The organism is Candidatus Methylomirabilis sp., assembly GCF_028716865.1.
Lineage (GTDB): Bacteria > Methylomirabilota > Methylomirabilia > Methylomirabilales > Methylomirabilaceae > Methylomirabilis.
Genome location: NZ_JAQUOY010000021.1, coordinates 1 through 47,394, shown reverse-complemented (window position 1 = coordinate 47,394; position 47,394 = coordinate 1). Strand labels below are relative to the sequence as shown.

52 protein-coding genes and 1 pseudogene are annotated in these 47,394 nt (G+C 58.5%); 15 read left to right on the top strand and 38 right to left on the bottom strand.

The features are described 5' to 3' along the window. The 26 genes and pseudogenes from PHV01_RS09420 to trxA form a co-directional block, all read right to left on the bottom strand. Positions 1-499: branched-chain amino acid ABC transporter substrate-binding protein (locus PHV01_RS09420; RefSeq protein WP_337290901.1), on the bottom strand; the 499-nt coding region annotated here is incomplete at its 3' end. A gap of 1 nt (position 500) precedes the next feature. Then, positions 501-1,205 carry an ABC transporter ATP-binding protein gene (locus tag PHV01_RS09415; protein WP_337290900.1) on the bottom strand — a complete coding sequence of 235 codons (705 nt, stop codon included), beginning with the start codon at positions 1,203-1,205 and terminating at the stop codon, positions 501-503. Then, positions 1,198-3,264, bottom strand: coding sequence for an ATP-binding cassette domain-containing protein (locus PHV01_RS09410; protein ID WP_337290899.1), 2,067 nt, complete (start codon positions 3,262-3,264; stop codon positions 1,198-1,200). The genes PHV01_RS09415 and PHV01_RS09410 overlap by 8 nt, the downstream gene beginning before the upstream one ends. A 7-nt stretch (positions 3,265-3,271) precedes the next feature. Further along, the gene (locus PHV01_RS09405; RefSeq protein ID WP_337290898.1) at positions 3,272-4,174 is read right to left on the bottom strand and encodes a branched-chain amino acid ABC transporter permease; all 903 of its coding nucleotides are present in this window, start codon (positions 4,172-4,174) and stop codon (positions 3,272-3,274) included. A 69-nt stretch (positions 4,175-4,243) separates the two neighbouring features. Next, positions 4,244-5,359, bottom strand: a complete 1,116-nt coding sequence (locus PHV01_RS09400) for a branched-chain amino acid ABC transporter substrate-binding protein (protein WP_337290897.1) — start codon at positions 5,357-5,359, stop codon at positions 4,244-4,246. Between the two features lie 128 nt (positions 5,360-5,487). Then, entirely contained in the window at positions 5,488-6,129 is a 642-nt protein-coding gene (thiE, locus tag PHV01_RS09395; protein ID WP_337290896.1) for a thiamine phosphate synthase, read from the bottom strand. A gap of 68 nt (positions 6,130-6,197) precedes the next feature. Beyond that, complete coding sequence (gene efp / locus PHV01_RS09390) at positions 6,198-6,755, bottom strand: elongation factor P (RefSeq protein WP_337290904.1); 558 nt, start codon at positions 6,753-6,755, stop codon at positions 6,198-6,200. Positions 6,756-6,800: 45 nt separating this feature from the next. Continuing rightward, on the bottom strand, positions 6,801-7,271 hold the full coding sequence (aroQ, locus tag PHV01_RS09385) for a type II 3-dehydroquinate dehydratase (RefSeq protein ID WP_337290895.1): 471 nt from the start codon (positions 7,269-7,271) through the stop codon (positions 6,801-6,803). A 1-nt stretch (position 7,272) separates the two neighbouring features. Beyond that, complete coding sequence (gene aroB, locus PHV01_RS09380) at positions 7,273-8,343, bottom strand: 3-dehydroquinate synthase (protein ID WP_337290894.1); 1,071 nt, start codon at positions 8,341-8,343, stop codon at positions 7,273-7,275. 20 nt (positions 8,344-8,363) lie between these two features. Next, positions 8,364-8,894, bottom strand: coding sequence for a shikimate kinase (locus tag PHV01_RS09375; protein WP_337290893.1), 531 nt, complete (start codon positions 8,892-8,894; stop codon positions 8,364-8,366). Between the two features lies 1 nt (position 8,895). Next, positions 8,896-10,059, bottom strand: coding sequence for a chorismate synthase (gene aroC, locus PHV01_RS09370; RefSeq protein ID WP_337290892.1), 1,164 nt, complete (start codon positions 10,057-10,059; stop codon positions 8,896-8,898). A 4-nt stretch (positions 10,060-10,063) separates the two neighbouring features. Further along, positions 10,064-10,876, bottom strand: a complete 813-nt coding sequence (locus PHV01_RS09365) for a hypothetical protein (RefSeq protein ID WP_337290891.1) — start codon at positions 10,874-10,876, stop codon at positions 10,064-10,066. 132 nt (positions 10,877-11,008) lie between these two features. Further along, on the bottom strand, positions 11,009-11,878 hold the full coding sequence (locus PHV01_RS09360; protein ID WP_337290890.1) for a hypothetical protein: 870 nt from the start codon (positions 11,876-11,878) through the stop codon (positions 11,009-11,011). Next, on the bottom strand, positions 11,875-13,914 hold the full coding sequence (locus PHV01_RS09355) for a secretin N-terminal domain-containing protein (RefSeq protein WP_337290889.1): 2,040 nt from the start codon (positions 13,912-13,914) through the stop codon (positions 11,875-11,877). The genes PHV01_RS09360 and PHV01_RS09355 overlap by 4 nt, the downstream gene beginning before the upstream one ends. Continuing rightward, positions 13,911-14,219: a hypothetical protein gene (locus tag PHV01_RS09350; protein ID WP_337290888.1), complete on the bottom strand. Its 309-nt coding sequence runs from the start codon at positions 14,217-14,219 to the stop codon at positions 13,911-13,913. The genes PHV01_RS09355 and PHV01_RS09350 overlap by 4 nt, the downstream gene beginning before the upstream one ends. Before the next feature lie 172 nt (positions 14,220-14,391). After that, positions 14,392-15,015 (bottom strand): type 4a pilus biogenesis protein PilO, encoded by a 624-nt coding sequence (pilO, locus tag PHV01_RS09345; RefSeq protein WP_337290887.1) that lies wholly within the window; start codon positions 15,013-15,015, stop codon positions 14,392-14,394. A gap of 83 nt (positions 15,016-15,098) precedes the next feature. Continuing rightward, a complete protein-coding gene (locus PHV01_RS09340) occupies positions 15,099-15,641 on the bottom strand; it encodes a PilN domain-containing protein (protein ID WP_337290886.1) in 543 nt (180 codons plus the stop codon). Beyond that, positions 15,638-16,696: a type IV pilus assembly protein PilM gene (pilM, locus tag PHV01_RS09335; RefSeq protein ID WP_337290885.1), complete on the bottom strand. Its 1,059-nt coding sequence runs from the start codon at positions 16,694-16,696 to the stop codon at positions 15,638-15,640. The genes PHV01_RS09340 and pilM overlap by 4 nt, the downstream gene beginning before the upstream one ends. Before the next feature lie 161 nt (positions 16,697-16,857). After that, the gene (gene trpA / locus PHV01_RS09330) at positions 16,858-17,655 is read right to left on the bottom strand and encodes a tryptophan synthase subunit alpha (RefSeq protein ID WP_337290884.1); all 798 of its coding nucleotides are present in this window, start codon (positions 17,653-17,655) and stop codon (positions 16,858-16,860) included. After that, positions 17,652-18,893, bottom strand: coding sequence for a tryptophan synthase subunit beta (trpB, locus tag PHV01_RS09325; protein ID WP_337290883.1), 1,242 nt, complete (start codon positions 18,891-18,893; stop codon positions 17,652-17,654). Before trpB ends, trpA begins: the two co-directional genes overlap by 4 nt. Then, positions 18,862-19,485: a phosphoribosylanthranilate isomerase gene (locus PHV01_RS09320; protein ID WP_337290882.1), complete on the bottom strand. Its 624-nt coding sequence runs from the start codon at positions 19,483-19,485 to the stop codon at positions 18,862-18,864. Before PHV01_RS09320 ends, trpB begins: the two co-directional genes overlap by 32 nt. Continuing rightward, complete coding sequence (trpC, locus tag PHV01_RS09315) at positions 19,482-20,285, bottom strand: indole-3-glycerol phosphate synthase TrpC (RefSeq protein WP_337290881.1); 804 nt, start codon at positions 20,283-20,285, stop codon at positions 19,482-19,484. The genes PHV01_RS09320 and trpC overlap by 4 nt, the downstream gene beginning before the upstream one ends. 12 nt (positions 20,286-20,297) lie before the next feature. Beyond that, positions 20,298-21,332 (bottom strand): anthranilate phosphoribosyltransferase, encoded by a 1,035-nt coding sequence (trpD, locus tag PHV01_RS09310; protein ID WP_337290903.1) that lies wholly within the window; start codon positions 21,330-21,332, stop codon positions 20,298-20,300. A gap of 28 nt (positions 21,333-21,360) precedes the next feature. Continuing rightward, positions 21,361-21,927, bottom strand: coding sequence for an aminodeoxychorismate/anthranilate synthase component II (locus tag PHV01_RS09305; RefSeq protein ID WP_337290880.1), 567 nt, complete (start codon positions 21,925-21,927; stop codon positions 21,361-21,363). Positions 21,928-21,933: 6 nt separating this feature from the next. Then, on the bottom strand, positions 21,934-23,439 hold the full coding sequence (gene trpE, locus PHV01_RS09300) for an anthranilate synthase component I (RefSeq protein ID WP_337290879.1): 1,506 nt from the start codon (positions 23,437-23,439) through the stop codon (positions 21,934-21,936). A 149-nt stretch (positions 23,440-23,588) separates the two neighbouring features. Next, positions 23,589-23,924 (bottom strand): annotated as a pseudogene (gene trxA, locus PHV01_RS09295) (thioredoxin); the annotation flags it as partial. Positions 23,925-24,307: 383 nt separating this feature from the next. Between trxA and PHV01_RS09290 the strand changes: the two are divergent. The 4 genes from PHV01_RS09290 to PHV01_RS09275 all read left to right on the top strand — a co-directional run bounded on the left by PHV01_RS09290 (position 24,308) and on the right by PHV01_RS09275 (position 29,360). Beyond that, entirely contained in the window at positions 24,308-27,247 is a 2,940-nt protein-coding gene (locus PHV01_RS09290; RefSeq protein WP_337290878.1) for a DEAD/DEAH box helicase, read from the top strand. An 80-nt stretch (positions 27,248-27,327) separates the two neighbouring features. Continuing rightward, entirely contained in the window at positions 27,328-27,951 is a 624-nt protein-coding gene (locus PHV01_RS09285) for a methyltransferase domain-containing protein (RefSeq protein ID WP_337290877.1), read from the top strand. Between the two features lie 118 nt (positions 27,952-28,069). Next, positions 28,070-28,468, top strand: coding sequence for a bifunctional nuclease family protein (locus PHV01_RS09280; RefSeq protein WP_337290876.1), 399 nt, complete (start codon positions 28,070-28,072; stop codon positions 28,466-28,468). Then, positions 28,437-29,360 carry a M20/M25/M40 family metallo-hydrolase gene (locus PHV01_RS09275; RefSeq protein ID WP_337290875.1) on the top strand — a complete coding sequence of 308 codons (924 nt, stop codon included), beginning with the start codon at positions 28,437-28,439 and terminating at the stop codon, positions 29,358-29,360. The genes PHV01_RS09280 and PHV01_RS09275 overlap by 32 nt, the downstream gene beginning before the upstream one ends. Before the next feature lie 11 nt (positions 29,361-29,371). Here PHV01_RS09275 and PHV01_RS09270 read toward each other — a convergent pair whose 3' ends face one another. Further along, complete coding sequence (locus tag PHV01_RS09270; RefSeq protein WP_015744006.1) at positions 29,372-29,605, bottom strand: Lrp/AsnC ligand binding domain-containing protein; 234 nt, start codon at positions 29,603-29,605, stop codon at positions 29,372-29,374. A 374-nt stretch (positions 29,606-29,979) separates the two neighbouring features. Here PHV01_RS09270 and PHV01_RS09265 point away from each other — a divergent pair, with 374 nt between their 5' ends. The 3 genes from PHV01_RS09265 to PHV01_RS09255 all read left to right on the top strand — a co-directional run bounded on the left by PHV01_RS09265 (position 29,980) and on the right by PHV01_RS09255 (position 31,577). Further along, positions 29,980-30,297 (top strand): hypothetical protein, encoded by a 318-nt coding sequence (locus PHV01_RS09265; RefSeq protein WP_337290874.1) that lies wholly within the window; start codon positions 29,980-29,982, stop codon positions 30,295-30,297. Between the two features lie 75 nt (positions 30,298-30,372). Then, entirely contained in the window at positions 30,373-30,906 is a 534-nt protein-coding gene (locus PHV01_RS09260) for a hypothetical protein (protein WP_337290873.1), read from the top strand. 77 nt (positions 30,907-30,983) lie between these two features. Then, positions 30,984-31,577, top strand: coding sequence for a hypothetical protein (locus tag PHV01_RS09255; protein WP_337290872.1), 594 nt, complete (start codon positions 30,984-30,986; stop codon positions 31,575-31,577). Between the two features lie 88 nt (positions 31,578-31,665). Here the strand turns inward: PHV01_RS09255 and PHV01_RS09250 are convergent, their stop codons facing one another. Then, positions 31,666-32,037 carry an exosortase system-associated protein, TIGR04073 family gene (locus tag PHV01_RS09250; RefSeq protein ID WP_337290871.1) on the bottom strand — a complete coding sequence of 124 codons (372 nt, stop codon included), beginning with the start codon at positions 32,035-32,037 and terminating at the stop codon, positions 31,666-31,668. 243 nt (positions 32,038-32,280) lie between these two features. Further along, entirely contained in the window at positions 32,281-32,802 is a 522-nt protein-coding gene (locus tag PHV01_RS09245) for a glycine zipper domain-containing protein (RefSeq protein ID WP_337290870.1), read from the bottom strand. A gap of 159 nt (positions 32,803-32,961) precedes the next feature. Between PHV01_RS09245 and PHV01_RS09240 the strand changes: the two genes are divergently transcribed. The 8 genes from PHV01_RS09240 to PHV01_RS09205 all read left to right on the top strand — a co-directional run bounded on the left by PHV01_RS09240 (position 32,962) and on the right by PHV01_RS09205 (position 40,691). Next, entirely contained in the window at positions 32,962-33,588 is a 627-nt protein-coding gene (locus PHV01_RS09240) for a glycine zipper domain-containing protein (RefSeq protein WP_337290869.1), read from the top strand. 67 nt (positions 33,589-33,655) lie between these two features. After that, positions 33,656-34,831 (top strand): M20 family metallopeptidase, encoded by a 1,176-nt coding sequence (locus PHV01_RS09235; protein ID WP_337290868.1) that lies wholly within the window; start codon positions 33,656-33,658, stop codon positions 34,829-34,831. A 107-nt stretch (positions 34,832-34,938) separates the two neighbouring features. Then, the gene (locus PHV01_RS09230; protein ID WP_337290867.1) at positions 34,939-35,643 is read left to right on the top strand and encodes a class I SAM-dependent methyltransferase; all 705 of its coding nucleotides are present in this window, start codon (positions 34,939-34,941) and stop codon (positions 35,641-35,643) included. A 15-nt stretch (positions 35,644-35,658) separates the two neighbouring features. Further along, a complete protein-coding gene (locus PHV01_RS09225) occupies positions 35,659-36,348 on the top strand; it encodes a glycosyltransferase family 2 protein (RefSeq protein WP_337290866.1) in 690 nt (229 codons plus the stop codon). A 59-nt stretch (positions 36,349-36,407) separates the two neighbouring features. Continuing rightward, on the top strand, positions 36,408-37,607 hold the full coding sequence (locus PHV01_RS09220; RefSeq protein WP_337290865.1) for an anhydro-N-acetylmuramic acid kinase: 1,200 nt from the start codon (positions 36,408-36,410) through the stop codon (positions 37,605-37,607). Beyond that, positions 37,604-38,341 carry an SIS domain-containing protein gene (locus tag PHV01_RS09215; protein WP_337290864.1) on the top strand — a complete coding sequence of 246 codons (738 nt, stop codon included), beginning with the start codon at positions 37,604-37,606 and terminating at the stop codon, positions 38,339-38,341. Before PHV01_RS09220 ends, PHV01_RS09215 begins: the two co-directional genes overlap by 4 nt. Before the next feature lie 40 nt (positions 38,342-38,381). Continuing rightward, positions 38,382-39,962: a D-aminoacylase gene (locus PHV01_RS09210; RefSeq protein WP_337290863.1), complete on the top strand. Its 1,581-nt coding sequence runs from the start codon at positions 38,382-38,384 to the stop codon at positions 39,960-39,962. Positions 39,963-39,965: 3 nt separating this feature from the next. Continuing rightward, entirely contained in the window at positions 39,966-40,691 is a 726-nt protein-coding gene (locus PHV01_RS09205) for a gamma-glutamyl-gamma-aminobutyrate hydrolase family protein (protein WP_337290862.1), read from the top strand. A 32-nt stretch (positions 40,692-40,723) separates the two neighbouring features. Here the strand turns inward: PHV01_RS09205 and PHV01_RS09200 are convergent, their stop codons facing one another. The 9 genes from PHV01_RS09200 to PHV01_RS09160 form a co-directional block, all read right to left on the bottom strand. Beyond that, complete coding sequence (locus PHV01_RS09200) at positions 40,724-41,368, bottom strand: hypothetical protein (RefSeq protein WP_337290861.1); 645 nt, start codon at positions 41,366-41,368, stop codon at positions 40,724-40,726. Continuing rightward, the gene (gene nagZ / locus PHV01_RS09195; RefSeq protein ID WP_337290860.1) at positions 41,365-42,447 is read right to left on the bottom strand and encodes a beta-N-acetylhexosaminidase; all 1,083 of its coding nucleotides are present in this window, start codon (positions 42,445-42,447) and stop codon (positions 41,365-41,367) included. The genes PHV01_RS09200 and nagZ overlap by 4 nt, the downstream gene beginning before the upstream one ends. Continuing rightward, complete coding sequence (locus tag PHV01_RS09190) at positions 42,444-43,235, bottom strand: hypothetical protein (RefSeq protein WP_337290859.1); 792 nt, start codon at positions 43,233-43,235, stop codon at positions 42,444-42,446. The genes nagZ and PHV01_RS09190 overlap by 4 nt, the downstream gene beginning before the upstream one ends. Before the next feature lie 41 nt (positions 43,236-43,276). Continuing rightward, the gene (locus PHV01_RS09185) at positions 43,277-43,984 is read right to left on the bottom strand and encodes a class I SAM-dependent methyltransferase (protein WP_337290858.1); all 708 of its coding nucleotides are present in this window, start codon (positions 43,982-43,984) and stop codon (positions 43,277-43,279) included. Further along, a complete protein-coding gene (locus tag PHV01_RS09180) occupies positions 43,968-44,324 on the bottom strand; it encodes a c-type cytochrome (protein WP_337290857.1) in 357 nt (118 codons plus the stop codon). Before PHV01_RS09180 ends, PHV01_RS09185 begins: the two co-directional genes overlap by 17 nt. A 324-nt stretch (positions 44,325-44,648) precedes the next feature. After that, positions 44,649-45,035, bottom strand: coding sequence for a hypothetical protein (locus PHV01_RS09175; RefSeq protein ID WP_337290856.1), 387 nt, complete (start codon positions 45,033-45,035; stop codon positions 44,649-44,651). A gap of 179 nt (positions 45,036-45,214) precedes the next feature. Beyond that, on the bottom strand, positions 45,215-45,952 hold the full coding sequence (radC, locus tag PHV01_RS09170) for a DNA repair protein RadC (protein WP_337290855.1): 738 nt from the start codon (positions 45,950-45,952) through the stop codon (positions 45,215-45,217). Between the two features lie 71 nt (positions 45,953-46,023). Then, a complete protein-coding gene (locus PHV01_RS09165; protein ID WP_337290854.1) occupies positions 46,024-47,259 on the bottom strand; it encodes a divalent metal cation transporter in 1,236 nt (411 codons plus the stop codon). A 24-nt stretch (positions 47,260-47,283) separates the two neighbouring features. Next, positions 47,284-47,391: a hypothetical protein gene (locus PHV01_RS09160; protein WP_337290902.1), complete on the bottom strand. Its 108-nt coding sequence runs from the start codon at positions 47,389-47,391 to the stop codon at positions 47,284-47,286. Positions 47,392-47,394: the final 3 nt, after the last annotated feature.

Genomic DNA, 47,394 nt, shown 5'->3' with positions numbered 1-47,394 from the left:
CCCGTCCCTGCTGATCGTCCCGCCCACATGTGCGAAAGAGGTTCATGAACCTTTGCTCTGTGAGTCGCGGGTCGGTGCTGGATGGCGTGATCTGAGGAACTGCAGCCGCGTGATAGATCGCTGAGGCCGGAAGCGAGCCGGCTGATGTCAGGTGGCCAATCACCCCCCAGGCCCCTGCCGCCACTAATCGTGTTGCCGCAGCAACTGCCTCAGCCGGATCGTTACGATCGTCCTCCACCAAAAGTCGAATCCGACGCCCAAGGATCCCCCCTTTTTGGTTCCACTCCTCGACAGCAAGCGCCACCGCCTCTCGTACATCGCGGCCCAGGTGCGCGAGGTCGCCAGACATCGGACCGACAACCCCGATGATGATCTCAGGGGCAGTCGTCTGTGACTCCCCCTCTGTCCTCGCGGGTAAAACCCACGCCAAGATCAGCACGAGCAAGGTCAGGCAGACTGCGAATGCCCCACGTTCAACCTTGAACCTTGAACCTCGCACCTTACTCTCCAAGGTAAGCGCTTCGGACATCACCATTGGCCATGAGGTGTTCGGCCTCATCCGCGAGCACGATCTGACCGACCTCCATCACATACCCCTTGGCGGCGATCTGAAGGGCCATGTGCGCATTTTGTTCGACAAGAAGGATCGTCGTCGATTGCGTATTAATCTCCCGAATCACCTCGAAGATCGTCTCCACTAACTTAGGGGCCAACCCAAGCGAAGGTTCATCCATCAGCAGGAGCCGTGGGTGCGCCATCAGGGCGCGGCCGATGGCCAGCATCTGCTGTTCGCCACCTGAGAGGGTCCCGCCCAGTTGGAACTGGCGGTCTTTGAGAAGCGGAAAGAGTTGGAAGACCCGATCGAGGTCGTGACGGATCTGTGCTGCATCAGCGCGAGTATACGCACCCATCTCCAGATTTTCCATGACGGTCAGCGTTGGAAAGATTCTTCGCCCCTCAGGGACCTGAGAGATGCCGTGCTTGACGATAGCATGAGTTGGAAAGTGAGTCAGATCCTCGCCTTCAAAAATGATCCGTCCACTGGTTGGCCTCAGGATTCCGGAAATAGCCATTAACGTCGACGATTTCCCGGCCCCGTTGGCGCCGATAAGCGTGACGATCTGACCTTCCTTCACCTCAAGACTGATCCCCTTGAGAGCATGGATCGCGCCGTAATGCGCATGCACCTCTTGCAGCTTAAGCATGCCCCGATTCTTTCCCCAGATAGGCGCCGATCACTTTGGAGTCCGCTCTGATCGCCTCGGGTGTGCCATCAGCGATTTTGACCCCGTGATCGAAAACCACTACCCGCTCGGATATGCCCATGACCAGCTTCATGTGGTGCTCGATCAGCAGCACGGTGATGCCGCGGGCACGAATTAAATAGATCAAGTTCATGAGCGCGTTGGTTTCCTGGGGATTCATCCCTGCTGCCGGCTCATCCAGGAGCAATAGGGTCGGGTCGCTTGCCATCGCCCTCGCGATCTCAAGCCGACGCTGATCGCCGTAGGGAAGTTGACTCGCCCACAGATCGGCCTTCTCTTCGAGGCCGACAAACCGAAGCAGGTCGGCCGCCTTCGCGACCAATTCCTCCTCTTCCTGAATCACGCCTTTTGGCCTGAAGACGGCGCCGACCACCGAAGCGCGCATCCGGCAGTGCCCCCCTACCATGACGTTTTCGAGCACCGTCATATCCCGAAACAGTCGGATGTTCTGAAAGGTGCGGGCCACTCCTTTCGAGGCGACCTGGTTGGGTCTCAGGCCAACCAGGTTCTCCCCGCGATAGCGGACCTCTCCAGAGGTTGGCGCAAAGAGGCCTGTCACACAATTGAAGAAGGTTGTTTTGCCGGCCCCGTTGGGGCCGATCAGACCGACGATTTCCCCCGCCTTCACGCTCAGATCGATCATATCAAGCGCTCGGAGACCGCCAAAATCTACTGAGAGCTTGCGTGTTTCAAGCAGGGTTATGCTCGCACCCTTCGGAGGTTGTACGGTAGGATCGACCTGCCCAGGGCCCGTCGAATGGACCTGTGGTCCGCTCACGACCGTAGCGCAAGCACGCTCCTTATGCCACAGAGGGACCGCACGGCGGCGCACGGCGAGTAGTCCCTTCGGTCGTATCACCATCATTCCGACCATGGCAGCACCAAAGATCAACATGCGATACAGCGCAAACTGCCGCATCATTTCAGGCAGGATCAGCAGCATCGCCGCTCCGAGGATGACTCCCGGTATGCTTCCTATCCCGCCGAGAACGACCATGCAGAGGACGATGACCGATTCGAAAAATGTGAAACTCTCAGGAGAGATGAACGTCATTTTACTCGCAAAGAACACACCCGCGAGTCCGGCCCATGTTGCGCCCAGACCAAAGGCCAGAAGCTTCGTTTTGACCAGATCGATCCCTATCGCCTCAGCCGCCACCTCGTCGTCGCGCATCGCGGTCCAGGCGCGACCGAGACGCGACTGATTGAGTCGGTCAACGACGAAGATGGTCAGCAGGACGACAGCCAGGATCAGGTAATAATAGTGGATCGGTTGGGAAAAGGTAAATCCGAAGAGACGTGGACGCGGGATGCCGATGATCCCGTTGGGCCCCCCCGTGACGCTATCCCAATTGTTCAACACGATCCGGGTCATCTCACCGAACCCCAGCGTCACAATAGCCAGGTAGTCTCCACGCAGACGCAGGGCCGGAGTGGCAAGGAGGACGCCGAAGATGGCTGCCAAGGCTGCTCCGAACGGTAAGACCTGCCAAAAGGAGAGGTCGGCCCGGGTTGCAAGAAGGCCGTACGCATAGGCCCCTACCGCATAAAACGCGATGTAGCCAAGATTCAGAAGCCCCGCCAACCCCACAACGATGTTGAGCCCAAGCGCCAACGTCACATAGATCCCTACCTGGGTCAGCACATCGATGTAATACCGATTCAGACCAAAGGGGATCACGACCGCAGCGGCGAGCGCCACGGCATACAGTACACGACGATCGATCCGCTGGGCAAGATCACGAGCTGTAGCCCCACCGGCCTCCAGTAAGCGATCCATCCAGACTGGTGATGTTCTCCGCCACTCGGAAATGACCCACCGTATGAGGCCCAGCAGCGCGACAACACCGGACACGATGAGGGGACGTTGCAGCCCGAAAAATGGCGCCTCCAACTCCATCATGAGAGGCAGCGACAAGAGTCCCAGCCACAGGCTGGCCAGGACGATTCTCACGAGAGGGCGTTGGTGCAATGGAACGGAGCGCGATAGGGGTTGCATGCTGATTCTAGGCTCGTTTTGAGGTATCTGCGCCCAAAAGACCGGTGGGTCGAAAGATCAGGACGAGGATTAGAATGGCAAACGCGAATACGTCTTTGTACTCACTCGAGATATAGCCTGCCCCCAGGCTCTCGATGAGGCCTAACAGTATCCCCCCCAGCATCGCGCCGGGAATGCTGCCGATCCCGCCCAGGACCGCGGCGGTAAAGGCCTTAATGCCGGCGATGTAGCCGATATAGAAATTAATCAGGCCGTAGTACATCCCGATCATCACCCCCGCCACTGCAGCAAGCGCGGAGCCGATGAGGAACGTGACACTGATCACCTGATTGATATCGATGCCGACCAGACTGGCCATCTGTTTATCCTGGGCGGTCGCACGCATCGCCTTGCCGATCTTTGTTCGGCGCACCAGCAGGTGAAGCGCGAACATCATCAGCACCGAGGTGGCCATGATGAAGAGCTGAATCGCGCTGATCCTGCCACCCGGCAGATCTATCCCACCCTGGATGAACAGTTCAGGGAATCCTTTATCTCTGGGCCCCTGCGCCAACATGACAAAGTTCTGGAGAAAGATCGAAACCCCCAGAGCGCTGATGAGGGGAGACAGGCGCGGGGCGGTGCGCAGAGGTCTGTAGGCCAGCCGTTCAATAGTGACGCCGTAGGCGCCGCAGAAGAGGATCGCCGCGAGCATCATGCAGAGAAGGGCCACGCCGGAATCCGGGGAGGTCAGGTGGAGCGTAGTCAGAAGGGTGAAGGTGACGATCCCCATGTAGGCGCCTAACATGTAGATCTCGCCGTGGGCGAAGTTTATCAGTTCAATGATCCCGTAGACCATGGTGTAGCCTAAGGCGATCAGCGCATAGACACTTCCGAGCGTCAGCCCGTTCACCAACTGTTGAAGCAGCATATCCCCTCAACACAAAAGGAGGGAAGAGATGGTTCCCTTCCCTCCCTCACCTTATAAGTAATCTCCCGCCTACTGGATTTCCACGAACTTCCCGCCCCTCACCTCCCACACTACGTAAGGCGACACCAGCACGTCGCCCTTCTTGTCGAACTGGATCGGTCCGAGGGCGGTTTTCCACTTCGTCTTCCTGATATGCTCCGCGATCGCGACGCTATCAGTAGATCGGGTCGCGGCAATCGCTTCAAAAAGGAGAGTGGCAGCCACATAGCTATACACGGTGTAGGCCCCTACCTCAGCGCCGAACTTTTCTTTGTGTCGCTTGATGACTCCCTGGGCTTCCTTGATTTTCGTTTGGTCAGGAGTAAACGTGATAAAGGCGCCCTCCGCAGCCTTGCCGGCAATGCCGGTAAACTCCTTGGCCCAGACGCCGTCGCCGCTGATAAAAATTGTCTTCATCCCCAGCTCGCGCATCTGCTTCGTGAGCATGATGGCCTCGGGATAGATGCCGCCGTAGAAGAGGACTTCGGGGTCGCTCTGTCTGATTGCCGTCAGAACCGGTCGGTAGTCTTTTTCTCCCTGTGTGATGCCGCCGTGGTAGACAGGCTTGATCTTGCCCTGCTCAAGCGCCTTGACGGTTTCATCGGCCAGCCCCTGTCCATAGGTCGTCTTGTCGTGCAGTACGGCGACTTTCCTTTTCTTCAGCTTCCTCAGGATGAAGTTGGCTGCCACGCTCCCCTGCTGATCGTCTCTGCCGCACACGCGGAAGACGTTCCACAGGCCGCGCTCAGTGAACAAGGGGTTGGTTGAGGCGGGGGTGAGTTGGACGACCTTACCGTCACGATAGATGGTGGAGGCCGGAATCGAGCAACTACTGTTGAAATGGCCGATCACCCCGACGACCCCTTCATTCACGAACTTATTGGCGACTGCAACGGCCTGCTTGGGATCGTGTTGGTCGTCACCCCAGACGATCTCGATCTGTTGTCCGAAAAGACCTCCCTTGGCATTCCACTCCTCCGCGGCAATGATAGCGCCGTTCTTCAGTTCCTGTCCTAAGGTGGCCTGATCGCCTGTCAGCGGACCGGCTACCCCGACCTTTATGGTACTGCCCGCATGGGCGTTCGCGGCGACGAGGATGATAAATGCGAGAGCCTTCCACAGCGACAACCACGGCCGTCCCATCATCCCCTCCTTGGTCGAAGTAGTGGCAACACAATTTCGCTCAACGGATACGCATTTCATTCAACACTATTTTAACAAGTACTTAGAAGCGTAACCATAATGTTGACTCTAGAAATAACGGGAAAGGGCTGTCAATGACCTTCCGCTTGCTGAATCGCTATCGTAAAGGCGACGGTAGCAGCCGTGATGTCATTAGCGCTGACGATTGCCGAGATCACCGCGACCCCGGTGGCCCCGGCTCGAATGACCTCTCCGACGTTACTCAAGCTAATGCCACCGATGCCCACGATCGGGAGAGGGAGCCTGGCCCGCAGTTGTCGAATCGTGTCGCAGCCAACCGGCTCGCACCCGGTCGCTTTCGTGGCTGTCGCGAAGACCGGCCCGATGCCGAGATAATCGGCCCCCTGTTCTGCGGCCCTGAGGGCCTGTTCAATGGAGTGAGTCGAAACCCCCAGGATCTTGCCTGTCCCCAGGAGCGCGCGGGCCTTCCATGGAGGCAGGTCATCCTGTCCAAGGTGGATACCGTCGGCATCGGCCGCGAGCGCCAGATCGAGCCTGTCATTCACAATGAAGGCAACCCCGTGCTCTCGACACAGTTGGGTAATTTGGCGAGCCTCGTACAGAAGCTGACGCGGTCCGGCTGCCTTGTCCCGAAGCTGGATCATCGATGCGCCACCTTTTACGGCTTGCATCGCTATTTCAACGTGGCTTAGCCCACGTCGCAACTCACGATCGGTGATGACGCACAAGCGGCATGCTTGCCAGGGAATCAAGGAACTGTCTCGGTAAGAAATGAGCCGTGAAGCTGTCAGCCATTAGCTGATTGTGAATGGGGCGGTTTTTAGGCTCGCTCCACATAGGATCCGGTACGCGTATCGACGCGAAGGAGGTCGTCGACGTTAATGAACAACGGTACCTGAATTATGGCACCTGTCTCGAGCGTCGCCGGCTTGGAGCCACCGGAGGCGGTGTCGCCACGGAAGCCGGGGTCGGTCTCGACTACCCTGAGTTCGACAAAGGTTGGAAGCATCACCTCGACGGGTTCACCGCGATACAACAGGACTGAAATGACCATCCCGTCCTTGAGGAAGCCACTGCTCTCCCCGAGCTGTTTCTCGTCCATTGTGAACTGATCGAAACTCTCCGTGTCCATGAAGTGATAGGCATCACCGTCATGGTAGAGGAATTGTACCTTCCGATCGTCCACCTCCGCCTTCGGAAGCTTTTCCTCGGTTCTGAACGTCCGATCGATAATGGCGCCGGTCTTCATATTCTTCAGCTTCGTACGCATGAAGGCGCCGCCCTTGCCGGGCTTGACCCACTGAAAGTCGGTCACGACGTATGGGGTTCCGTCCAGTTCGACCTTCACCCCAGGGCGAAGATCTCCTCCTGAAATCATCATCTTTTCTTGTCTCCATAAGTAAGCGAGATCTGAGTATTCATCTCATGATCCCTTTTTGTCAAGCAAGTGAAGGGCGGCCTCGAGCCCGAGCAGATAGCTAAAGGCACCGAAGCCTGCGATCTGTCCAATGACAACGTCGGCAATCAAGGAGCGATGGCGAAACTCTTCGCGGCGATAGATGTTCGACAGATGCACCTCCACCGTCGGAATGGCCGCGGCAATGATCGCATCACGCAGTCCCACGCTGGAATGGGTTAATCCGGCTGCGTTGACAATTATGGCATCAGCCCATCCGATGGCCTTATGGATGACGTCGATGAGCTCGCCTTCATGATTTGATTGAACGAAGCGGATCTCGGCCGATCGTGAGGCGGCATAGGCCCTGAGATCATCCTCGATCTCTTTCAACGTCGAATGGCCATACTGGTCCGGTTCACGCCGGCCCAACAGGTTCAAATTCGGGCCGTTCAACACCAGGATCCGTCTTCCCAAATCGCGTTTCGTATCACCCATCTCACAGGCTCCACGCCGCACTGATTGCCGCCCTCAGCTCACCGGGATCCGAAATGGCCGCCAACATGGCATGGCCGATCCCTTTTGTTAAGACGAAATAGATCATCTGATTCCTCACCTTCTTGTCATAACGTATCGTTTGTAAAAAACTTGACTGATTCACTGATGCCCTTGTCGGTAGCCCAATTCTCACCAGGAGCGTACGCAGCCGATCCAGCTCTTCGCGTTCGCAAAGGCCTCGGTTCACCGAAAGCATTGTTGCCACCATCATGCCGATTGCTATCGCCTCACCGTGAAGAAGCCGTTGGTATCCGGCGGCAGTCTCAAGGGCGTGACCCACAGTGTGCCCGAAGTTGAGAATTGCGCGCATCCCCTCCTCTCGTTCATCCTGTTCGACGACGTGCGCCTTGATCGCGCATGAGCGAGTCACGAGATGGGTCAGGGGCTCTTCCTCTGCGCGGAGGATTGAATCGAGATGCATTTCAACATACGCGAAGAGCTCTCGATCGGCGATCATGCCGTATTTGACCACCTCGGCCAGTCCCGCTCGCATCTGTCGCGGCGGCAGCGACCGGAGCGTCAGGACATCAGCCACGACCAACGACGGCTGATAAAAGGCGCCGACCAGATTCTTCCCCGCGGGAAGATTGACGGCAACCTTTCCGCCGACGCTACTGTCCACCTGGGCCAGGAGAGTGGTCGGAACCTGAATCAACGGAAGGCCTCGCAGGAAGGTCGCGGCCGCATATCCTGCCAGATCGCCGATCACCCCACCGCCCAAGGCGACCACGGCAGAGCGGCGATCCATCCGGTTCTGTAAAAAGGCCTGATACAGGCCGGCCGCGCGGCGCAATGACTTCGCCCGCTCCCCCGCCGGAATTTCTGTAGTCCCCACCTGGAATCCGGCCCGTCGGAGCGAGACCGCAGCCTTGGCTCCGTAAAGGCGACCGACGGCAGGGTTTGTGACGATCATCACTCGCCTGCTCAGGAGCAGTTCATCGCACAGGGCGCCCAGTTGCTTCAGGAGCCCATTGCCGACGGCAATCTGGTAGCTTCTACTGCCGAGCGTCACGGGAACCCTGGCTCCACTCTTCATCGCCCTGTATCGACGCTTCCGGCCGCCTCCAGGCCAACATGCTGAACGATCCGATCGACGATCTCCTCCACATCAGTCCCGCTCGTTTCAATGGAGAGATCCGCCTGGGAATAGGCGGGGCCACGCTGCAACAGAAGCTCACGGATTCTGGCAAGCCGATCCGGACTCCGTAAAAGAGGACGGCCGGCATCGGCCCCCAGCCGCTCCAAGATAACGGTCGGCTCGGCGACAAGACAGACGAGGACTGAGCCCGCTCTGAGGTTCCGGGCATTCTCAGGGTCAAGTATTGCGCCACCGCCGGTGGCAATCACGCAGTTCGTGTGATTCGCCACGCTCGCAATCAACTCTCGTTCCCTCCGTCTGAAGCCGGACTCCCCCTCCGAGGCAAAGATCTCTGAAATCGTCATCTCCGCCGCCGCTTCAATGGCGTTGTCCAGATCGATGAAGGGCAGGGCAAGCCGTTCGGCCAGACGGCGCCCCACTACACTCTTTCCTGTCCCCATGAATCCGGTCAGTACAATCTTCATGTCAGCGTTCGTGAATCGACGTAAGATAGCCCTGGTAATTGCGTGCCATCTCCTCCAGGCTGTCGCCGCCGAACTTTTCCGTGAACGCCTGAGCGAGCTCGAAGGCAACGACCGCCTCCCCAATCACGCCGGCGGCGGGAACAGCACAGATATCCGATCGCTCGATGCTCGCCTGAAACGGCTCTTTCGTGCGGAGGTCCACCGAGGCCATCGGGGCGTACTGTGTGGCGATCGGCTTCATCGCGCCCCGCACGAGAATCGGCTCGCCGTTCGACATCCCCCCCTCCAGCCCACCGGCACGGTTGGTTCTCCGCATAAAGCGACTATCCTCGTAGAAGATCTCATCATGGGCCTCGAACCCGAATCGTCGGGCACCCTCGAACCCAAGACCAATCTCCACGCCTTTGATTGCCTGGATGCTCATAATCGCCTGGGCAAGCCGCCCGTCGAGCTTACGGTCCCAATGGACATAACTGCCAAGTCCAACCGGCGGATTGAGCGCCACCACCTCGAACACGCCTCCGAGGCTCGTACCGCGGCTCTTCGCCTCGTCGATCTGTCGCATCATCGCCTCGCCAGCCTGCTGATCGGCGCACCGTACGGGGGAGAGTTCGGCACGCTCTCGGATCTCCGAAAACGAGAGGCCATCGGTCTTGGCGCCAACAGAACCGATCTCAACGACATGACTGAACACCTCAATGCCGAACTGTCGCAGCAAACGCCTGCAGACGGCCCCGACAGCCACACGGGCAGTCGTCTCCCTGGCGCTGGCCCGCTCCAGCACATTGCGGATATCGTGCTGCCCGTACTTGAGTGCTCCGGCTAAATCCGCGTGTCCCGGTCTTGGACGAGTGACAGGCCCTTTTGGATCAGTCTCCCTCCCCGTCGGCGTTGGATCCATCGTGAGCTTCCAGTTTTCCCAATCGCGGTTCGCGATCAGGATTGCAATCGGTCCACCCATGGTCAGACCGTGACGGACGCCGCCCACAATGTTGGCCTCGTCCTTTTCGATGCGCATCCTGCCCCCGCGTCCGTACCCCTGCTGCCTTCTTACGAGCTCACGCGTGATCTCCTCGGCGGCAAGCGGAAGATTCGCCGGGATACCCTCCAGGATCGTCGTCAGCATCGGGCCGTGAGACTCGCCCGCGGTCAGATAGCGCAACATGCCATCACTTTGCCACCGGTTCCTTCGGCAGCGTGACAGACTCGATCCTGGAGCGCTGCAGCAGATACGCGACGCAATTTTGCGCGAAGCGATCCCGGTCCTGCCATGTATCCTTGTCCAGGGATAGGGCCATATCCATGGCAATCGCCAGGATTGTGCCTTGCCCCACGCTCTTCTCTGCAATCAGCGGCATCGGCCGTCGTCCGCCCCCTCCAATTTCCCCCCCGCCGGGGTCCCCCCCACCAGTAAAAGCGGCCTTAGATCCCTTACGATACTGGGCGATTTCCACCGCACTGCTGTTTAACTCAAGCTCATTAAAATATCCCATGGGCGGAAGCGCAACCCCTTGAAGTATCGGGTGCCTGGGCTGAAGAAGAAGAGTCGGGCCATATGGATTGTAACCGAAGTCATCCCGCGACGGCTTGAGCGGCAAAAGCTCAGCCAGCTCAGTGCCGACATACCCTCCACTGCCGTACGACTGTTTTCCGCCCGTAACCAGCAGTGTACCTCCATGTGCGAGATATTCCGAAAGCCCATCCCGCACAGCCGCTGGAAGGCTCGCGTAGCTTACGTTCGACAGAATAATGACCGAGAAATCGGTCAAGGGAAGATCTTCAAGCTCTCTCCTGACGGCCGCACCGGTCCTCGCCTCTACTTCCGACCAAGTAACGTAAGAGTCATCACCCAACGAGAGGATCATCGACCCACCGTCGGCCATGAGGTCGGGTGCGCCGCTGAGAGACAAGCTCAGTAAGATCCCGGTCACCACAGTGAGAACCCAGGCGATCGGGGGCGCAGACTTCTTTAGTCCATTCACAGATATTCCTTTTCGCTCTGCATTTTACCCCAACTGCTGAGTGGAAAAAAGAGGAAAACCTAGACGCTAAGCGCTTTGCATGGAGGATAAGGGGTGATCCGCTTGCAGGAAAGGATCTTTGGTGGCCAGTGCTTACTTCGGGAACTGCGCAGCGGACGGTTTCTCAGCGGTTAGTCCTTTTGTTGCTTTCTTCACTTTTCGATAACAGACTCGAACACCAGCCTCGTCGTTCTTAAGCTGGGCCAACTCTTTGAGGAATCTGCCAGGCGTTGCGGAGTCCATTGAAATAGTCTCACCAGAAGCTAGAACGTTCCGATCTTCTATTTCAAACTTTCCCAAAAACCGCCCTTTCACTCGGACTTCGACTTCAATCCATGGAAGCCACGGTTCCTTCGAAAGATTAGTGATGGCACCTAGGAGATGGCCCTCGACCAACTCAACTTCGCTAATCGCAAAGTCAATCGATTCCCCGGGACAAAGCCCCTCTCCCGACCGACTCTTCGCCAGGCGTTCAGGGGCAATCTCGATGACCCCTCGCCTATTGACCTTGGTCAGATCATCTCGCTTCAGTCCGTGAATTTCAACGCCCTTCTCTTCAACAATCTTGGCGTTTACAAAGCTCTCTCCCCGATTAGTAATCAGATAGTCTTCCAGATCCGTGGTGTTACTCAACCGCTTGATCGACTGGGGACTTTTTGTCCCGAAGATGGCATAGACATCATCGGCGTTCACCTCTCCGAAATGCCCATTGATCGTACTCCAAAAGATTGGACCATTTGGCCTCCCCTCCGTACAGTCTTCTACGGGAGTCGTTTGCTCGCTCGCCCCTGGACTCTTTTCAGCCCCTTGGCGGGTTGGAAAGGTGCAATCATCAGCGACGATGAAATGCCCGCCCTTGAGGTAGATGAGGTATTCGGCATCTGAGGCGGAGGATAATCCAAGCAGGAGCCAAAGGGTCAGTAATCGGAACTGACGTCTGTGCGTCAAAAAGCCGGCTCTCAAAGCCGAGACTCCTGAAGTACAGATGGTGTGAGGAAAATCAGAAGTTCCACACGTTCATCGGGTCCGACCGACTGCCGCTTAAAGAGCCAGCTTAACCCCGGGATTCGACCAAAAAATGGTACCCGATCTACGATGATTGACTCCGTTGATTGAAGAAGGCCACCGATGACTACGGTTGAGCCGTTCTGAACCAGAATGTTGGTCGTGGTCTTGCGAGTATTGATGGGGAAGACAAATCCGAAGGCGCCTGTAATTTTCTCCCCAGGAAAGGAACGCTCTGCCTCAACCTTCATCGAAACGCGACCGTCTGGTGTGATATGTGGCTTCACTTTGAGCTTGATGAATGCATCCTGAAACTGGACAACCGTTCTCCCTGAGCTGTCGATCGTCGTAAAGGGGACCTGCGTTCCTTGTTTGATCTCAGCCTCTTCGTTGTCCTGGGTCGCCACTCTTGGCGACGACAGGGTCTTGATCTTCCCCTCTAACTCCGCCGCGGAAAGCTGTACCCCTACAAGAAACCGATTCGCAAGACTGCCGATGGTCGCTCCAATGACGAATGGGCTGGCCCCGGAAGTAATTGCTGGAAGATTCAAGGCGAGCGGTACCGGCCCGACGAAGGGGATGCCACCTCCGGTTGTTGTAGGAAATGGCGTACTGGAAGTCGGCGTAAGTCCGGGAAATTGAATCGGCCCAGCACTACCTCCACCACCGAAGGTCGTTACCCCGGTTTTGCTCCCAGCAGTCGTCGGAATCCCCGCTCCTCCCCATTGAATACCAAGGCTCTGGGAGAAGGAGCGAGAAGCCTCGACGATCCTCGCCTCGATCAGGACCTGAGGGGTTGGAATATCAATCTGCTTCAAAAAGGTCTCTATCCTCTCGACGGTCTCCGGGAGGTCCTTCACGATAATTCGGCTCGACCGTTCATCGATGACAATGCTTCCCTGGGATGTCTTCAGCGCGGTGAGATGGGTTTTCAGATCGGTCGCCTTCGCATAGTTAAACGGCAGCAGCTTGGTGACGAACGGATCTTTTGGCGGTACATCGAGCTCACTCGCTACTGCGGCTATCTTGAGGCAGGCAGATTGAACATCATTCACAATGACAGTATTTGTCTGCTCGTCAAGTTCAATGTTCCCCAGTCGTGTCTTCAGCCGATTGAGATGCTTTTTCACGTCATGGGCTTTTGTATGGGCCAAATGAATCACCTTGGTACACGGGGGCTCCTCCGCAAGACGCCGTTCTTCTTCTTCAATCCTGCGTCTCTCCTCTTCAGCCCTCCTTCGCTCTTCTTCAGCTTTTTTCTTCGCCTCCTCGACCTTTCGCTTCTCATCCTCGATTCGCAACTGTTTGAGCGCTGCCATCTCGATATCCTTCGCCCGCTCTTCCTTGCCCTTTTGGATCTCAGCTCTTGAACCCACATAGAGTACATTGCCATCCTGTTCATAGCTAAGACCCTTCGCACGGAGGATGACATCAAGCGCCTGACGCCACTCAACATTTATCAGACGCACAGTGACATCTCTATCTTTTCGATCCTTCAGGCCATGAGCTGCGACGATGTTCAGGCTACTGACCTCAGAGATTAAACGCAATAGATCATCAAGGTCGGCGCCCTTAAAATCCAACGATAACCGCTTGTTATCAGTCGGGATTTTCGGTGAGATTGAGGGTGGTGCAGTAATTTGTTGCTCAACAGAATGGGATGTAAGAGGTTCGGCCACCTTTGACACTTCCTCCACCGGTATCGGTTTCGATTCTCCGCCAAGCTGTTGAGCGGTTGGCTGGGATGGCGGCTTCTCCGAAGCTACCCCCTGAACCTTCAGAGCCTCCTCCCTTTCGACCAAGCTCTGAGAGGGGGTAGCGACGGCAGGCAAAGCTATCTTCTCAGGTCCCTCGCCGCGAATGTGAAGCCCGAGAGGCTCGATCAAGCCGTCTGCTGCTGCCGAATACCCAGGCAGGCACACCGTGAGTAGCAGCAGAGCGATTACCCAGCTTGAGCTCTCTCGTGGCGAGATCGCTCTCCGGAGCGTATTCATCTCGATTCTACCGATAGCATGTACTTTTCTACGTAGCGAGTGAGTAACTTACCTTCCGAATTCTTCGTTTGCACCTCAAATACTACACTATCCTTATTGATCTTGACTACCTTCGCCGAGTCAACTACGTCGTTTTCCCGGATGACGTACCCCATGCCTGGTGTCGAATCCGACTCCACCAACGCATAGTAGGACTGGGCTTCCCGGATAATACCCGTCAGCTTAAGACGCACCGTTGGGGGTTTTTCTGCCGTCTTGACCCGAGGAGGCCGAAATGGATCCCGGCGCCCTCGTGACTGATACACAGCAGGAGCCTCTTTCTCTTCCGGTTGTAAGGATGTATCAAGAGTCGGCGACGGCGACGGCGACGAGCCCTGGGCTGGAGAAGGTGTGGGGGGCGGCGTATCCCTGCCGCAGGCAAGGACAGTTACAAGGCTGAAGATGACTACACCCCCCACAGCCGTCTGGCGCCGGAGCCTATTTTGCCGTGCTCGCAGCCACGACACTCTTCGCTCCCGAAGTGCCCGAGTAGGTGTAGGTCACCACGCCAAACTCGGCCTGGATGCTGGGCCCGGCCTTCTGTGCTTTTATTGCCGGTCGAATTGTCAGATCGGCGACATTCACAATCCGCTCCAACCGGCTCAGGCGCTCAAAGAGCAGACCAAGATCATGGTATGTCCCCACAACCTTGAGTTGCACCGGAATCTCAGTATAGAACTCCTTTGCCACCGGGGTGCCTGGCTTGAACAAGGAGACGTCCAGATCCGTCTCGTGGCCGAGGCCGGCGACTCGTTTCAGTAACGATGGAATTTCCTTTTCGGCCGGAAGCTGCTGCACCGCACGCTGGAGGCGTGCTTCCAGCAGTTTGATCTCCTGTTTCAGGTGAGGTTTCTGGCTTGCGATCTGCCTGCTCCGCTCTGCCTCGGCTCTCAGCCGGGTGAGTTCAGCCTGAGCCTCGTTCCTGGCAGCCCACTCCGATCGAAGAAAGAGTTGCCAGTAGACGAGGCCCACAAGGATCACAAAGATGACGCCGAGAGTCACCCTTTGCTTGAGGGGGATATTTGCAGTGTAGGCCGCCAGAGCAATGGAAGGAAGTCTCACGATCCTCTCCTTCGGCTAAGCCCGTGGTGCGCCCGGCCGAACCACTCAGGACAGGTCCATCAACAAGGTGTAGAACGAGCTGCCTACCCCGACAAGGTTGAGATGATCTCGAACCGTTCAACCGGTCTGCCTTCGTACAACTCGAGTTCGGAAAAGTTGAGCTCAACACTGTTGATGATCGGCTTGAGTCGTTGTAGCGCCAGCATCAATTCCGCGACGGAAAAGTGTGAGGAGGCGTAGCCCTGAATAACGAGCCTCCCGGAGACTTTATTAATTCCGGTGAGCCAACCGTCCTCAGGCAACGCCCGACTGATCCCATCAAGTAGACGGACCGCACTGCCTTGGACGGCGGCCAATCGCTGAACGAGTGCCAGCCGGTCCTGAAGCTGTTTCTTATCGCGAGCGTCTTGCTCAACCAATCGGACGATCTGTTGGTTCCTCCCGATTTCACTCCGTACCGCGACGATATCCGCTCGAAGTTGTTCCACGTCGTGCTTCACGAAATACCAGTACCCCCACATCCCGGCGGCAGCGAGAATCGCCACGGCTATGATCGCTGCCTGAGGGGCTCGTACTTGAACCTTTCTTCGTCGCGCCTCTGGCGAAAGGAGGTTGATCCTGATCATACGGCACTATCCTCCGGCTCGCGAAGGGCCAATCCCACGGCAACCGTCATCTGAGGGGCGATAGAGGCTAGGTATTGAGCGTCGAACTTCTTCGGGTCGGCAACGATATTTTGAAAAGGGTTGGCGATCTCAACAGGAAGTTCAAGCGCGCTTGAAAGATAGGACGCCAGGCCTGGTAACGACGCGCACCCGCCGCTTAACACGACTCGATGGATCGTATGGCTTTGACTCGTCGAGTAGTAAAAATCAAAAGAGCGTCGTATCTCTGCGGCTAACTCGCTATTAGCCATCTCGATCACAGGCTTCGCTTCCGCGAAGCCATGCCCTTCAATCGCCTCTCCTCTCTTTAACGCCTCAGCCTGTTCGAAGCTTAAGCCTACGCCCTTCTGTAACGACTCGGTGTGTCGGTTGCCTCCTAGGGGGCTCTCCCTGGTAAAATCCGAAATCCCGCCGTTAAGGATATTAATATTGGTGATAGCCGCTCCCACGTTCACGAGGGCTACGACCTCACCCGGCTGGAACTTCGTGGACATCGTGAAGGCATTCTCGATTGCAAAGGCGTCTACATCAACGACTGCGGCCCTCAGCCCGGACGCAGAGATCACGGCGAGATAGTCATTGAGGGTGTCCTTTTTCACGGCGACCAGCAACACATCCATCTCCTGCTCGTTTGGACCGGCCTCCCTCAGAATCTGGAAGTCGAGATTGACATCCTCGATCGAGTAGGGAATGTGCTGCTCAGCCTCCCACACAATGGCTTCGCGGAGTTCTGCCTTCTTCATCGTGGGAACTTTAATCTTTTTAATAATCACCGAGTGGCCCGAAACAGAAAAAGCCACGTCCTTGATAGCAATGTCATGCTTGTCGAAGAGTTGCCGGATGGCGGTGCTGACTGTGGCGGCATCCATGATGATCCCATCTACAATCGTCTCGGGATGGATATGAGCGATGCCAAGCTCGGCTAATTTGTAGACATTACCTGATCGGTGAAGATGCACGGCCTTGATAGAGCTGGTTCCGATATCCAGGCCAACCAACTCATTCTGACGGCTCATCCATGAAAACATTACTGTTTCCTATATTTTGCCGCAATCCCTCATTGAAAGATAGTACTATAATGCTTTCTTACGACGTTACAGGGGGCTTGTCAAGGAGAATGTGAGATCTTACAGCGGGAGCAGCAAAAGATACTTACAAGAGGTAAAACTGTAGATATCTAGCCGATTGTCGCGGTTTTCAGCGACGCAACATAGTCCCCAACTCGTTGCAACTGATCTGACTTCCCGGCTGTCTGTTCCAGCAGTGAGACGATGGCGCTTCCTACGATCACCCCATCAGCCAGCTTTGACACCATCCGCACCTGCTCCGGTGTTGAGATGCCAAACCCCACCGCAAGCGGCAGGTCGGTCTCAGCTCTGATCATCCGAATGCTGGCCTCCAGATCCTCGCTGAGCCTGGAACGAACCCCCGTGACGCCCCGCAGGGAGACATAGTAGATAAAACCCTTCGAGGCGGCCGTGATCGTCCGAATGCGCTGTTGCGGGCTGGTCGGTGCGATCAGAAATACCGTGTGAAGGTTGTGAGCGGCTGTTGCCTCAACCAGCTCGGCCGCCTCTTCGGGAGGAAGATCAGGAACGATCAGCCCATCGACGCCGGCCTCTGCAGCCTCCTTGGCAAACCGAACATAGCCAAAGTGGAAGATCGGATTCACGTAGCTCATCAAGAGCAGCGGCAGCCGGCAGTCCGACCGAAGATCCCTCACCATCTCGAGGATCCGCGGGAGCGTCGTGCCGGCCGACAGTGAGCGTTGCGACGCGCGCTGGATGGTAACACCGTCAGCCAAAGGATCGGAGAAGGGGACGCCGAGTTCGATGAGATCCGCCCCTCGCCTCTCGAACTCCAGGATCAGCGAACGAGTGGTGTCAAGACCGGGATCGCCGGCAGTCAGGTACGGCATCAGTGCCCGGCCTCCTGATTTTCTAAGCTGACGGAAGCGCTCGTCGATACGATTCATCTTTGCACCTCGCCCCCTAGCAGCTTGGCCACAACCTCCACGTCTTTATCCCCTCGGCCCGAGAGGTTCACGATCACGATCTCGTCCTTTCGGAGCATAGGGGCCAGCTTCCCCACATGAGCAATGGCATGCGCGCTCTCCAAAGCCGGGATCAGCCCCTCAAGCTCGCTCAGGAGCTGAAAGGCTTCCAGCGCCTCCGCATCGGTAGCCGAAACAAAGTCGATCCGCCCGAGGTCTCGGAGGTAACTATGCTCCGGACCGACGCTCGGATAATCGAGTCCGGCAGAGACCGAATGAGTCGTCTGAATCTGGCCATCGTCATCCTGCAGGATGTAACTCATCGTTCCGTGCAAGACGCCCAGTTCGCCGGTCGCGAATCGGGCCGCATGGCGGCCGGTCTCGATGCCCAGACCGCCTGCCTCTACCCCGATCATCCGGACAGCGGGCTCATCAAGGAAGGTATGAAACAAGCCGATCGAGTTACTGCCTCCGCCGACACAGGCCACGAGGTAGTCCGGCAGTCTCCCCTCCAGTTCCAAGATCTGCGCCTTGGTCTCCTTGCCGATGACTGATTGAAAGTCCCGAACCATCATCGGATACGGATGGGCCCCCAGGACCGAGCCCAGGACATAGTGCGTCGTCTCGACGTTCGTGACCCAGTCGCGCATCGCCTCGTTGATCGCGTCCTTCAGGGTCCGGCTCCCCGACTCGACCGGGGTAACCTTTGCGCCGAGCAGGCGCATCCGAACAACGTTCAAGGCCTGCCGCCGCATGTCCTCGGTTCCCATGAAGACCTCGCAAGTCAGACCAAATCGGGCGGCCACTGTGGCGGTCGCCACCCCATGCTGGCCGGCCCCCGTCTCGGCGATGACCCGAGTCTTGCCCATGCGACGGGCGAGGAGAATCTGGCCAAGAGTATTATTAATCTTGTGCGCACCCGTGTGGCAGAGATCCTCACGTTTGAGGTAAATGCGAGCCCCCCCCAGATGTTCCGTCAGCCGACTCGCGAAATAGAGGGGCGTCGGGCGTCCCACATAATGCCGGAGAAGCTGCTGCATCTCCGATTCAAAGCCAGGATCAGCCTTCGCATCGAGATAGACCTTCTCCAGCTCCGTGAGCGCCGCCATCAGGGTCTCCGGCACAAACTTCCCTCCGTACCTGCCGAAATGTCCGCGGGCATCCGGAAGCGGGCCCTGATGCCGCGCCTCAGCGTGTGTCGGCTTTTCTTGCTTGCTCAATGAACTCCCTCACCTTGCGATGATCTTTCCGGCCTGGGGCGATTTCCACACCGCTACTCACATCGACAGCATACGGCCTGACTTGCGCCACCGCCAAGGCGACATTGTCCGGGGTCAGTCCACCGGACAGGATCACCCTGGCCTCACTCGCAGCCTTGGTCGCGATCTCCCACGGGAAGGTCCTGCCGGTCCCACCCGGTCGGTCAGCGACGTAGGTGTCCAGCAGAAACGCCCTCGCCTGCGGATAGAGGCGTAACGCCTCCAGATCGCGCTCGCCTTGGACCCGGATCGCCTTCACGAAGGGGACACGAAGGCGCCGGCACTCTGCCGGGCTCTCGTTCCCGTGCAATTGCACGAGGCTGAGACCGGAGGCGCTCACGATCTGATCAATCTCCTCGGGTGTCCGGTCGATAAATACTCCCACTGTTGCCACAAATGGCGGCATCTGGGCGGCGATGACGGCGGCGGCCTCCGGCTCGATGTACCGAGGCGTCCCTTTCACAAGGATGAATCCCAGGGCATCGGCCCCTGCCTCCACCGCCACCCAGGCATCTTCTTGCGAGGTGATTCCGCAGATCTTGACGCGAATCATCCGTTGGCATCCAGCAACAACTCGCGAAGCCTGCCGCCGGGATCCGAACTCGCGAGCAAGGCTTCGCCGACCAGGACCGCATCTACAGGCGACGCAGCTAACCGCCGCATCTCTTCAGGACGGCTGATGCCGCTTTCACTTACGACGACCGCCTTCGGGGGAAGGTATGGCAGAAGCGCAAACGTGGTGTCCAACCGGGTCTCCAGGGTTGCCAGATCTCGGTTATTGATCCCGATGAGTGTGGCCCCCGCTTTCTTCGCGGTCTCAAGCTCTGTCAGGGTATGAACCTCAACCAGTGGATGCAGGGACAGCGATGTCGCCAGTGAATAGAAGTCGGCCAGTTGTGAACCATCGAGGGCTGCGACGATCAGCAAAATCGCGTCTGTCCGATGCGCGCGGCTCTCATAAATCTGGTAGGGGCTGATGATGAACTCTTTCCTGAGCAGCGGCAGATCGACAGCCCCTCGAGCTGTCGCAATATCCTTCAGGCTTCCTTTAAAGAACCGCCCATCCGTGAGAACCGAGATCGCGCTCGCGCCGGCCGCCTGGTAGGATGCCGCAATCTCAGCCACGTCAAGCGGCTCGCGGATCGCCCCCGCGGACGGTGAGGCGCGTTTAATCTCAGCAATGGCCTTCAGGGGTTCACGCGTCGCTGTCTCCCTTCGACTCCTTGTGACGGCGGTCGTGAAATCGCGCGGGGGCGGTGAGTCGAACGCTTGCGCCCTCAGCTCCGCGAGCGGGATTGCCGCCTCCCGTTCGGTGACCTCCTGGCGCTTGTACTCAAGAATACGACGCAGCATCAACGCTCCAGATTACTGCCGGCAGTATCGCCGGCTGAACTCCACCAGTCGGCAGAGCTTCTCCATGGCGGCGCCGGCATCGATCGAGCGAGCAGCCAGCCTGACCCCCTCCTTGAAATCATCAGCCTTGCCGCCAGCGACGATGGCCAGCGCGGCGTTCATGACCACCACGTCGCGTTTCGGCCCCATCTCCCCGCCCAGGATTTTCTTGATGATCGCTGCGTTCTCAGCCGCACTGCCGCCCTGCAGGTCGCGAAGCGTTGCCCGCTGAAGACCGAAATCCTCCGGCGAGACTACGTAGGTGTGAACATGCCCATCTTTAACCTCGGAAACCCTGCTCTCTCCTGTGGGTGAGAGCTCATCAAGCCCGTCAAGGCCGAACACGACGAACGCTCGCTTCGACCCCAGATCATTCAGCGCGCTCGCTAAGAGTTCTGTGAGGCGGTCTTCATACACGCCCACCACCTGAGCCGATGCCCCGGCAGGATTGGTCAGGGGGCCAAGGATGTTGAACACCGTCCGGATCCGTATGTCCCGGCGAGCCGTCATCACGTAGCGCATGGCCGTGTGCAAGAGCGGCGCGTACAAGAACCCGATCCCGACTTCGTCGATACAGTTCCCTACCTGCTCCGGCGTGAGCGTGAGGTCTACGCCCAGCGCCTCCATGACGTCGGCGCTTCCGCATAGACTCGATACCGAGCGGTTGCCATGCTTGGCCACCCGGACTCCTGTTCCGGCCGTTACGAAGGCAGCCGCCGTTGAGATGTTAAAGGTGTGGCCGGCGTCGCCCCCGGTACCACAGGTATCCACCAGTAGGGGCACGTTGCAACGTGCCCCTACCACCACCGGCGACACGTGCGTTCGCATCGCCCTGGCAAAACTGGTAATCTCACCCACCGTCTCGCCCTTACATCGAAGCGCCGTGAGAAAGGCGGCGATCTGCGGATCAGACGCTTTCCCCGACATCATCTCTTCCATGGTCATGAAGGCCTCTTCAGGGCTGAGGTCTCGTCGCTCGACTACCTTTTGTAACGCCTCCAGGATCATCATCTCACCTTGTATTCTTACTGCCCCTTCAGGAGAGTGAGAGGAAGTTCCTGAGCAGGGCCTTGCCTTCTTTCGTCAGGATCGATTCGGGGTGGAATTGAATCCCTTCGATCCGATGCGTCTTGTGGCGAACCCCCATGATCTCCCCTTCGGCGGTCTCAGCCGAAATCTCCAGGCAATCAGGGAATTCCTCCCGATCGATGAGGAGTGAATGGTAGCGCGTCGCCTCAAAGGGGTTCGGGAGGCCAGAAAAGATAGTCTGACCGTCATGGTGGATCGGAGAGGTCTTGCCGTGCATCAAGCGAGCCGCCCGCACGATCCGGCCGCCAAATGCGGCACCGATGCACTGATGGCCGAGGCAGACGCCAAGGATCGAGACCTTTCCGGCAAACTGACCGATGAGGTCGCAACTGATGCCGGCTTCCTTCGGGGTCTTCGGTCCCGGAGAGATTACAATCTGATCGGGATGAAGCGCTTCGATCTCCTCCAGCGTGACCTGGTCGTTCCGGAAGACGCGAGGGCGTTCGCCGAGCTCGCCTAAGTACTGGACCAGATTATAGGTGAAGGAATCGTAGTTATCGATGACAACCAACATCGAAGTTTACCCCGCACGCCCGATCAAAAGATCGCCCGATTCGGCCATCTCGATCGCCTTGAGCATCCCCTTGGCCTTGTTCATCGTTTCCTCGTACTCGCGCTCCGGATCGGAGTCGGCGACGATCCCGGCGCCCACCTGGACATGCGCGATCCCGTCGGTGATGACGACCGTGCGAATGGTAATACAGGTATCCATGTTGCCGGAGAAGCCAAAATACCCAACCGCGCCCGCATACGGCCCACGACGCACCTGCTCAAGCTCCTCAATGATCTCCATGGCTCGTATCTTGGGAGCGCCGGTCACAGTCCCGGCGGGAAAGCAGGCACGCAGCAGATCGAAGGCATCGTATCCCTCAGCGAGCACCCCTTTAACATTGGAGACGATATGCATCACGTGCGAATACCGCTCCACCGCCATCAGCTCCGAGACGGTAACCGACCCCACCTCTGCCACCCGCCCGACATCGTTTCGTCCGAGGTCTACCAGCATGATGTGCTCTGCCCGTTCTTTGGGATCGTCGAGCAGCTCCTGCTCCAGGGCCAGGTCCTCTGCATCGCTCCGCCCCCTTGGACGGGTACCGGCGATCGGACGGAGATCAATCCTGCCCTCCTCCAATCGGACGAGCACCTCGGGCGAACTGCCGACCACCCGGAAATCGCCTAGCCGGAGGTAGTACATATACGGCGACGGATTGATGATCCGGAGGGCTCGGTAAATATCGAAAGGATCGGCTGCAGTTTTGGTCGACAGACGCTGGGAGATTACCGCCTGGACGATATCCCCAGCCCGTACATACTCCTGCGCGCGCTGTACGGCCTGAATGAACTCCGCATGACTCATGCTGGAGTCAAGGCGTAGCGTCCCTTCGCCTCTACCCTGCGTCTGACTCATATCAAGCGGACGTCGCAGCGCCTCGACGATCCCGTCGATCTTCCTGGCGGCGTCATCGTACGCCTCCCGGAGTCGCCTCGGAGTCGCCTCGGGAATAAGAACATTGGAGACCACCTTGATCCGGTGAGACACATTGTCGAAGATCAGCAGTGTATCGGGCAGGAGAAAAAGGGCATCGGGCAGGTCGAGATCGTCCTTCGTGATCGCCGGAAGCCGCTCAAACTGTCGAACGACATCGTAGGCCAGAAAACCAATCATTCCCCCATAGAATCTTGGCAGATCATCCGTCTGCACCGGCCGATACCGCGAGAGGATCGCCTTCAGTGGCTCCAGTACATCTTTTTCAATAGGGTGAGATTGAATCCCATCCTTGCTGATCACCTCAATCATCGATCCCTTGGCTTTCAAGACAAGGCTGGGGTTGCTGCCAAGAAAGCTATAGCGGCCCCACTTTTCTCCCCCCTCCACGCTCTCCAACAAGAAGGCATACTCACCGCGATCGATCTTTCGAAACGCCGAGACCGGCGTTTCCATGTCAGCGAGGATCTCACGATAGACGGGGATCAGGTTCCCGTCCTTGGCCTTTCGCGAAAATTCATTAAACGATGGGTGCAGCATCTCCGCCATGGTTGAGCAACATGGTTTAAGACTGAGAAAATAGGGCGTTACCGTACCACAAGGGAGAAAAAGTGGTCAAGGGCAAACCCGGAACAGGGCTCAGTGGGAATCCCAGGCGAGAACGGCAGGGTGCCCGATGGAGCAGTACATTACAGATGCTGTTGGACTTTTGCCTTGATGGTTGATTTCGGCATAGCACCGATCAGTTGCTCGACCTGCACTCCATCTTTGAAGAAGAGGATAGTCGGAATGCTTCGGATACCGAAACGAGCCGAGGTCTGCCGATTCTCGTCCACATTCAGTTTAGCAACAGTGATCTGCCCTTCGCACTCAACTGCCAACTCTTCAAGGATCGGAGCGATCATCCGGCAGGGACCGCACCATTCAGCCCAGAAATCAACCAGGATCAGTCCACTCCCTTTCGTCACTTGTTCGTCAAAATTGTGATCAGTAACCTCGACGACCTTGTCTGACGCCATACATCCCTCCCGATTACGCCTGTGGTGAGCTTGTCATACTACTTCATGAAGCAATGCCCTCGCCGGGCTCTCCAGCAAGGGCAATCGTAACTTACTTTTGATCTTAGATTTGATCTTAGAGAAGATGCGATCGACTGTCAAGCGGTTTGAAGAAGCTCTAAGAACAGTAAAGGCTCATGGGCTCCACCACCTCCTCTGTCGGTTGAGGTCATTGGGGCAGAGGTATCTTAACGGAATCTGGAAGCGGATGCCATACGTCTTTACTGTTCTAACACAACAGGGTTTTGATGTTGACACGCTTTCCCATGCCGTGATAGATAACTAGAGTATATGTGGCCACGAGAAATGGCAGACGGCACCAGGATTTTGATCCAAGGCGCCTGAGGACAATGCAGGCTGCAAAGGCGCGTCCAGCAGGGCGATTTCCCTTGCCTCCACCTATCCTGGAGGTCGATCGGTTCGTGGATGAACTGCGCCGCGGGTACTCGTCTCGCGGGCAGGTTGTCCATCTCAAGCATATCCCACCGAAACCACCCATCTATGCGAATCTGTCCGATCCCCTGCCAGGGCCGCTCGGCGACACGCTCCGGAGCATCGGGGTCGACCATCTCTATACGCATCAGTGCGCGGCCATCGAGGCGGCCCGCGCCGGCAAGCATCCCCTAGTCGTCACCTCCACCGCATCCGGGAAGAGCCTGACCTATCTCCTGCCGATCCTCGAACACCTTCTGACTGATCGTTCGGCCCGCGCCCTGCTGCTGTTCCCGATCAAGGCGCTGGAACAGGATCAACTGAAGACGCTGCAGTCCCTGCTTCCCTGGGGGCAGGATATCCGCGCCGCCATTGTGGACGGGGACACGCCTGCATCCCGGCGGGCAAAGCTCCGGGAGGATCCACCACAGCTCCTGCTCAGCAACCCTGATCTCCTCCATCTCTCCCTGCTCCCGTACCATGACCAGTGGCGGGAGTTCTGGCGCAACCTCCGCTATGTGGTCCTCGATGAACTGCACACCTATCGCGGGGTATTCGGCTCGCATATCGCCCACGTCCTGCGGCGTCTGCGGCGGGTGGCGGCAGCATACGGAGCGCAGCCGCAATTTATCGCCTGCTCGGCGACGATCAGTAATCCCCTCGACCTGTCGGAACAACTGACCGGTCTCACCTTTCACCTGATCGATGGCGACGGGGCCCCACAGCGGGGCAAGCGCTTCCTCCTGATCAATCCGATCGCCAGCCCGTATACTGAGGCGACCGACCTGCTGCTCCGCTGCCTCCGGAAAGGGCTGAAGACCATCGTCTTTGCCAAGGCTCGGAAGATCACCGAGCTGATCGCCATGTGGACACGGCAAGCCGATCCGACGCTTGGCAGTAAGCTTGCTGCCTATCGAGCAGGCTTTACGGCTGACGAACGCCGGACGATCGAGCGAGGGCTGTTCGCCGAACAACTGGCAGGAGTCGTGACCACCTCGGCCTTGGAGCTTGGGATCGATGTGGGCGGACTGGATGCCTGCCTCCTCGTCGGCTATCCCGGCAGCATCACCAGCACCTGGCAGCGGGGTGGTCGAGTGGGTCGCGGCCGGCGTGAGGCCCTGATCATCCTGATTGCGGTTCCTGACGCCCTCGACCAGTACTTTTTCCGCCACCCCGACGACTTCTTCAATCGACCCTACGAAGCGGCCATCGTCGATCCCGGCAACCGTCAGATTCTGGCAGCGCATCTCGTGGCCGCTGCGTCAGAGGTGCCGTTGCGATCCGACGATGCGTTCTATGCCGCTGAAAAGGACCTTATCCAGTCGCTCCACGACCAGGGGAGGTTGCTCCTGTCGGCGGATGGAACCGAGTGGTACGCCCGCGAGCGCCACCCTCAGCGTCGAATCAACATCCGCTCCACGGGAGAGGCCTGTACGATTCTTGACCAGACCGGTCGGGTCATCGGCACCATTGACGGGATCCGGGCCATACACGAGTGCCATCCTGGGGCCATCTATCTGCACCAGGGGCAGCAGTACGAGTCTCTGAGCCTGGACCTGATTCAGCACAAAGTCCACGTCAAACCGGTCGCCGCTGATTACTACACCGCGCCACTTGCCGAGAAGGATACGGAGATCCTGGAAATCCTACAGTCTGCGGACCACCAGGGGATCCCCTATCACCTGGGTCGCCTGAAAGTCACCGAGCGAGTGCTTGGCTATGAGCGCAGGCGTATCTTCGGTCAGGATAAGATCGGATCGTATCAATTGGATCTGCCGCCCTTAACCTTTGAGACCATTGGCCTCTGGTTTGAGGTGCCTGATGGACTGAAGGTCACCGTTGAGACGGCGGGATTTCACTTCATGGGGAGCATTCATGCGGTGGAACACGCCATGATCGGCCTCTTTCCGCTCTACGCCCTCTGTGACCGCTCGGACATCGGCGGGATCTCGTACCCCATCCATCCGCAGGTGGCTCGCGCGGCCATTTTCATTTATGACGGCTACCCCGGAGGGATCGGGCTCACCGAGCGGGGTTTCCAGGTTCTGCCGGAGCTGTTCCTCAAGACACGACAGCTTCTGGAGGAGTGCCCGTGCGATTGCGGCTGTCCCTCGTGCGTCCACTCACCGAAATGCGGCTCGGGCAACAAGCCCCTCGATAAGCAGGGCGCACACTTGACCCTTCAGGGCCTGCTCGGGGAGGCGCCTTGGGCCGATGCCACGCAGCCCATCGGTCGCCCCTCGACAGCCACATCAGAGCCCTTGATGAAGCAGGAATCAGAGATCGCCGCTACGGAGTCCCACGCGATCGTCTTTGACCTTGAGACGCAGCGGAGCGCCGAGGATGTTGGCGGGTGGGAACACCGGCATCGGATGGGTCTGGCCGTTGGCGTCACCTACGACCTTGATCGCGCCGAATTCCGCGTCTACACCGAACAGCAGGTTGATGCCCTCATCAGCGAGTTGATCCACGCGCGCCTGATCGTCGGGTTCAATCTTAGACGGTTCGACTTCGATGTCCTGCGAGCCTATGCCAATGTCGACTGGAACGCCCTACCTACCCTGGACATCCTCGAGTGCGTCCACCAGAGGCTAGGATTCCGGTTGAAGCTGGACCATCTGGCCCAGGAGACCCTAGGGGAACGAAAGTCGGCAGATGGCCTGCAGAGCCTGGCCTGGTTTAAGGCGGGAGAGATCGATCGAGTCATTGAATACTGTAAACAGGACGTGCTCCTGACAAAGCGACTCTACGACTTCGGTCGGCAGCACGGGTATCTGTTGTACCGTGATCTGCAAGGGCGGGCAGTCCGACTGCCGGTGGCCTTTGATGAAAACTTGTTTGCGCGACAGTCCAGGTAGAGTATAATGCATTACTTTTGTGATGCGTGCTATGTTGTCGGGAGGGATAGTGACCCGCAACAGGATCATCGGAGGGTTGAATGGTCGCCTTAGACTATAAGCAGATCACGCGAGCTTACGCCATCTTGTCCCCCATGTACGACCTCCTGTTCGAAAAGATCTTTCACCCGGGTCGGGTCGCGGCGGTGCAGCTTCTTGGGATCAAGCCGAACGACCTGGTACTCGAAGTGGGGATCGGCACTGGATTGAACCTCCCGCTCTACCCACCAGACTGTCACCTCGTCGGGATCGACCTCTCCAGGCAAATGTTGAGCAAGGCCAGGGAGAAGGTGCAGGAATATGGTATGGACAACGTGACCATTAAGGAGATGGACGCATCGAAGCTGGAGTTCCCCGACGCGCACTTCGACCATGTGGTCGCCACGTACGTGATCAGCGCAGTCCCAGAACCTGTTCAGGTTCTCCGAGAGATCAAACGAGTGTGTAAGAAGAAAGGGCACATCGTGATCTTGAATCACTTCAAAAGTGAGAACCCCGTGGTCGGCACCTTCGAGGAGTTGGTGGCCCCCCTGTGTACCCGGCTCGGGTTCAAAACCGACCTGAAGCTCATGCCCGTCCTGAAGGAGGCGCAGCTTACTCCCGAGCAGTTGCATCGTGTGAACCTCCTGAATGGCTGGCGCCTCGTTCGCTGCCTGAATGAATAATCAGCAATGTTATTTCGCGCGACGTCGGATGAGTATGCTCGCCGCTCTTTTAGGCGGTTTGCTTCTCCTTCCCAAGACTGCTGCCGCACGAGCCGATGAGTCCAAGGACTTATACGAAATGGAGGTGCTGGGCGTAGCCGCCACTCAAGGAGGCGATCAGCCTGCCGTACTCCTTCGCGGCAAAGGGGAGAAGCGCGAACTCACGCTCTTCGTCGGACCTCTTGAGGCCCAAAGCATCGCCGTTCCTCTGCAGCGGATCAAACCCCCTCGCCCCTTGACCCACGACCTGACCCTTTCCCTCCTCGCGACCTTTCACTCTCACCTGCGGCGGATCATTATCAGCGACTTTCGAGAAAATACCTATTATGCCACCATCTACCTCGAGGCCGATGGCAAAGAGATTACGGTCGACAGCCGACCCAGTGATGCTATCGCCCTCGCGCTGCGGGCCGGCGTCCCGATCTACGCCAACGCCAAGGCGCTGAATGGCGCAAAGTCCAACCAATTACCCCAGTGATGCTTTCGGCGCGGTGAAGCGCATCGATCCTCTACTCTGTCAGATCGCCGGAGCGGTCTCCGAAGGCGGGGCGCGGCGACACCTCGAACGGCTTGTTGGACCACGGGACCCTTTTAACGGGTATGCCGGCATGGAGGCTGCTGCGGACTCCATCGCAGAGGCCCTCACGGGGTTCGGCCTGCATCTCGTGGAAGAGCGATTCAGGTGCGAGGGCCGCTGGTACCGGAATCTGGTCGCTTCACACCCGGGATCGCTCCGCAATGGACAGGTGCTGGTGGTCGCCCACTACGATACGGTGCCGAATAGTCCTGGGGCCGACGATAACGCAAGCGGGGTGGCCGGACTGCTCGAGGTGGCCGGAGCCTTGGCCTGCCACCGGTTCATGCATGACCTAGTCTTTGTCGCTTTTCCCCTCGAAGAGTATGGAAACCCTGGCAGCCTTTACTTTGTTGAGCAGGCCAAGGCCTGCGGCGTCACGATTGCGGGCGTCTTTGACCTGGAGATGATCGGCTACACCGCCGCAACCCAGACTGCGCCCCCAGGGGTCAAGGCGCCTGTAGCGGGGGATTTCATCGGCGTGGTGGGGAATCGACGATCGGAGGGGCTTGTTTCCCTCTTTAAAGAAACGGCGACACTGGTCGTTCCCTCGCTGCCCGTTCAGGCTTTAGTCGTGGAAGGGAATGGAGAGAACCGGCCACTCGTGCGCCAGAGCGATCATGCGCCATTCTGGGATGCCGGTTATCCGGCTGCGATGATCACTGATACCGCCTTCCTGCGTAACCCACACTATCACCTGCCTACAGACACCCTCGACACCCTGAATCTTTCCTTCCTCCAACAGGTGACTGCCGCAACTGCAGCATCGGCTGCTTTGCTGGCCGGCCTCGCCTGAGACCAGAACTACTACACAGGTTCGACGACCAAGCTCGTGGTAGTCCGCGTTACCGCCGGCAGCGCCTGAACATGATTCACCGTATCCCACAGAGTACTAAGATCCGGGGCCTCGATAAAGGCCACGACATCGATGTTGCCGGTAACAATGTGTGCAAACTTCACCATTTGTAGTTCCCCGATCGTGTCTGCCACCTCTTGCTCCCTGGCCTTGCTCGTCCTGATGAAGACATAGGCGTGAACCATCGATCACCCTCCAATCAGATATGCCTGTACCATTGATTTTCCCTCCCGGCAGCGAACACCTTACCCGTAACGCGAAACGTGGAACTCTCTTTTAGCGGAAGACTCTTGCAGCAAGTTCGACTATTACTTTAGACCAGTAAACGCGAAGCCTCACAGGAGCATCAAAAAGACTAGAAAGAGTACGCAGAGTTTGCCACATCACGAATAGTGTCGGTATCGCATAAATGGTGAGGCTTCTTTGGGCATTGATCTCATAGCGCAGCGCGTCCTCACGTGGCAATACAGTGAATCTGCGATCTTTTGAATTCCAAGATGACGCATGTTACCATAAAAGCGGTAATACGTAGTTTAGAATATGAGAGGAGGTGGATGAGATGAAAGTTGCAAAGAAGAGCTTGGCTGCACTGATGATCGGAGCCCTACTCATGACCGGTCTTCTCCTCTTTACGGCGGACTCTGCATCGGCGAGGACACATTTCTCCTTTGGTTTGAATTTGGCGGTTCCCCTGGCACCGTATCCCATGTATGGATACCCCTATCCACCGCCCCCAGCTTATTATCCGCACGCGCCGGCTCCATACTACGGGGCCTACCCTCCTTGCGCGCGGGTCTGGGTCCCCGGGTACTATGATAGCTACGGCAACTGGGTCTTTGGGTACTATCGGTACGATTGTGGATATTACGGTTATTAGGACGAGCAGCCTGCCGACCCTCTTGCAAGGTGTCACGTGGCAGCCAAATCGTCACGTCGTAACGAGGAGACCACGGTGAAACGAGTTATTGCTCTTGTCGCATTGGCGATTGCCCTTTCGGGATGTGCCAGCCTTGCGGTTCGTCCCTGCGATTCGGTCGGGACTCGCGACTCGAAGTATGCGGCGCGATTCTTCCTAGGAATTATCACCCTCGGCATCTCCGAAGCGGGCATCCAGAATGAGCAGTTAATCGAAGCCAGGGAGGGGTGGCGCTTCTGTCCGCCACCGGTACCGGTTGCCTGGCAGGGCCCGCCACCGGCCATGGGTCCACCCAGAACGCCGGGGACGCTGGTTAACGCCACCACATGGACCGTTAACGTGTATCTGGATGTTGAGCCGGCCATTGCTGGAATTCCACCAATTCTGACTCTTCGACCAGGCGAGTCACGCCAACTCGGGCTAATTGCCGGGCCCCACCGAATCGTAGCCAAGCCGACAACGGAGATCGCTACAGGGGCGGCACCCGCCAAACGGTACGAGCGGCAGATCCAGATTGACCAGAGAGATCGAAGCTTTCGCCTTCAGATTTCCGAAGGGGACTTCAAATAGGTGTCGTTCTATCCAGCAAAAAGCAGGCAGGAGCTTCATACATATCGAGATGGCCCAGCGTTGGTAGGGGAAGGATCATGAAGCAAAGTAGAGTGATTCTGGCGATCATCGCAAGTATCCTTATGCTCCTACTGTTCGTTGCGATCCCTGTCAGCTTCGCCCAGGCGGGCGGCAGAGGTGGCGGGGATGGAGGTATAGGCGGCGCAGGCGGCGCCAGCAGCTTCGGGGGTGGGGGCATGATCGGGGGGAGCCGGAGCGGTAACCCGATGGGGGGAGGAGCAAGAGGTGGTTTTACCCGCGGTGGAGATCACCCTTACTTTCATGGCCAAGGCGCGCATCCCCGCTTTCACCATGATCATTTCTTCTTTGGGTTTGGCGCAAGCACCTTTGTCCCGGCTTGGTGGTGGTACGACCCTTACTACTATTATGGGGGTGTACCCCCCTACTATCCCTACTACGGCTATCCGTATTCCGACTATTACGGCTACCCCTACTATTGGTCGGATCCATGCCTCTCACCAGATCCGGCCTATGCGCCATACTGTCCACCGACGGCAGGGAGTCCCCCTCAAGGAGGCTACAGCGCACCGCCTGTAGACTACCCGTCACCAGCGCCACCGGTCCAGCCCGAGAGCAGCTACGAGTCGCAGCCTCCAATGCCTCCTCAGTAGCCGGCACCTCCGGTCAACGACCAGTCTCCTTAGGCAACGTCTCTAGCTTCGATCATGACTGTCGGGAGCCCTCTGGTCGATTCACCCCTCAATCGGCAAGATCGGTCTTCCCGGCTTCGAACGGATACGAAGGCTTGTAAATCGGACGATACCCTGCCGGAATCGGGAACGGGAAGGTTACCACCTCGTAGACCCCGACCAGACTTCGCGCCAGCCCCCAGCTCAATCCCTCCAAGACCCCGACCGTCAGCCCGTATAGCGGTCCATCCTCAACCGTATCGTAGTAGACTGTTTTCGGAATCTCGACCACCACGCCAAGTCCAGCATTTGTCAACCCGCGAATCGCCTTCTGAGATGCCGCCGCTGGCCCAGCCCACTCCTCCGCAAATGCCACTGTCATTTGGCCACTTGCCAAGGCCACCGACGTGAACCCCACCATCATCAGCCATCTCACCCTCATATTCCTTCCTCCGTTTCAGAGATTACGTTCCAAGCGTATCTTACAGCAGTCCCTTCTTTGTCAGGCAAGACTCATCAGTCGGCTGATGATGAAGAGCAAGAAAAGGGTCACGCCCACCCTCTCCCCAAGCTTTGAGAACATAGGCAAGGTCGCGAGAAAATCGTACAGGTTGGACTGCAAGCAAGACCGAGATTGATCAGTGCCTCGGGTTGATGGCTAATGTTGGGCTCCAGAGGCGCGAATCTAAGGCAAGGCTGGAGCGGAAGGCTCCAGGTCTCGTCTGAGAAGCACCGTGGTTTGTGGTGGAACCACGATGTGACTCGTCACGCTGAACCCTCTCCAATGTAACTCCACGAGGTGGAAACCCGCAACAACCGGTACTACGCCTGGACCACGGAGCTCTTTGGCCAGCCCAACCCGCCTGCCATCAACGAAGATCTCAGCGTCCTCTGGCGTCACCTCGATCTGCAGAGTGCCGCTGGGTGGCGGGTATGGCGGCGTCGCATAGGCATATCTCGAAGCAGACGCCCTGTCTGCCTGCTCGCTCTGGATCGCGTCACCTGTCAGTGCGCCGGTAACCGCCCCTACCGCTGCGCCGATGGCCGCACCCCTCCCCGGCGCACCAGCAATTCCGCCAAGAATGGCACCTGTGGCGGCACCGACCGCGGCACCGGTCACCGTCCCGCTCTCCCGAGGGCTCGGAGGCGTGGCACACCCTGCAAGCACCAGCAGGAAGATCGCGCTTACTGTTACGAGGTATTTCATTGTCTCTCACCTTTTGAGTAATATATAGCAGAACCTCAACAGTCGCAACCATAGGTACCGCGTTACTCGTAGTGCTTCGATTGACGCGCTCATGAACGGCTGCTAAGATGACCTCAAGGAGGGGGATCACCTTCACACTGAAAGGAGGAGATGATGCAGATGGCGCTTTCTCTCAGACAAGGAATCGCTTGGCTGCTGTGTCTGTTCCTGGTCGTAGGAGGCACGGGCTGTGCGGCTATTGAGGAGCAGGTGAAGACACATCCCGAGACGGCCATTGGCGCCGGCATCGGGACTGCTGCCGGCATGTTGACCGGAGGGTTGATTTTCGGCAACGCCGCCGGGACGCTGTTAGGCGGTCTCGTGGGAGGCCTCACAGGTGGCGTCATTGGTAATGTCGTAGAGGCGCGAGCTCAAGATCGAGCTGCAACAGCAGAGCGGTACCACTACAACTCAGCGCAGGGAACCGTGCTTCGGATCGAAGCCGTCGAGGCTCATCCTGCCAAGATCCACCCTGGCGAAACGATCAACCTCAATATGAGATTTGCCGTGCTCGCTCGGAACGCTCAGCAAACCATTCAAGTCTCAGAGCGCCGGCAGATCTTCTTTAATAATTCGGTGGTTGGCGACTCAACCTTGCAAGTGCAGCGAATGGAGGGGACCTGGACCAGCAGTCAGCCGCTCACCCTCCCCACAAACGCGGCGAGTGGAAGCTATCGGGTGGTCATGAGCGTGACGGCTGGTGGCACGAAAGCAACCCAACAGACCACCTTCACCATTGTCCGGTAAACGGCTATGCGTGTCTGATGCGTGGGGTGGCTCAGTTCACCCCATCGACGAGACGCGCTCCGGCTAAATGAAGATACACATTAAAAACGAGATCGTGACGACGGTCGATCAGCTGTCGAACGAACTGATCACTACCAGCCATTTTCTCCACCAACATCCGGAGTTGGCTTACGAGGAGCGGGAGTCGGTGCAACACCTGACCTCACTTCTCAGGGCGCATGGTTTTGAGATAATCGAGGGTATTGGCGGCCTACCGACCGCCTTTGTCGCCTCGGCAGGTGTCGATCACCCATCAGCAACTATCGCCTTTCTTGCTGAATACGATGCGCTGCCCTCGCTCGGCCATGCCTGTGGCCACAACCTGATCGCTACCAGTTCGATCGGCGCCGCCTTAGCCTTACAGCCGTCTCTGGCTGCGCTCGAAGGGCGAGTGCTTGTGATCGGCTGCCCCGCCGAGGAAAAGGGCGGGGGCAAGATTGCTCTGGTGAAGGCCGGTCTATTCGCCAACATCGATGCAGCGCTTCTAGTTCACCCGAGCAACCGAACTGAGCTCTTTAAGGACGCCCTGGCTATGCTTCCGCTCCGAATTGAATTCTTCGGCAAGGCCAGCCATGCGGCAGCGGCCCCCCATCTCGGCATTAATGCGCTCGATGCGGTAGTCCTCGCCTTTACGAACCTCAATGCGCTTCGTCAACAGCTCCGGCCAGACGCCAGGATCCACGGGATCATCACCGACGGCGGTCGGGCACCCAACATCATCCCGGACTATGCCGCCGCCCGGTTTTGCATTCGAGCGCTGGATCTTGACTACCTACACGACCTGCGCCGTCGCGTGGTCGCCTGCTTCGAGGCCGCCGCCCAGGCCACGGGAGCAACAGTGGCGATTCAGGAGGAAGGTGAGGAGTACCACCCGATGAAATGCAATCGAACGCTAGGCGCACTCTTTCAGGCAAACCTAGAGACATTGGGTGAGCAAGTGGAGCAAACACCAGAGGATCAAGAGCTTGGTTCTACCGATGTGGGCAATGTGAGTCAAGTGGTCCCAACGCTCCACCCAACCATCGCCCTGACTGACCGACTTGACGTGGTTTGCCACTCCGCCGCTTTCGCTGAGGCGGCCGGTGGGCCGGCCGGTGACCGTGCAACGCTCCTTGCAACTAAGGCGCTCGCCATGACGGCGGTAGATCTGTTCACCGACCCGGCCCGCTTGCGGCAGGTCCGAGAAGAGTTTCAACACGCTTGAGCATGCCGCGCCCTCACCTTCCTACTGGTTTCCTACCGGTGCGGGAGTCGCTGAGTGGCCTCTCGGATTGCCACGATCTGACACCCAGAGCACCGAGGAAGAGGAATATGTCGGACTATCTAAGCGGCGAATTAGAGCCTATGGCCCTGGCTCACAACTACTATCGATGGATCATGCGGGAATTTCGGCCGCACCTTGGGAACGTGGTCTGCGAACTCGGCGCGGGCATTGGGACCTTCTCCTCCTTGCTCCTGGAGGAAGACATCCATCGGCTTATCTTGGTAGAGCCTGCACATAATTTGTTAGCGTGTCTGCGCGATCGATTCACAGCGAAGGGATGGGTCCAAGTAGTCGACGGGGAGGTTGAGGCGTACGTCGATCGTCTGCGCGAGGGCCGGGTAGACACCATCATCGGTGTGAATGTCCTGGAACACCTCAAGGATGATGGTCGAACCCTTACCACCATCGGGAAGGTTCTCCCGCCAGGTGGAAAATTACTGCTCTTCGTCCCCGCGCTCCCTTGGTTATTCGGATCGCTGGACGAGGCCTTCGGCCACTGCCGACGCTATCGGAAGACCGAGCTTCAGACAAAGGTTACAGAGGCAGGATTCCAGATCCTTGAACTGAAGTTCATGAACTTCCCGGGCATCGTGTCATGGTTCGTCGCAGGCCGCATCCTGAGGTCGCGGACCATCTCGCCGCGGATGGTACGGTGCTACGATCGTTGGATTATCCCCATCGTCAAGGCGATCGAGAGCCGTGTCACGCCACCGCTGGGACAGAGCCTCATATTGCTCGCTCAACTAACCTGACACGTATTGGGTGTGATGAAGCTCTCTGTAATCATTCCAATCTATAACGAACGGGATACCGTGGAACTGCTCCTCAAGCGGGTGGAAGCAGTCCCCTACGAGAAGGAGATCCTCCTTGTCGATGACGCCTCGACTGACGGGACACGCGAGATTCTGGAACGACTCGCACGGGACCACCGGGACCAGGTGCGCCTCCTCTTCCACGCGCAGAACCGTGGCAAGGGGGCGACGATTCGGACCGCGATCGAACACGTGACCGGCGACATCGTCATCATCCAGGATGCCGACCTGGAGTACGACCCGCAGGATTACCCGAAGCTACTGGAGCCGATCTTAGACGGCCACGCCGATGTCGTCTTCGGCAACCGGTTCCATGGCGGCCCCCATCGTGTCCTCTACTTCTGGCATTTTCAGGGAAATCGGCTCCTCACCACCTTCTGTAACATGCTGACCAATCTCAATCTGAGTGATATGGAGGTCGGATACAAGGTCTTTAGGGTCGAAGTACTCCAGCGGCTGCGGCTCAGATCGAACCGGTTCGGCATCGAGCCAGAGCTGACCGTAAAGGTAGCCAAGTTAGGGTGTCGCATCTACGAGGTGCCGATCGCCTATCACGGCCGGACCTATGCCGAGGGGAAAAAGATTGGATGGAAGGATGGCGTCGCTGCGCTCTATTACATTCCCCGCTTCCGGCTGTTCGATTGATACAAGAGCTGCCGACCCGCGCCCCTTACCCTCCTCTGGCCGTCTCAAGGACGCGGTCGGTGGACTGTGAAACCGCGCCCATGAAGGTCATCGGGCTCATGTCTGGGACATCGGCAGATGGAATCGATGCCGCCCTTCTGGAGATCGGCTCAAACAAGGGGCTCCCGAAGCTCCGACTTCTGCACTTCGCGGTATTTCCTTTTCCCAACGGGCTCCGGGAACAGATTTTGCGAGTGGCAGACGCTGGATCTGGCGCGACCTCTGAGATCTGTCGTTTGAATGTCTTGCTTGGTGAGCTCTTCGCAACAGTGGCGATCTCGGTGGCCCGGCATGCCGGCGTCCCCTTGCGTGATGTGGCGCTCATCGGTTCACACGGGCAGACCATCGCCCATCTCCCCGGCCCCACAGTTGAGCACAGCGTGTCGATTCGCTCCACGCTGCAGATCGGAGAGCCATCGGTTATTGCCGAGCGAACCGGTATCACGACTGTGGCCGACTTCCGCCCCCGCGACCTGGCGGCGGGAGGCGAGGGCGCGCCGCTTACCCCCTACCTGCATACGTTGCTCTTCCGTCATCCCCACCGAAGCCGAATCGTCTTGAACCTGGGTGGGATCGCCAACCTGACCTTCCTGCCGAAGGGCCACGGCCTGCGCGGTGTGTTAGCGTTTGACACGGGACCTGGTAATGTCCTAATCGATGGCCTTGTGGCACGATTGACCGGCGGGGCGATGGGTGCTGACTTGGATGGTCAAATCGCCGCCTCTGGAGAGGTAGATCCTCGTCTCCTGCGCTGGCTCATGGCTCACCCCTACTTCCGTCGCACGCCTCCCAAAAGCACGGGACGGGAAGAGTTTGGCCCCTCGCTGATCGAGGCGTTGCTCCGACGCGCCGCAGCCCGTAACGTGACAGAGGAGAACCTTGTGGCAACCGTCACCGCCTTTACGGCCCAATCGGTAACGCTCCACGTCCGACGCGACCTCCCACGCAGTGCTGCTTCGGCAGAGCTGATCTCCTGCGGTGGTGGGGCAGATAATCCCATGCTGATTAAACGGCTTCAGGAGGCGCTGCCTGAGTGCCGCCTCCTCACCGCCGATGAGGCGGGCTTTCCAGGGCGGGCCATTGAGGCTTCAGCCTTTGCCCTGCTGGCCTACCTCACGGCCCACGGACTCCCAGGCAATCTGCCCCGCATCACCGGGGCGACTCATAGCGCGATCCTGGGCAAGATCGTTCCGGGACGGGCATTTCAAGGACTACGATGAACAATCCAGCATACTACGAAGCCGTAGTTCGATTGCTTAGCGAGATCCAGCACAGCCAGGCGGAGGCGATCGACAAAGCTGCCGATCTAATCTTCTCATCTCTCGTAGCCGATGGTGTCCTGCACATCTTTGGAAGTGGTCACTCCCATTCGGTGGCCGAAGAGGCGTTCCATCGCGCTGGCGGGCTGGTTCCCGTCAATACGATGACCGAGCCGTTCCTAAGCCCGCTTACGTCCCCAAAAAAGAGCGGACGATTGGAACGACTCAGCGGCCTCGCTGCGATTCTTCTCGACTACCACGAGCCGCGGCCCAACGAGGTCCTTATCATCATCTCCAACGCCGGGATTAACCCGGTCCCGATCGAGTTGGCACTGGAGGCGAAGAAGCGAGAACTCACAGTGATCGCGATCACGTCGCTGCGTCACGCCCAGGCCGTGGCCTCACGCCATCCGAGTGGCAAGCGTCTCTTCGAGGTGGCGGACCTCGTAATCAACAACTTCGGCGAGGCCGGCGATGGCGCCCTTACCTTCCCCCGCCTTACAGCAAAGGTGGGACCGACATCACTTGTAGCAGGGGCCTTTATCGTCAACTCGATCATCTGCGGCGTGGTGGAGCGGTTTATCGCGAAGGGGCTTATCCCACCCATCTATCTCAGCGCCAACCTCCCAGGAGGCGATGAGCATAATCGTCAACTGGAAGCGAAGTATAAAGGGCGGATTAAACTATTAAGTTGAGAACGCATCTTCCCTGATCGCTGAAAGCTACTGGATAACGATGTATGACCTGGTAATTCGAGGCGCTGACCTCATCGACGGGACCGGAAGTCCCGCGCGGCGGGCTGACCTCGCCGTAGCCGGCGACCGAATCGCAGAGATCGGGCGAATTTCCCCATCCTCCGGGTATCGGGTGATCGAGGCCGCCGGCCTTACGCTTTCTCCTGGCTTCGTAGATATTCACTCGCACTCCGATTACCATCTCCTGCTTCAGCCGACGGCTGACAGCGCCGTGCGACAGGGGGTGACGCTTGAGATCGGGGGCAATTGCGGATACGCGGCCGCCCCGATATGGGGATCCTGGCTCGAAGAGCGGACAGCCACCTACCGTGACCTTTATGGCCTCGACCATGCCTGGCAGGGAGTGACAGGCTACTTCACGCGACTGGAGGCCACGGGGATCTCCGAGAACTTCGGTCTCCTGATCGGCCACAACACCCTGCGCGGCTCGGCCATGGGAGGCGCCAACCGCCCGCCCTCATCGCAGGAGCTGAGGGCAATGGTTGAAGGAGCGCGACAAGGGATGGCCGAGGGCGCGCTTGGTTTGTCCACAGGTCTGGTGTACGCGCCCGCCTGCTTCTCCAGGCCTGAGGAGCTCACGGCGATTGCGATCGCGGTGCGGGAGGCTGGTGGCGTGCTGACCTGCCACATGCGGAGCGAAGGCGATGGGCTGCTTGAGGCAATCGAGGAGATTGTCGGAGTGGCGGAAAAGGCGGAAATCCCCCTTCAGATCTCCCACCTGAAGACCTCTGGCGAGCGCAACTGGCCGAAGCTTCACGAGGCGCTACAGCGTATTGAAGAGGCGCGAGCGCGAGGCCTTGACGTCTCCTGCGACCGGTACCCCTACACCGCCTCCAACACCGGGCTGCAAGCGGTCCTGCCGGATTGGGCCTTGGAAGGCGGGCAACGGGAGCGAACCGAACGGCTGCGTAACCCGGCAGCGCGCGTCCGGATTATGCAGGAACTGACCACGCACTACCCGCCTGATTACTGGTCCCGACTGATGATCTCCGAGGTGACGCGCGAGGAGAACCGCTGCTATGAGGGGCTGCGGGTGTCTGAAGCGGCAGTACGAGCCGCAACCTCCTCGATCGACTTCGTTCTGGACCTCCTGATCGCCGAACAGATGCAGGTCGATGCCATCTTCTTTACCATGTGTGAGGAGAACCTGGATACGATTCTACAACAGCCATATGCGATGATCGGGTCAGACTCCGGGTGTCGCGGCCACGAGGGTCCGCTTAGTCACGGTCGGCCTCATCCGAGAACCTTCGGGACCTTCCCGCGGGTCCTGGGCCACTTTGTGCGGGAGCGGCAGGTGCTCGACCTGCCAACCGCCATCAGGAAGATGACCTGGGATCCATGCCGCAAGCTTGGTCTGCTGGACCGGGGGCGTGTACAGTCCGGCTGCATGGCCGACTTGGTCCTCTTCGACGCAGCGATCGTATCCGATAGGGCGACCTATGAGGCGCCGATCCGGTACCCCATCGGCATCCATCATGTCTTCGTCAACGGGGTTCCGGTAGTTGAGGCCGGCGAGCATACCGACGCCAGACCTGGCCGCGTCGTGCGAAGGATCTGACCAATGCGGCCAAGAATCGGAATCACAAGTTGGCATTACCGGGATGACGACGAGCGCTGGGAGGCGGTGCTGGAGGGCTATCCGCGTGCCGTCCTCGAGGCCGGCGGCCTACCGCTGATTCTGCCGATCCCCCATGCGGCGCCTGACCTGATCGAAGGGTACCTAGAGGCAATAGACGGGCTGATCCTGACCGGAGGGGCCGACATCCACCCCTCCCTGTATGGGCAGACCGTCCTTGAACGGTGCGGTGAGATCGACGAAGAGCGAGATCGCTTCGAAGTGGCACTGGTTCATGCTGCCCGCAGCCACGACCTGCCGCTCTTAGGGATCTGCCGCGGGCTCCAGGTCGTCAACGTGGCCATGGGCGGCAGTCTCTATCAGGACCTCTCCTACCGGCAAGAGACCGACCCCACCCACCAGAGCTCTCGGGAGCAGCGCGGGGAGTCGGCGCACGCGGTGACGATTATGGAAGGCTCTCGCCTCATCGAGATTCTCGGCGTTCGAGAGTTGGACGTAACCAGCACCCACCACCAAATCATCCGCGATCTGGCACCCAATCTCACGATCAACGCCGCCGCTCCTGACGGGGTTATCGAGGGGATTGAAGGCCCGGGGCGCTTTCTCCTCGCCGTCCACTGGCATCCCGAGCGGATGGTGGCCCGCTACCCCGAGCAACTCGCGCTCTTTCGAGCTCTCGTTGAGGCAGCCGAGAAATCCCATCGCCACTAATGGCCTCGCACCGGGCGTAGCAGGCAGCGCCCCTACTGCCGTCGCACGCATTCCCCCTTCACCACGGCAATAAGATCATCAAATGGCGGGGTGACATCTCGACGCGGCTCGTGCCAGCTCCGTCCCTGTTCTTCCTGCTTTTCTCGCAACGCAATCCATGTCGCGCACGTTCGACCGCTATAGAGCCAGAGTCGCAGGCCGATACGCTCTGCATCGATCTCCTGGGAAAGGGTATAGTCACCGTTCCTCGTCATTCCCTCCACGATCCCTGTCAGCAAAAGACCTCCAGGCACCACAGCGATGGTAACAAGTTCTGCGGCCTGGCGACTGTCTGAGACATCCGTTTCCCTGACGGGATGGGTCAATAGGTCGTGACCTATACTGTGGGCGATAAGCTGGGCTAACTCCTCATCGGACATATTACGAGCCGCCGGCTGACTGATGTAAATGATGCCTGGAGCGATATTCCATCCTGAAGCTCGATCGTCACCCACGATATAGAACGCGAACGATCTCCCGACAAACTTGAATGGGAGCGACTCCAGCAGCGTGTGAGCGCTTCGCTCTACGCGGATCTTCTCATCGGCAGCAGAAAGAACTTGTAGACCGGCGCCAGCACTGCATGCCGTGAAGACCAACATGCAGAGAGGTCCGACCGCCCGGCCGAGACGCTTCATGATCCCTTGGAGTCCCTACCGACGGTCTCGGCCAAGCGCCGGTGGGCCTCGCAACCAACAACTGCGCGAATCTCCTCGGCGGAAGCTGCCGCCTTACGCCGAAGATACTGCGCCTTGGCATCGGCGATTCGAGTGTACGAAGCTCGCACTCGCGCCTCGGACAACCGCCCGGCCGCGATCGCCTCAGCCACAGCTCGGACCGCCTGTCGTTGCACTGTCTCATCCTGGCAAATCAGCATGAGATCGCCTCCGGCCTCAAGAAACCGAACGGCCGCCTCACCGGGAGGGGTGTTGTCTGCGATCCCCTGCATTAAGAGGTCGTCGCTAATGATCAGGTTGCGAAAGCCCAATTGCTCGCGCAGTAGATCGGTCAGGATCGGTCGCGATAGCGTGGCCGGCTGTTCCGGGTCCAGGGCAGGCAGCAGGAGATGAGCCGTCATCAGCGCCGGGATACCTGCTCTGATCGCGGCTGCGAATGGGGCAAGTTCTACTGCCGAGAGGCGGCCCACGTCGTGCGGGACGACTGGTAGCGCCAGGTGCGAATCAACGAGCGTATCGCCGTGGCCAGGGAAGTGCTTGCCTACCGCAAGCACACCCTTCGACGCGAGCCCACGGTAACAGGCGATCCCATGCTGAGCTACCATGTGCGCGTCCGAACCATAGCATCGGCCCGCCATAACCGGGTTGGCCGGATTGCTCAGGACATCAAGCACTGGCGCCATATTCATGTTGATCCCGACCGCCATCAGCTCGCCGGCTATCGCATGAGCCGTGGCGTAGGTCAGCTCAGTCGAGCCGACCGTCCCATACACTGATGCGGCCGGCCACTGGGTGAAGGGAGGCTGCAGGCGAGCCACCTTGCCACCCTCCTGGTCAATCGCGAAAAAGAGCGAGGTCGGCGAGGCCACTTGTAATGCGTTCGTGAGCGCCGCGATCTCTTCCGGGCTGCCAAGGTTCCGCCCAAACAGGATTAAGCCGCCAGGGGTAAGGTCTCGCACGAAGGTCTCAAGGACCTCGGATGGCTCGTGACCCTCAAACCCAAGGATGAAGAGCTGGCCGATCGCCTCCCGTAAGATCATCGCGCTGTCGACTCCTTCTCAATGAAAGCATGCCAGTACGCTTCCAGGTCCTCGGGTCGCACCTCTGGCCACGTACTCATCTGTCTGAAAAATCCATCGGGGTCTGTACGCACTTGGTCAAAGAGCTTGCTTGTCGCCTCAACGATCATATTCACCCGCCGATCGATCAATGAGGTGATGAGCGGTGACAGAAGTTTCGTCATGACGTGGAAGAACGGATGATCGATTCGCAAGTAGAAGTCCGGACTGCTCTCCATAGAGGCCCGGCCCCCTTCCCGTACTTCGCGATACCGCAGGATCAGAACCATCCGACCGGTAAAATGGAGGAGATTCGCAAGGGATCGGAACTCTCCCTGGAATCGGTAGATGCGCTGATCACCCATCGCGGCGATCAATCTTGCTTCGCCTCGCAGGGCACCACGGTCTTCGACAGTGTAGACACCTTCCCCGATCTGCGTCACGGTGTATCGTTCGAGGGGTGGGTGCAGACGCCTGGCCAGTTGCGTCGAGAATGGCGGATGAGTCACCAGAAACTCGTAGGTTCGACGATCCCCTGCAAATCGTATCGGCGGAATTTGCCGCCGTACGGTCGGCTGCGCGATGATCTCCAGCGTCTGGGGGTCGTCAATGGTTAAACCGGGCTGGAGAGCGGGCGTTAGCTCGGTCGCTGAAGCCAAGGGGGTAGACAGACCGCCGAAGTGTGCGGTCCGTGGTGCGACAAGGACACTGATAAGGAAGCCCAGAATAAACAGCCACAGCGAGCGAAGATGCAATGGCTGTATAGGCACGCTTCTGGGGGCCGGAAGAGCTATCCAAGCACGCATCATCCTTATCGTGGCTCTGGCGCTTTCCGCATGAGGACGTGAAAGAAGCCATTCAGCCCCTCGCGCTCCTCCTCGATGGCGAGAATCTCGTACTGATGACCGAAGATTCCGGCAAAGTCATGCTTGACGAAGAAGCGGTCATAGTGGTTACGGTGGACCAACCAGTTGCGAGTCCGCCGCTCGCCAGGATAGTGCTTGAACTTGGTGCTGAAGACCGTGAGGTGGAAGTATCCGCCCGGCCTCACAAGGCCCAGCACGCGGTCGAGGTAGAGCGGCCAGTCAGCCTTCTTGAGGTGATGGAATACCCCGCTGTCCACCAGCGCGTCAAAACTACCTGGCTTCAAGGGCGGTACGAGGGCATCGCCCAGTAAGAGCCTGATCCGTGGAGTGAGACATTTCTCACCTGCCCGCTGCGAGACCGTCCTCAGGGGCGCGGCCAGATAGTCAAGGCCGACAGTAAAGAGTCCGGCTTTAGCAAAGAGAAGCGTATGTCGTCCCTCGCCACAACCCAGGTCGAGGACCCGACCACCCCCCTTGCGTCGCTTCAGCAGATGCGCCAAGCGGCTGACAGCCGGCGTTGGTTCAGTGGAAGGCCAAGGCGTCGGCCCGCCAGACTCGTAGACCTGCGTAAAGAAGCCCCGTTGCCGCTGGTAGAGACCCGTGCTGGTATCGCACACTTCGCGCCTCGCACCGACCTCAATGTCGATGGCCACCCTCGGTCAAGCTCTTCATGTAGGCGACGAGATCGATGAGTTGCTGGACCGTCATAGTCTCGTTGTAGCTGGGCATCTTTGATTTACCATCGGCACCGAGATACCCTTTTTGTTCATCCTTGTGGTGCTTGATCCGCCAGGCTACGGAGGCATTCGGGTCGATCATTGTCTCGAGGAAATACTCCGCCGGATGCATCGCCCCCATCCCTGAGAGGGCGGGTCCGACATCCCCCTGCTCGGCCTTGGGCGCCGGAAAATTCTCACCGACAACTTCATGGCACTTGAAGCATTCAAAGTCTGCAAAGACCTGCCGTCCCGCATGATGATCTCCGGCCGGCATGGTAAACCGCCATCTTGGAGGTACTGCGAGACGAGGCTGTTGTTTTACCGGGCCACTCTGTTGCTTTATCTGCGGCGGCGGTGCCACCATCGGGTGATGGTGATGTTCACTGCTCTGCGGAGGCTCAGCACTCCACCCGTTCAGAACCCAGAAAGCGAGAAGAGCACACGTCAGAACAGCTCCCGCTATCGACACCCCGCCTCTAAGAACAGAGCGTCCATCGGATTTCGCACCTGGCGCTTTGCGCCTCACCTCTCTCCTCATTACCCGCATTGTCTCGCTCCTTCCCATTCGCGAATATACCTCCTTGTTACGAGGATCTCTTTACGAGACAAAGACCCATACCGTGCCCTTCCATCGCTCGATCGAACGCTCAACTGTGAGCTTGAGCCCTACCCGATAGGGCGGCTCAATCGACTTGCCCCCTGATGCTACCGGCTTACCGTCTTTGGCGAGGGCAACGACCGTCATCCGAAGCGTACCATTAGGCTCAATGATCGTGGGCAGCGTTGACGGTTGGTCCTGACCGGTCTTCACCCCAATTGGGTACGACATACTCTCTGCCGTGATGAATGTCCCCTCTGTCCAGATCACCCGAATAGCAGAGGTGGTCGGATTGGAGAGGGTGAGCGTGACCTCGGCTGACCCAGCGTTGGCTTGATCGACCTTAAACGGCGCAGGGCCCATGCCCTGGGCAGACTGAACCGTCACCTCATGTTTAAGCGGAGACAGCCTGATCGGAGACTTTATTGATCTGATCTCGGGAGGGACGAACTGGCGGATAAGCTGACACCCTGACAACAACAACAGGGCTAGCAGTCCTGAAACGCTCACTACCCTTGACAAGCCTCTGACGCCCAAACGCTCCACCTCCTCCCCTGCCCCGCTTCTCACCGCGTCCGACGTCCGTCAAAGGCCGCACCATACTGCTCAATCAACCCTTCGTCGGCAAAGCTGTAATAGCGTCCATCACCGATAATCACGTGATCCAGCACACCGATCTTGAGCAGCCGCCCCATGACGACCAACTCCTCGGTAAGCGACTTGTCAGTCGGGCTGGGGCGAGGATTGCCCGAGGGATGGTTGTGCGCCACGATCAGGGCAGCCGCCTGGTGTCGGTTGGCCAAGTTCACCAGATTTCGGAGGTAGACCGGGCTTTCCGTCAGTGATCCCTCCGAGGCAGTGACGCTCTCCAACACCTCGTTATTGCCGTTGAGCAGAAGCACTTTGAACACCTCTTTGGTCAGGCCCTGCATCTGCGGTCGAAGCCATTCATGCACCTCTTTCGAGGAACTCACGGACCCGAGAACCTTCTTTTCCTCAGCCATCAGTCGACGGCCAAGTTCTAGAGCGGCCTTGAGCTGGGCGATCTTCGCCAAACCCAGCCCTTTGGCCTCTTGCAGCTCCTCCACACCCTTGCGATCCAGCTCGCGCAAACCCCCTGTTTTTTCCAGCAGGCTCCTGGCCAGCTCGACGGCGCTCTGGCCGCCGGTCCCGGTCCGAAGCAGGATGGCGATCAACTCCGCCGTGGTCAGCGCGCCCGACCCATGTGCAAGCAGTCGCTCGCGTGGTCGCTCCTCCACCGGCCATGCCTTGATCGCTGACGTATATCGCTGTTTCGGCCCCATCCTCACTCCACCCTGCTCTTTTTACCCTTGCACACAGAAACCTGTCAAGCAAAAGCCCTCGCCCCGTCGAATCAAATAATCGAGGTTACCAATAGCAAAAGTGTCAGCACCACCATCAGGGCGGCGGTTCCCCAGGCGATCAGGTTGAATGTCGGTGAGTTGACGCGAATGCCCATGATCGCCCGGTCGTTGATCAGTAAGAGCATAAAGATCAGGACAAACGGAAGCAGGATGCCGTTTAAGGTCTGAGAAAGGTACATGATGGTGATGAGCGGCGCCTTCGGCCAGAGGATCAGCAGCGCGCTGGCCCCCACCATGCTGAGGTAGATGCTGAAGAACCCTGGCGCCTCGCGAAAGGTTCGATTGATACCCGTGTCCCAACCCAGCCCCTCGCACACTGCATAGGCTGTCGACAAGGGAATGACCGCCGCCGCCGCGATCGAAGAGTTAAACAGGCCGAAGCCGAAAAGGAATGCGGCGAATCGGCCGGCGAAGGGCTCGATCGCCATCGCCGCCTGTTCGGCCGTCTCGACCCGGATGCCGTGCCGAAAGAGCGTCGCGCCACAGGCCACGATGATGAAGAACATCATGACACCCGCAATGACGCTGCCGAGGTAGGCGTCGGCTCTGGCATAGGAGAATTCGCGCGTACTGATCCCTTTGTCCACGACCGAAGACTGCAAGTAGAAGAGCATCCACGGGGCGATGGTCGTCCCCACGACGGTGATGAGCATCGTCAGGTATGCACTGTCCATGTGGAAATTGGGGCGCACGGTCTCGTGCAGGACCTCCAACCACGACGGTCTCGCCAAGAAGGCCGAGACGGCATAGACAAGATAGAGGGCGCTGGAGACGAGGAAGGCTTTCTCGACGAACCGGTAGGTCCCTTTCACAACCAGCCAACTGAGTAAGAGGGCGCTGGCGGGCACGGAAAAGTACCGGCTCACACCGTAGATCTCGGTGCTGGCCGCGACCCCGGCGAAATTCGCCACGGTATTGGCGAGATTGGCCAAGGCCAGTACGCTTAGGGCGACCAGGGTCACCCGGACTCCCAGCCGTTCTCGAATGAGATCGGCCAAGCCTTTGCCGGCGAAGATCCCCATCCGGGCGTTCATCTCCTGGATCACCGCCAGGCTGATGACAATCAGAGGGATCGTCCAGAGCAGGCCGAAGCCGTAGCGAGCGCCGGCCAGGGAGTAGGTGGCGATCCCTCCGGCGTCCTGATCGACGCTGGCGGTGATGATCCCCGGGCCCATGATGGCCAAAAATCGGAGGATCCGCCGCTTCTTGATCCGCGAAAGCCGCATCGAGTGTCCTGGGTGGTGAAACGGCTAGATGAACTTTTTCGCTGCCCGCTGTTTCCATATCATCGGGAGGAGCAGGTTCAGGACGTCATCGACGGTGATGATCCCTCGCAACTCCCCCCCCTCATCTACCACCGG

Excerpts from the sequence above, each read along its gene's own strand:
- PHV01_RS09415 (WP_337290900.1), bottom strand. The coding sequence starts at position 1,205 with ATGCTTAAGCTGCAAGAGGTGCATGCGCATTACGGCGCGATCCATGCT.
- PHV01_RS09410 (WP_337290899.1), bottom strand. The coding sequence starts at position 3,264 with ATGCAACCCCTATCGCGCTCCGTTCCATTGCACCAACGCCCTCTCGTG.
- PHV01_RS09405 (WP_337290898.1), bottom strand. The coding sequence starts at position 4,174 with ATGCTGCTTCAACAGTTGGTGAACGGGCTGACGCTCGGAAGTGTCTAT.
- PHV01_RS09400 (WP_337290897.1), bottom strand. The coding sequence starts at position 5,359 with ATGATGGGACGGCCGTGGTTGTCGCTGTGGAAGGCTCTCGCATTTATC.
- efp (WP_337290904.1), bottom strand. The coding sequence starts at position 6,755 with ATGATTTCAGGAGGAGATCTTCGCCCTGGGGTGAAGGTCGAACTGGAC.
- aroQ (WP_337290895.1), bottom strand. The coding sequence starts at position 7,271 with ATGGGTGATACGAAACGCGATTTGGGAAGACGGATCCTGGTGTTGAAC.
- PHV01_RS09375 (WP_337290893.1), bottom strand. The coding sequence starts at position 8,894 with ATGAAGATTGTACTGACCGGATTCATGGGGACAGGAAAGAGTGTAGTG.
- aroC (WP_337290892.1), bottom strand. The coding sequence starts at position 10,059 with ATGTTGCGCTATCTGACCGCGGGCGAGTCTCACGGCCCGATGCTGACG.
- PHV01_RS09355 (WP_337290889.1), bottom strand. The coding sequence starts at position 13,914 with ATGAATACGCTCCGGAGAGCGATCTCGCCACGAGAGAGCTCAAGCTGG.
- PHV01_RS09340 (WP_337290886.1), bottom strand. The coding sequence starts at position 15,641 with ATGATCAGGATCAACCTCCTTTCGCCAGAGGCGCGACGAAGAAAGGTT.
- pilM (WP_337290885.1), bottom strand. The coding sequence starts at position 16,696 with ATGAGCCGTCAGAATGAGTTGGTTGGCCTGGATATCGGAACCAGCTCT.
- trpA (WP_337290884.1), bottom strand. The coding sequence starts at position 17,655 with ATGAATCGTATCGACGAGCGCTTCCGTCAGCTTAGAAAATCAGGAGGC.
- PHV01_RS09320 (WP_337290882.1), bottom strand. The coding sequence starts at position 19,485 with ATGATTCGCGTCAAGATCTGCGGAATCACCTCGCAAGAAGATGCCTGG.
- trpC (WP_337290881.1), bottom strand. The coding sequence starts at position 20,285 with ATGCTGCGTCGTATTCTTGAGTACAAGCGCCAGGAGGTCACCGAACGG.
- trpD (WP_337290903.1), bottom strand. The coding sequence starts at position 21,332 with ATGATCCTGGAGGCGTTACAAAAGGTAGTCGAGCGACGAGACCTCAGC.
- PHV01_RS09305 (WP_337290880.1), bottom strand. The coding sequence starts at position 21,927 with ATGTTGGTTGTCATCGATAACTACGATTCCTTCACCTATAATCTGGTC.
- trpE (WP_337290879.1), bottom strand. The coding sequence starts at position 23,439 with ATGCTGCACCCATCGTTTAATGAATTTTCGCGAAAGGCCAAGGACGGG.
- PHV01_RS09290 (WP_337290878.1), top strand. The coding sequence starts at position 24,308 with ATGCAGGCTGCAAAGGCGCGTCCAGCAGGGCGATTTCCCTTGCCTCCA.
- PHV01_RS09285 (WP_337290877.1), top strand. The coding sequence starts at position 27,328 with ATGGTCGCCTTAGACTATAAGCAGATCACGCGAGCTTACGCCATCTTG.
- PHV01_RS09280 (WP_337290876.1), top strand. The coding sequence starts at position 28,070 with ATGGAGGTGCTGGGCGTAGCCGCCACTCAAGGAGGCGATCAGCCTGCC.
- PHV01_RS09275 (WP_337290875.1), top strand. The coding sequence starts at position 28,437 with ATGGCGCAAAGTCCAACCAATTACCCCAGTGATGCTTTCGGCGCGGTG.
- PHV01_RS09270 (WP_015744006.1), bottom strand. The coding sequence starts at position 29,605 with ATGGTTCACGCCTATGTCTTCATCAGGACGAGCAAGGCCAGGGAGCAA.
- PHV01_RS09265 (WP_337290874.1), top strand. The coding sequence starts at position 29,980 with ATGAAAGTTGCAAAGAAGAGCTTGGCTGCACTGATGATCGGAGCCCTA.
- PHV01_RS09255 (WP_337290872.1), top strand. The coding sequence starts at position 30,984 with ATGAAGCAAAGTAGAGTGATTCTGGCGATCATCGCAAGTATCCTTATG.
- PHV01_RS09250 (WP_337290871.1), bottom strand. The coding sequence starts at position 32,037 with ATGAGGGTGAGATGGCTGATGATGGTGGGGTTCACGTCGGTGGCCTTG.
- PHV01_RS09245 (WP_337290870.1), bottom strand. The coding sequence starts at position 32,802 with ATGAAATACCTCGTAACAGTAAGCGCGATCTTCCTGCTGGTGCTTGCA.
- PHV01_RS09240 (WP_337290869.1), top strand. The coding sequence starts at position 32,962 with ATGGCGCTTTCTCTCAGACAAGGAATCGCTTGGCTGCTGTGTCTGTTC.
- PHV01_RS09235 (WP_337290868.1), top strand. The coding sequence starts at position 33,656 with ATGAAGATACACATTAAAAACGAGATCGTGACGACGGTCGATCAGCTG.
- PHV01_RS09230 (WP_337290867.1), top strand. The coding sequence starts at position 34,939 with ATGTCGGACTATCTAAGCGGCGAATTAGAGCCTATGGCCCTGGCTCAC.
- PHV01_RS09225 (WP_337290866.1), top strand. The coding sequence starts at position 35,659 with ATGAAGCTCTCTGTAATCATTCCAATCTATAACGAACGGGATACCGTG.
- PHV01_RS09215 (WP_337290864.1), top strand. The coding sequence starts at position 37,604 with ATGAACAATCCAGCATACTACGAAGCCGTAGTTCGATTGCTTAGCGAG.
- PHV01_RS09210 (WP_337290863.1), top strand. The coding sequence starts at position 38,382 with ATGTATGACCTGGTAATTCGAGGCGCTGACCTCATCGACGGGACCGGA.
- PHV01_RS09205 (WP_337290862.1), top strand. The coding sequence starts at position 39,966 with ATGCGGCCAAGAATCGGAATCACAAGTTGGCATTACCGGGATGACGAC.
- PHV01_RS09200 (WP_337290861.1), bottom strand. The coding sequence starts at position 41,368 with ATGAAGCGTCTCGGCCGGGCGGTCGGACCTCTCTGCATGTTGGTCTTC.
- nagZ (WP_337290860.1), bottom strand. The coding sequence starts at position 42,447 with ATGATCTTACGGGAGGCGATCGGCCAGCTCTTCATCCTTGGGTTTGAG.
- PHV01_RS09180 (WP_337290857.1), bottom strand. The coding sequence starts at position 44,324 with ATGCCGGCCGGAGATCATCATGCGGGACGGCAGGTCTTTGCAGACTTT.
- radC (WP_337290855.1), bottom strand. The coding sequence starts at position 45,952 with ATGGGGCCGAAACAGCGATATACGTCAGCGATCAAGGCATGGCCGGTG.
- PHV01_RS09165 (WP_337290854.1), bottom strand. The coding sequence starts at position 47,259 with ATGCGGCTTTCGCGGATCAAGAAGCGGCGGATCCTCCGATTTTTGGCC.